This is a genomic window from Bartonella sp. CR84HXZ (assembly GCF_042194535.1).
GTDB classification, from domain to species: domain Bacteria; phylum Pseudomonadota; class Alphaproteobacteria; order Rhizobiales; family Rhizobiaceae; genus Bartonella; species Bartonella grahamii.
Genome location: NZ_JBHIMY010000003.1, coordinates 57,672 through 115,342 on the forward strand (window position 1 = coordinate 57,672; position 57,671 = coordinate 115,342).

51 protein-coding genes and 1 other RNA gene (2 of these 52 cut by a window edge) are annotated in these 57,671 nt (G+C 38.0%); 38 read left to right on the top strand and 14 right to left on the bottom strand.

Features of this window, described 5'->3' with window-relative positions:
- The 3 genes from pstC to gshB all read right to left on the bottom strand — a co-directional run.
- Positions 1 to 233: the start of a phosphate ABC transporter permease subunit PstC gene (gene pstC, locus ACFIKD_RS02300; protein ID WP_375635971.1), read on the bottom strand. Its footprint begins 1,228 nt before the window's first position; 233 of the gene's 1,461 nt are visible here — the first part of the coding sequence; the start codon lies at positions 231 to 233; its stop codon lies beyond the left edge, outside the window.
- Positions 234 to 308: 75 nt separating this feature from the next.
- Positions 309 to 1,355: a PstS family phosphate ABC transporter substrate-binding protein gene (locus ACFIKD_RS02305; protein WP_375635972.1), complete on the bottom strand. Its 1,047-nt coding sequence runs from the start codon at positions 1,353 to 1,355 to the stop codon at positions 309 to 311.
- A gap of 142 nt (positions 1,356 to 1,497) precedes the next feature.
- Complete coding sequence (gene gshB / locus ACFIKD_RS02310; protein WP_375635973.1) at positions 1,498 to 2,436, bottom strand: glutathione synthase; 939 nt, start codon at positions 2,434 to 2,436, stop codon at positions 1,498 to 1,500.
- Positions 2,437 to 2,523: 87 nt separating this feature from the next.
- Here gshB and ACFIKD_RS02315 point away from each other — a divergent pair, with 87 nt between their 5' ends.
- Complete coding sequence (locus ACFIKD_RS02315; protein ID WP_375635974.1) at positions 2,524 to 3,318, top strand: molybdopterin-synthase adenylyltransferase MoeB; 795 nt, start codon at positions 2,524 to 2,526, stop codon at positions 3,316 to 3,318.
- An 892-nt stretch (positions 3,319 to 4,210) separates the two neighbouring features.
- Here ACFIKD_RS02315 and ACFIKD_RS02320 read toward each other — a convergent pair.
- Complete coding sequence (locus ACFIKD_RS02320; protein ID WP_375635975.1) at positions 4,211 to 4,774, bottom strand: c-type cytochrome; 564 nt, start codon at positions 4,772 to 4,774, stop codon at positions 4,211 to 4,213.
- Positions 4,775 to 4,878: 104 nt separating this feature from the next.
- On the opposite strand from ACFIKD_RS02320, the gene ACFIKD_RS02325 reads away from it, so the two are divergent.
- The 24 genes from ACFIKD_RS02325 (at position 4,879) to truB (ending at position 30,694) form a co-directional block, all read left to right on the top strand.
- The gene (locus ACFIKD_RS02325; protein ID WP_375635976.1) at positions 4,879 to 5,610 is read left to right on the top strand and encodes a 3-deoxy-manno-octulosonate cytidylyltransferase; all 732 of its coding nucleotides are present in this window, start codon (positions 4,879 to 4,881) and stop codon (positions 5,608 to 5,610) included.
- On the top strand, positions 5,607 to 6,470 hold the full coding sequence (locus ACFIKD_RS02330; protein WP_375647129.1) for a prephenate dehydratase: 864 nt from the start codon (positions 5,607 to 5,609) through the stop codon (positions 6,468 to 6,470). Before ACFIKD_RS02325 ends, ACFIKD_RS02330 begins: the two co-directional genes overlap by 4 nt.
- A gap of 344 nt (positions 6,471 to 6,814) precedes the next feature.
- The gene (locus ACFIKD_RS02335) at positions 6,815 to 7,222 is read left to right on the top strand and encodes a hypothetical protein (protein ID WP_375635978.1); all 408 of its coding nucleotides are present in this window, start codon (positions 6,815 to 6,817) and stop codon (positions 7,220 to 7,222) included.
- A gap of 1,587 nt (positions 7,223 to 8,809) precedes the next feature.
- Positions 8,810 to 8,907, top strand: an RNA gene (ffs, locus tag ACFIKD_RS02340) — signal recognition particle sRNA small type.
- Positions 8,908 to 9,130: 223 nt separating this feature from the next.
- Complete coding sequence (locus tag ACFIKD_RS02345; protein ID WP_375647131.1) at positions 9,131 to 11,071, top strand: DNA polymerase III subunit gamma/tau; 1,941 nt, start codon at positions 9,131 to 9,133, stop codon at positions 11,069 to 11,071.
- A gap of 14 nt (positions 11,072 to 11,085) precedes the next feature.
- The gene (locus ACFIKD_RS02350) at positions 11,086 to 11,409 is read left to right on the top strand and encodes a YbaB/EbfC family nucleoid-associated protein (RefSeq protein ID WP_012754643.1); all 324 of its coding nucleotides are present in this window, start codon (positions 11,086 to 11,088) and stop codon (positions 11,407 to 11,409) included.
- Between the two features lie 29 nt (positions 11,410 to 11,438).
- Positions 11,439 to 12,044 carry a recombination mediator RecR gene (gene recR, locus ACFIKD_RS02355; protein WP_012754642.1) on the top strand — a complete coding sequence of 202 codons (606 nt, stop codon included), beginning with the start codon at positions 11,439 to 11,441 and terminating at the stop codon, positions 12,042 to 12,044.
- Between the two features lie 49 nt (positions 12,045 to 12,093).
- A complete protein-coding gene (locus ACFIKD_RS02360; RefSeq protein WP_375635980.1) occupies positions 12,094 to 13,122 on the top strand; it encodes a YeiH family protein in 1,029 nt (342 codons plus the stop codon).
- A gap of 739 nt (positions 13,123 to 13,861) precedes the next feature.
- Complete coding sequence (gene tsaB, locus ACFIKD_RS02365; RefSeq protein WP_375635981.1) at positions 13,862 to 14,548, top strand: tRNA (adenosine(37)-N6)-threonylcarbamoyltransferase complex dimerization subunit type 1 TsaB; 687 nt, start codon at positions 13,862 to 13,864, stop codon at positions 14,546 to 14,548.
- Positions 14,548 to 15,033, top strand: coding sequence for a ribosomal protein S18-alanine N-acetyltransferase (rimI, locus tag ACFIKD_RS02370; protein ID WP_375635982.1), 486 nt, complete (start codon positions 14,548 to 14,550; stop codon positions 15,031 to 15,033). Before tsaB ends, rimI begins: the two co-directional genes overlap by 1 nt.
- A gap of 40 nt (positions 15,034 to 15,073) precedes the next feature.
- On the top strand, positions 15,074 to 16,450 hold the full coding sequence (miaB, locus tag ACFIKD_RS02375) for a tRNA (N6-isopentenyl adenosine(37)-C2)-methylthiotransferase MiaB (protein ID WP_375647133.1): 1,377 nt from the start codon (positions 15,074 to 15,076) through the stop codon (positions 16,448 to 16,450).
- Positions 16,451 to 16,608: 158 nt separating this feature from the next.
- Positions 16,609 to 17,733, top strand: coding sequence for a PhoH family protein (locus tag ACFIKD_RS02380; protein WP_015857122.1), 1,125 nt, complete (start codon positions 16,609 to 16,611; stop codon positions 17,731 to 17,733).
- Positions 17,730 to 18,221: an rRNA maturation RNase YbeY gene (gene ybeY / locus ACFIKD_RS02385; RefSeq protein ID WP_375635984.1), complete on the top strand. Its 492-nt coding sequence runs from the start codon at positions 17,730 to 17,732 to the stop codon at positions 18,219 to 18,221. The genes ACFIKD_RS02380 and ybeY overlap by 4 nt, the downstream gene beginning before the upstream one ends.
- A gap of 85 nt (positions 18,222 to 18,306) precedes the next feature.
- Positions 18,307 to 19,332 carry a hemolysin family protein gene (locus ACFIKD_RS02390; protein ID WP_375628544.1) on the top strand — a complete coding sequence of 342 codons (1,026 nt, stop codon included), beginning with the start codon at positions 18,307 to 18,309 and terminating at the stop codon, positions 19,330 to 19,332.
- A complete protein-coding gene (gene lnt / locus ACFIKD_RS02395) occupies positions 19,295 to 20,929 on the top strand; it encodes an apolipoprotein N-acyltransferase (RefSeq protein ID WP_375647135.1) in 1,635 nt (544 codons plus the stop codon). Before ACFIKD_RS02390 ends, lnt begins: the two co-directional genes overlap by 38 nt.
- Positions 20,930 to 21,077: 148 nt before the next feature.
- Entirely contained in the window at positions 21,078 to 21,491 is a 414-nt protein-coding gene (locus ACFIKD_RS02400) for a helix-turn-helix domain-containing protein (RefSeq protein WP_012754634.1), read from the top strand.
- Between the two features lie 130 nt (positions 21,492 to 21,621).
- On the top strand, positions 21,622 to 22,890 hold the full coding sequence (gene metK / locus ACFIKD_RS02405; protein WP_375647136.1) for a methionine adenosyltransferase: 1,269 nt from the start codon (positions 21,622 to 21,624) through the stop codon (positions 22,888 to 22,890).
- Positions 22,887 to 23,588 carry a tRNA (guanine(46)-N(7))-methyltransferase TrmB gene (locus ACFIKD_RS02410; protein ID WP_375635987.1) on the top strand — a complete coding sequence of 234 codons (702 nt, stop codon included), beginning with the start codon at positions 22,887 to 22,889 and terminating at the stop codon, positions 23,586 to 23,588. The genes metK and ACFIKD_RS02410 overlap by 4 nt, the downstream gene beginning before the upstream one ends.
- Before the next feature lie 127 nt (positions 23,589 to 23,715).
- Positions 23,716 to 24,366 carry a ribosome maturation factor RimP gene (gene rimP, locus ACFIKD_RS02415; protein ID WP_375647162.1) on the top strand — a complete coding sequence of 217 codons (651 nt, stop codon included), beginning with the start codon at positions 23,716 to 23,718 and terminating at the stop codon, positions 24,364 to 24,366.
- 47 nt (positions 24,367 to 24,413) lie between these two features.
- Positions 24,414 to 26,045: a transcription termination factor NusA gene (gene nusA, locus ACFIKD_RS02420; RefSeq protein ID WP_375625637.1), complete on the top strand. Its 1,632-nt coding sequence runs from the start codon at positions 24,414 to 24,416 to the stop codon at positions 26,043 to 26,045.
- Positions 26,046 to 26,681 carry an RNA-binding protein gene (locus ACFIKD_RS02425; RefSeq protein WP_375635989.1) on the top strand — a complete coding sequence of 212 codons (636 nt, stop codon included), beginning with the start codon at positions 26,046 to 26,048 and terminating at the stop codon, positions 26,679 to 26,681.
- Positions 26,678 to 29,197 carry a translation initiation factor IF-2 gene (gene infB / locus ACFIKD_RS02430; RefSeq protein ID WP_375635990.1) on the top strand — a complete coding sequence of 840 codons (2,520 nt, stop codon included), beginning with the start codon at positions 26,678 to 26,680 and terminating at the stop codon, positions 29,195 to 29,197. Before ACFIKD_RS02425 ends, infB begins: the two co-directional genes overlap by 4 nt.
- 122 nt (positions 29,198 to 29,319) lie before the next feature.
- Positions 29,320 to 29,727 (top strand): 30S ribosome-binding factor RbfA, encoded by a 408-nt coding sequence (gene rbfA, locus ACFIKD_RS02435; protein ID WP_375635991.1) that lies wholly within the window; start codon positions 29,320 to 29,322, stop codon positions 29,725 to 29,727.
- A gap of 4 nt (positions 29,728 to 29,731) precedes the next feature.
- Positions 29,732 to 30,694 carry a tRNA pseudouridine(55) synthase TruB gene (gene truB, locus ACFIKD_RS02440; protein ID WP_375635992.1) on the top strand — a complete coding sequence of 321 codons (963 nt, stop codon included), beginning with the start codon at positions 29,732 to 29,734 and terminating at the stop codon, positions 30,692 to 30,694.
- Positions 30,695 to 31,161: 467 nt separating this feature from the next.
- On the opposite strand, the gene ACFIKD_RS02445 is transcribed toward truB, so the two are convergent.
- On the bottom strand, positions 31,162 to 32,790 hold the full coding sequence (locus tag ACFIKD_RS02445; protein WP_375647137.1) for an MFS transporter: 1,629 nt from the start codon (positions 32,788 to 32,790) through the stop codon (positions 31,162 to 31,164).
- 312 nt (positions 32,791 to 33,102) lie between these two features.
- Between ACFIKD_RS02445 and rpsO the strand changes: the two genes are divergently transcribed.
- From rpsO to ACFIKD_RS02460, 3 genes are all read left to right on the top strand, one after another.
- Positions 33,103 to 33,372 (top strand): 30S ribosomal protein S15, encoded by a 270-nt coding sequence (gene rpsO, locus ACFIKD_RS02450; RefSeq protein ID WP_005774142.1) that lies wholly within the window; start codon positions 33,103 to 33,105, stop codon positions 33,370 to 33,372.
- Between the two features lie 250 nt (positions 33,373 to 33,622).
- Positions 33,623 to 35,818 (top strand): polyribonucleotide nucleotidyltransferase, encoded by a 2,196-nt coding sequence (gene pnp, locus ACFIKD_RS02455; protein ID WP_375635994.1) that lies wholly within the window; start codon positions 33,623 to 33,625, stop codon positions 35,816 to 35,818.
- A 72-nt stretch (positions 35,819 to 35,890) separates the two neighbouring features.
- Positions 35,891 to 36,886 carry a class I SAM-dependent methyltransferase gene (locus ACFIKD_RS02460; RefSeq protein WP_375647139.1) on the top strand — a complete coding sequence of 332 codons (996 nt, stop codon included), beginning with the start codon at positions 35,891 to 35,893 and terminating at the stop codon, positions 36,884 to 36,886.
- Positions 36,887 to 36,904: 18 nt separating this feature from the next.
- On the opposite strand, the gene hslU is transcribed toward ACFIKD_RS02460, so the two are convergent.
- Both hslU and hslV read right to left on the bottom strand, forming a co-directional pair.
- The gene (hslU, locus tag ACFIKD_RS02465) at positions 36,905 to 38,215 is read right to left on the bottom strand and encodes an ATP-dependent protease ATPase subunit HslU (protein WP_012754622.1); all 1,311 of its coding nucleotides are present in this window, start codon (positions 38,213 to 38,215) and stop codon (positions 36,905 to 36,907) included.
- Positions 38,216 to 38,797 carry an ATP-dependent protease subunit HslV gene (hslV, locus tag ACFIKD_RS02470; protein WP_012754621.1) on the bottom strand — a complete coding sequence of 194 codons (582 nt, stop codon included), beginning with the start codon at positions 38,795 to 38,797 and terminating at the stop codon, positions 38,216 to 38,218. It lies immediately after the preceding gene.
- Positions 38,798 to 39,017: 220 nt separating this feature from the next.
- On the opposite strand from hslV, the gene ACFIKD_RS02475 reads away from it, so the two are divergent.
- From ACFIKD_RS02475 to ACFIKD_RS02490, 4 genes are all read left to right on the top strand, one after another.
- Positions 39,018 to 40,007, top strand: a complete 990-nt coding sequence (locus ACFIKD_RS02475) for an asparaginase (protein ID WP_012754620.1) — start codon at positions 39,018 to 39,020, stop codon at positions 40,005 to 40,007.
- A 121-nt stretch (positions 40,008 to 40,128) separates the two neighbouring features.
- Positions 40,129 to 41,127 carry a type I pantothenate kinase gene (gene coaA / locus ACFIKD_RS02480; RefSeq protein ID WP_012754619.1) on the top strand — a complete coding sequence of 333 codons (999 nt, stop codon included), beginning with the start codon at positions 40,129 to 40,131 and terminating at the stop codon, positions 41,125 to 41,127.
- A gap of 13 nt (positions 41,128 to 41,140) precedes the next feature.
- Positions 41,141 to 42,514 carry a M17 family metallopeptidase gene (locus ACFIKD_RS02485; RefSeq protein ID WP_375644641.1) on the top strand — a complete coding sequence of 458 codons (1,374 nt, stop codon included), beginning with the start codon at positions 41,141 to 41,143 and terminating at the stop codon, positions 42,512 to 42,514.
- A 157-nt stretch (positions 42,515 to 42,671) separates the two neighbouring features.
- Positions 42,672 to 43,535 carry an NlpC/P60 family protein gene (locus ACFIKD_RS02490; protein WP_375639199.1) on the top strand — a complete coding sequence of 288 codons (864 nt, stop codon included), beginning with the start codon at positions 42,672 to 42,674 and terminating at the stop codon, positions 43,533 to 43,535.
- Between the two features lie 212 nt (positions 43,536 to 43,747).
- On the opposite strand, the gene mutT is transcribed toward ACFIKD_RS02490, so the two are convergent.
- The 3 genes from mutT to ACFIKD_RS02505 all read right to left on the bottom strand — a co-directional run bounded on the left by mutT (position 43,748) and on the right by ACFIKD_RS02505 (position 46,605).
- Positions 43,748 to 44,161, bottom strand: a complete 414-nt coding sequence (gene mutT, locus ACFIKD_RS02495; protein WP_012754616.1) for an 8-oxo-dGTP diphosphatase MutT — start codon at positions 44,159 to 44,161, stop codon at positions 43,748 to 43,750.
- Between the two features lie 126 nt (positions 44,162 to 44,287).
- Positions 44,288 to 45,520, bottom strand: coding sequence for a bifunctional glutamate N-acetyltransferase/amino-acid acetyltransferase ArgJ (gene argJ / locus ACFIKD_RS02500; protein WP_375636000.1), 1,233 nt, complete (start codon positions 45,518 to 45,520; stop codon positions 44,288 to 44,290).
- A gap of 131 nt (positions 45,521 to 45,651) precedes the next feature.
- Positions 45,652 to 46,605 (bottom strand): peptidylprolyl isomerase, encoded by a 954-nt coding sequence (locus ACFIKD_RS02505; protein WP_273787784.1) that lies wholly within the window; start codon positions 46,603 to 46,605, stop codon positions 45,652 to 45,654.
- A 435-nt stretch (positions 46,606 to 47,040) separates the two neighbouring features.
- On the opposite strand from ACFIKD_RS02505, the gene secA reads away from it, so the two are divergent.
- The 4 genes from secA to prmC all read left to right on the top strand — a co-directional run bounded on the left by secA (position 47,041) and on the right by prmC (position 52,350).
- Positions 47,041 to 49,758 (top strand): preprotein translocase subunit SecA, encoded by a 2,718-nt coding sequence (gene secA, locus ACFIKD_RS02510; RefSeq protein ID WP_375647140.1) that lies wholly within the window; start codon positions 47,041 to 47,043, stop codon positions 49,756 to 49,758.
- Entirely contained in the window at positions 49,697 to 50,188 is a 492-nt protein-coding gene (locus tag ACFIKD_RS02515; RefSeq protein ID WP_026500203.1) for a Fur family transcriptional regulator, read from the top strand. Before secA ends, ACFIKD_RS02515 begins: the two co-directional genes overlap by 62 nt.
- A gap of 222 nt (positions 50,189 to 50,410) precedes the next feature.
- A complete protein-coding gene (prfA, locus tag ACFIKD_RS02520) occupies positions 50,411 to 51,487 on the top strand; it encodes a peptide chain release factor 1 (protein WP_375644642.1) in 1,077 nt (358 codons plus the stop codon).
- Positions 51,484 to 52,350, top strand: coding sequence for a peptide chain release factor N(5)-glutamine methyltransferase (prmC, locus tag ACFIKD_RS02525; RefSeq protein WP_375647141.1), 867 nt, complete (start codon positions 51,484 to 51,486; stop codon positions 52,348 to 52,350). The genes prfA and prmC overlap by 4 nt, the downstream gene beginning before the upstream one ends.
- Here prmC and nrdF read toward each other — a convergent pair.
- Genes nrdF through nrdH form a run of 4 tightly spaced genes read right to left on the bottom strand, consistent with a single transcriptional unit; the run spans position 52,347 to position 56,087 of the window.
- Complete coding sequence (gene nrdF / locus ACFIKD_RS02530) at positions 52,347 to 53,321, bottom strand: class 1b ribonucleoside-diphosphate reductase subunit beta (RefSeq protein ID WP_012754609.1); 975 nt, start codon at positions 53,319 to 53,321, stop codon at positions 52,347 to 52,349. The genes prmC and nrdF overlap by 4 nt on opposite strands.
- A gap of 11 nt (positions 53,322 to 53,332) precedes the next feature.
- The gene (gene nrdE / locus ACFIKD_RS02535) at positions 53,333 to 55,483 is read right to left on the bottom strand and encodes a class 1b ribonucleoside-diphosphate reductase subunit alpha (RefSeq protein ID WP_375636004.1); all 2,151 of its coding nucleotides are present in this window, start codon (positions 55,481 to 55,483) and stop codon (positions 53,333 to 53,335) included.
- Complete coding sequence (nrdI, locus tag ACFIKD_RS02540) at positions 55,465 to 55,863, bottom strand: class Ib ribonucleoside-diphosphate reductase assembly flavoprotein NrdI (RefSeq protein ID WP_375636005.1); 399 nt, start codon at positions 55,861 to 55,863, stop codon at positions 55,465 to 55,467. Before nrdI ends, nrdE begins: the two co-directional genes overlap by 19 nt.
- A complete protein-coding gene (nrdH, locus tag ACFIKD_RS02545) occupies positions 55,863 to 56,087 on the bottom strand; it encodes a glutaredoxin-like protein NrdH (protein ID WP_375644644.1) in 225 nt (74 codons plus the stop codon). Before nrdH ends, nrdI begins: the two co-directional genes overlap by 1 nt.
- A gap of 679 nt (positions 56,088 to 56,766) precedes the next feature.
- On the opposite strand from nrdH, the gene ACFIKD_RS02550 reads away from it, so the two are divergent.
- Together ACFIKD_RS02550 and ACFIKD_RS02555 are read left to right on the top strand one after the other, a co-directional pair.
- The gene (locus ACFIKD_RS02550; RefSeq protein WP_375636007.1) at positions 56,767 to 57,519 is read left to right on the top strand and encodes an ABC transporter ATP-binding protein; all 753 of its coding nucleotides are present in this window, start codon (positions 56,767 to 56,769) and stop codon (positions 57,517 to 57,519) included.
- 3 nt (positions 57,520 to 57,522) lie between these two features.
- Positions 57,523 to 57,671: the 5' end (the start) of a metal ABC transporter permease gene (locus ACFIKD_RS02555; RefSeq protein WP_375636008.1), read on the top strand. The gene runs 721 nt beyond the window's last position; the window shows 149 of its 870 coding nt (coding positions 1-149); its start codon is at positions 57,523 to 57,525; its stop codon lies beyond the right edge, outside the window.

The window sequence follows — 57,671 nt, forward strand, 5'->3', positions numbered from 1 at the left end:
CCAAGCTCTCGAGAGGCATTATATTCTAAATAAATTGTACTCCCAGCATCCCAAACAATTAAAAAAATAAAAGCTGGAATAACAGTAATCAAAAATGTCCACCAGCCATAATAATACGCACGAGAATGCATCTTATGTTGTTTGTATTCAAGAATGCGTGCTCGCATATAAGAAATACAAAAGCCACAAAATCCAAAAATCAATAATAGAAAAATAATGAAGGAAATGCGCATTTTATCTTTCAGTTTTTATAAAAAATAGCACCTAAATTTCCTATCCCAGAAATCCAACCAATTATTCCCTGCAAATTATTTCAATGTCATTACTCGACCAGTAGAAAAATCAGAACGCTGTGCTTGACGCTCCTTTTCAGGAGAAACAATCAAACCATATTCAGCCAAAGGACCATCTGGACCAATCATTTGATCAGAAAGAAAAAAGTCAACATACTCTCGCAAACCTGAAACAATATCTAAATGTGCTTTCTTAATATAGAAAAAAAGCGGTCGAGAAACTGGATATTGTCCACTAGAAATCGTCTCAACTGTTGGCGCAAAACCGTTAATATCGGCAACCTTTAGCCTATCAGCATTATTTTGATAAAAAGACAAACCAAAAATACCAACCCCTGTTTTATTAGAAGTTAGACGCGCAAATGTTTCAGAATAATCACCATCAATATCAACCGCTTTTCCATCCTTACGTACCGCAATACAAGCAGTGTGTATCTCCTTATCATCCATTCCTAAAGACTTCATCACCTCAACTGCCCCACTCTCTTTACACCCCTCAGTAAGTAATTTTTCCTCAAAAACTTCACGCGTCCCATGCTTCTCTCCAGGAATATACGCTGCTATCGTCCAATCAGGAAGAGCACTATTAACTGCACTCCATTTCAAAACATTATTCGGTTGCAACTTTCCATCTATAATAATTCGAGCAGCAAGAGCTTTATAAACATCTACTGGCTTTAATTTCCAATCAGGACCTTTAATATCTGTTGCAAAAACAATACCATCATACCCAATACGTATTTCCTCAACATCTTTTACACCAGCATCAACACAAGACTGTAATTCACTCGGTTTCATGGCTCGCGAAGCATTAACAATATCAACGGTGTTCTCCCCAATACCACGGCAGAATTCCTTAATACCAGCTCCTGTTCCACCCGATTCGATAACAGGAACCTTAAAATGGGGATAAATTTCTCCAAATGTCTCAGCAACAATCTTTTGATAAGGTAAAACTGTAGATGAACCAGTAATCTGTATTTGATCGCGCGCATTGCCTCCATTTGCTGACAGCAGTAGCGCAAAAATCAATCCCACTCCAATTGATAATACCCTGCTCATCTATAAACTCCCTAAAAATTGAGGACAAAGCCTCTTAATTTATATCATACGGTCATTCTAGTTCACATTTGCAACATAACAAATATAAAAAACAACATGGATCATTTTTTTAAAACCATGTTTTTGTCCTCTGTCAAATAAATTAATTTGAACGCTTGAACTCAATAACATCCCAAAACAAATGAGCAACATCTGTACCGCAGAAGTGTTTAATTTCACGAATTCCTGTAGGAGACGTCACATTAATTTCTGTTATATAATCTCCGATCACATCAATCCCCACAAAAAGAAGACCACGTTCCTTTAAGGCTGGAGCAATGCGTTCACAAATCTCATAATCACGTTTTGTTAACTCAACATTTTCCGCGCGACCTCCAACATGCATATTAGAGCGCACATCTGTTTTTGTCGGAATTCGATTAATAGCTCCAACGGGTGTACCATCAAGCAAAATAATCCTTTTATCTCCTTTTCGTACTGCCTCTAAATAGCGCTGAACAATAAAAGGTTCATGATAAATTTCTGCAAACATTTCCAACAATGATGCTAAATTGCGATCATCTTGTTTTAAATAAAAAACACCAGCGCCCCCATTTCCATAAAGTGGTTTAACAATAATATCGCCAAATGTCTCTCTAAAAGCTGTTATTTCTTCAATATCTTTGGTAATTAATGTTTCTGGCATCAGATCAGAAAATTCAGTAACAAAAATTTTTTCTGGACTGTTGCGTACCCATGCTGGATCATTCACAACGAGTGTTTTAGGATGAATACGTTCTAACAAATGAGTCGTCGTGATATAATTGAGATCAAAAGGTGGATCTTGGCGTAAAAGAACCACATCCATATCTGTTAATTCCGTGCGAACAGGCTTTTCTAATTGATAGTAGTTTTCCTCTTTATCATGCACAATCAATGGCTCTAGTCGTGCAATCACACAACCATCGCACAGAGATAAACGATCTGGTGTATAATGGAAGAGAGAATGTCCACGTTCTTGTGCTGCTAAAGCGAGTGCAAATGTCGTATCTCCTTGAATCCGAACTGTTGAAATATGATCCATCTGAATAGCAATTTTCATAAATAAATCCTCCCTATCCTAAAAGCAGACTGGTCTATGCACCATAAACTTAGTAAACAATAAAAGAACTATGACAAGAGAAAATTTATGACACAAGAAACAGATACAAAATTAAACAACAAAGAAATCGAACGCTATGCACGCCACATCATTTTGGCTGAGATTGGTGGTGCAGGGCAACAAAAGCTAAAAAAAGCACGTGTTCTTGTTGTGGGCGCTGGTGGTCTTGGTGCTCCTGTCTTAACCTATTTGGCTGCCGCAGGTGTTGGAACCCTTGGAATTGTCGATAACGACATCGTTTCACTTTCCAATTTACAACGCCAAGTTATTCATAAAACAAATGCAATAAACAAAAGAAAAACAGACAGTGCTGAAACCACTATAAAAGCAATAAATCCCCATGTTGTAGTTGAAAAACACACCCTACGCCTAGATAAAAGTAATGTGGATAAACTGCTCAATGCTTACCACATCATTGTTGATGGAAGTGATAATTTTACGACACGCTATCTTCTTGCTGATCACGCTGCCCAATGCAAAAAACCTTTAATAAGTGGTGCTGTAGAACGTTTTAATGGTTCATTAACCGTCCTTATGCCGTATAAAGACAATAATCCTCACTATCGCGATTTATTTCCCACGCCTCCGGCTCACGGAACTATCCCAACATGCGCTGAAACTGGAATCATCGGTGTTTTACCTGGCGTTATTGGGACCCTACAAGCAATGGAAGTTATTAAAATGATCACAAATATTGGTGAACCCTTAGTGGGAAAAATTCTTCTCTACAATGGATTATTAGCGCAATTTAATATTATTACTTATAAACGCTCAAATTATAAGGAAAATGCCATAGTTATTAAGAAGCTTGGGGAATCATGATTATGTCTCCTCGCGCATTAATTTTTAGCACTCTCGCAATATGTATTGAAATACTGATGTTTTATCGTAAGTCATCGAAACACTGTAACCAATGGAAACTATTAAATTTATCACAAATATGGAAGACCTTTTGTGAAAAAATAATTCTCTATAATAGCTTATCAGCATAATTTCATGTCATCGTCTATAAATGAACAAAGACTCGTGCAAACTTAGCTGCCATCAGTATTCTTGTGTAAAAAATTTTCGAAGTAGATAAAAATATAATCAGCAGAACTCTATTTTACTATTTACACATAAAAATTGCTTCACATGAAAGTGCTTACTTCAAACCATAACCTGTAAATAAATAATCTAAATCATAGTTTAGTTATCGATACTATAAAAGATCAATGATCTGTCCCTACACCTCTAACCTCAAGAGAAAACGTCTATTCATCAAGCATCATAAAACGCAGCTTAGGATTATTGCACGTATAAGAATAATCAATTGTCTCTGTCCATAAGAAAAATACATGGGTATTGATGTGTACAGAAAGATTCTGTTAAACCTCATGGAGAGCTTTAATTACATAATTATTGCATTCAGAAGAAGAAAGCTGCGGCTCATGAATTTATAATCCTTCAGCAATAATTTCACAGACAAGCATATGTAGAAAAAGTGAAGCAAACGAATCTTGAAAATCAATCTGCAGATGACAGCGTAAAGAGTGCATTTTTATAAAAGATCTCTTTAAAACAAGCGAGTAAATATGTAACATTAAATGTATTCTGTTTTGAATGAGGGACGTTCCCCCTAACAAAACATCGATAAGAGCTCTTTTGATAAAACCGTGAAACTAAAATTACAAAAAATCAGACTTCTTTCTAAAATTAACATCTATGGTATAAGTTAATTTGGCTCGTTCGCTTTATTATTATCCATTGGTAAAGGAACAGGATGATCGGATAAACTGCGTAAATAAAGCAAAAGATCGGCACGATCTTGATCATTTTTAATTCCACGAAAAGACATAATAGTCCCAGGAAAAGCTTCACGTGGAGAATGTAAATAACGATCCAAAGTGATAAAATCCCATTTTTGATCAGAATGAGAACGCAATGCCCGTGAATAAGCAAAACCTGCTGCTGATGCCAAAGGGCGATTAACAATCTCCCAGAGAACTGGACCAACACGCCCTGCTTCATTGCGTCCAGAAGTATGGCATATGGCACATTGGCGAAAAAGTTTACGGCCATTTTCAAAATTGCCTTGTCGAAGACGGCTATTTAGTGATAGAGAAACATCAGGTGCTTTTTGTTTTTCTTGAAATGTATCATTCTTGGCAACTGTATGATAATATTGGGCTGATGTAGGATGATCGTAAACTATATTGCTGAGTGTAGAAATCCCCACAATAATGACCAGCACACATAAACAAGCACAAATAAAATAAATAAATCTCGAGCGATTCATAAAAACTCAAATGTTCACGGTTTCATTACCATTTTTAGTTTAAGCTTTTTCTTTATAACACACAACATCATAAATGCATCACAGATGACATTTGGAATCTTACAATGGCTCTTGAACCAATTATTCTTATTCCTGCTCGTATAGGCTCAACCCGTCTTCCTCAAAAAGCTCTCGCTGAAATTGGCGGAAAGCCGATGATTGTACATGTCGCAGAACAAGCCAAAAAAGCTGCAATAGGGCGTACGATCGTTGCAACAGATCATAATGATATTGCTAAAGCTGTTGCAGATTATGGGCATGAATGTATCATAACACAAGGTGATCATAAGTCTGGATCTGATCGTATTTATGAAGCTTTAATGCGTATTGATCCTGAACAACGTTACAATACCATTTTAAATATACAAGGTGACTTACCAACAATAATGCCTCGTGAAATCATTCATGCGCTACGCCCTTTAGAAAATAGCTTTACTGATATTGCAACCTTGGGTGCTCGAATCATTGAAGAAAATGAAAAAAGAGATCCCAATGTCGTCAAAATCATTGGTACACCTCTTTCTCAAAATCGCCTTCGTGCTCTTTATTTTACGCGCACCACAGCACCTTATGGAGATGGTCCTCTTTATCATCATATTGGAATATACGCTTATCGGCGCGAAGCACTTGAGAAATTTATATCATTCAAACCCTCTACACTCGAGCAACGCGAAAAACTTGAACAATTACGTGCATTAGAACATAATATGCGCATCGATGTGGAGATAGTTGATACAATTCCCTTAGGCGTAGACACACAACGTGATCTCGATAAAGTGCGCGAGATTTTAGCATGAAAATACTTAAAAAAACCAATAAAATTTCTTTCCAAGGAGAATACGGCGCTAATTCCCATATTGCTTGCTCCAATATGTTCCCCAATATGGATGCTGTTCCCTCTGCTACTTTTGAAGATACCCTTAATTTAGTGGAAAGTGGGAAAGCTGATCTTGCTATGATCCCTATTGAAAATACTCTTGCGGGACGCGTTGCAGACATTCATCATCTTTTACCGCAATCATCTCTTTATATTATTGATGAATATTTTTTACCTATCCATTTTCAATTAATGGTTTTGCCCGGCGTTACATATGACGAAATTAAAACCGTCCACAGCCATACGCATGCCCTTGCACAATGCCGAAAAATCATACGAAACAACGGTTGGAAACCTGTTGTTTCTGCTGACACCGCTGGAGCTGCAAAATTTATTAAAAAAAATGCTAAACGTTCACAGGCTGCCTTAGCTCCTCTGATCGCAGCAGAACTCTATGGACTTGATATTCTTGAAAGGGATGTTGAAGATACCCCTCATAATATTACCCGTTTTGTCATCCTTTCACGCTCCAAACGACATGTTCCCAAGCCTAAAAATGGCGAAAAAATCATCACCAGTCTTCTTTTTCGAGTGCGCAATGTCCCGGCTGCTCTCTATAAAGCTATGGGAGGATTTGCAACGAATGGTATCAATATGACAAAATTAGAAAGCTATCAAATTGGTGGAAATTTCAATGCAACACAATTCTTTGTTGATATTGAAGGACATCCTGAAGATCCGATGATGAAACTTGCCTTAGAAGAATTATCTTTCTTTTCTGCAGAACTGCGTATTATCGGTACTTATCCGGCACAAAACGATCGAACATCGTATATATAAAAGCAATTCAACTTGTATAAAAATCAATGTAAAAACACAGTAACCAAACATAAAAACGCTTGTACCATATATTTCCCTTTATATATTAAAGAGAGGTTCTTGAGAAAAGTCATTTCTTCTGACAATTTATTTCAATAAAGATAACGAACTTCCAAATTAACTCTCAAAACAATTCAAATTATTATACATAATAGAGCATTCAAATCTCTTAGACTGATATCATTCTGAACATGGTTTAAAGCTAGAAAATGCAACTTAGCCCTGCTTTTAGCATTAAGTTTGAACTTTCATTTTTATAAAAACTGATTTATGATTCATCTCACTTTAGAAAAAAGGAAAGGATAATGAAAAAAATCTTCGCGCAAGGATTATTAGCCGCAAATATTTTCGCCTACTCTAGTGTTGCATTTGCTGGCTTTGGTGAGAGAAAATGGAATTTTTCGCTGGATGAAAGTGTTGTGATCACCCCATCCGATATTGTCCATCAAGGAGTTGAATACTCTTGTAGTATCTTTAAACCGAATAAAGTATCCTTCACTTTATCGTACTCTACCCCTTCTGATCTAAACAAATTGAGAATTGTTGTTGATGATGAAAAGAAAATAACCCATGATAAAGAAAAGAAGGTCTTTACACTAAAAAATATAAAATCTCTTCATATAAGTTTTCCTTCGTCAGGACATTATATTTTTAAAAATATTACGAAGAAAAAAGTTGTTGGAACGAATTGTGACACAGGAGATTATGATTAATAATATTTCTATAACATCTAAATTTGAGTAGAGTTATTCTTTTTTCAGGTATTTTTTTCAAAATACGACATGATAAGCTGTTAAAACTAATCGCTGAAGAGGTATTTTTATACTAATATGGAAAAACCTTAAGCTGCTCAGAACATTAGATATTGAAGGACTTTTGCAAAAACTAAAAGACTAAACTTAAATTGTTCTGGATTTTCTACTATAAAAGCTATTTTTTAATAAGAATATGACTTCTATCTTCGTAGCTGCTTCATTTTAAGTGCTATGAAGCACATCTTACCCAAATCACTTAGATAAACAGAAAAGCAAAATTTTCTCTATAGATGCATTCCTCGCTGCATTTTAAATCACACTCATTCAGCTTTTTGTAAAAATTCATCTCGTTTTTCCCTCCTTGTTAAAGAATATAATTATTTGAAACTATAAAATGTCGCTTATATCGAATAAGAACCATTTTTACGCTTATAAAACCAGTACCCCCTTATTTCTATAGCGCTGAATGTTGCATCTTCTCTTGTATGAGCACAGTCACTTAAAAAATATATGAAACCTTTTCTCAAATGATGAAAATTCATATATTGATCCATCTTGTGATAAACATCGATGTTTTTTAATTAAAAGAACAAGCACGCAAAGAGCGATAACATCTACTCAGTATTTATATTCGTATATGTTAAAAGAAAAAATATTACGTATTTGATATTCTCATTCACTATAGAAATCAGGTGGTGGTCTTATAAGATATTTAAGATATTGACTTATCATTATAAGACTTTGATTTTTTATACTGAATTACAATCACAAATAAAGTAAGATCCTCCCATCTTAAATCTTCATATTGAATCAATTAAAATCGTTTCCTTGAAAGTTACAAATGGGGGTGGTGTGTGAGTAAAAACGATTAAAAAAGGAATAAAAATGCTTCTTATAAAGCCTCTCAAGTGCAAGGGATCGCAACATTGGGAATTGTTAATAGTATGAGGGCTCAAATTTATACTTTTATTAAGCATAAAGAGGGTAGTGTACAATGGATTTATACCTCAAGGGAAGTATGTATACTATTTACGAGCGGGGTTTGAAATATAGTTAACAGTACTGAGCAATAGCTCTTTAAAAAGCATGTGAATGTAGAACATTAAGTTATTCTGTTTGGGATGTTCTGTTTTGTGTGAGAGGAGCAACACCATTAAAGCAATATTTGCTAATTATTTAAATAGCACTCTTCCCCCTAACTTTCGAATGTTAGCCAATTACATGATCTATCTACTTTATTTGCTTCTTTGACTGTTGTAAATTTTTGATGATTCAATTTCGTAGTTTTAGAACAGACGTATCTATCCTAACACTCTTACATGTTTCAGCGAATGAGAATAATTATACATTCAGATTATCTTAAGCGAAAAATATTTTCATACCAAATAAATATGAAGAGCTACTGCTATGAAAACTGGTAAATCCATAATCTCTTTGTTGTTTATATGTCAATAAATTAAACGCAAAGGAAAATTCTTCGTCGTTCTTAGGATATTTTTCGTTTCTGAGCTTGATTTTTCATTCCAAATCGACAATATGAACTTGGGAGGTTGGTGGTGGACGAACTGCTCGCCAACTGGGTCAGGTCTGGAAAGAAGCAGCCCCAACGAGTTTTGGTACGGGTCATCGTGCCAACCTCCTATTTTGCTGAAGAAATTATTTTTTATGCTGTCTTTTAGCGAGGTGCCTTTAATCTTCAGAGCGGCATTTTTATGCAGCAAATAAAGGGGTTTGGTTATTTTTTAACAAATTGTCCCATAAATAATTTGATTAAGAAAAAATCCTTTTATATGAGACTACAGTATTGATCTATGCTTTTGTATTATCAAAATGTACGCATAAAGAACTTCGAAGTTGGAAATATTCATGGAAAATGTACCGGTAGAAACAGCCTATCGTGTTCTTGCTCGTAAATATCGACCCCAAAACTTCTCTGACCTTATTGGTCAGGAAGCTATGGTGCGTACTCTCACCAACGCCTTTGAAAAAGGTCGTATTGCACAAGCGTGGATGTTAACAGGGATTCGTGGCGTAGGTAAAACCACAACAGCACGTATTTTGGCACGTGCGCTTAATTATAAAACAAAAGATATTGACCAACCGACAACCGTATTAGACTCTCTTGGTGAACATTGCACACAAATTATCGAAGGACGCCATATTGATGTTATAGAAATGGATGCCGCTTCTCATACGGGCATTGATGATATTCGTGAAATTATTGAACAAATACGCTATCGTCCTGTTTCTGCACGTTATAAGGTTTATATTATCGATGAAGTACATATGCTCTCAACACAAGCCTTTAATGGTTTATTGAAAACTCTTGAAGAACCACCGTCCCATGTGAAATTTATTTTTGCCACAACAGAAATTCGCAAAGTCCCTATTACAATCCTTTCGCGTTGCCAACGTTTTGATTTGCGGCGTATTGAATCAAAAGCTTTGAGTGCACATTTGCGCCAAATTGCGAAATATGAAAAGGTAGAAGTAGAAGATCAAGCACTCTCTATGATTGCCCGTGCTGCAGAAGGATCTGCACGTGATGCATTATCCATTTTTGATCAAGCGATTGCCCATAGCAATGGCAATGTTAATGCCATTGCGGTGCGTACAATGTTAGGATTAGCGGATCAAGCACGTATTATTGATCTTTTTGAATTTATCATGAAAGGCGATGTTGTTAATGCATTACATGAATTACGCAGTCAATATGAGGCAGGTGCTGATCCTCTTACTATATTGACAGAACTAGCCGACTTTAATCATTTGGTCACACGTTTACGTTTTACACCAGAAATAGTGGAAGATTTCTCACTGACTGAAGAACAACGTTTAAGAAGTTTAGACTTTTCAAAAAAACTTTCCGTTCCTATTTTATCCCGAAACTGGCAAATGTTACTCAAAGGTTTACAGGAAGTTAATCAAACTGCACGTCCGCTTCAAGCCGCTGAAATGCTTTTAATTCGTCTTGCTCACACGGCTGACTTACCAACTCTTGATGAAGCTTTAAAAAAGCTTACGCAAGAAAAAACACCTCTCACACTGGTTAAAAACTCTTCTCATCAAGAATCTACAAATGCAGATAATATAACAAAAGAAACAATGGTCGAAGCCCATGCTTCCTCGAGCGTTTCAAATACATTACCAGATCAATCAGATTTAAAAACATCCTTGAAAAACCAATTAGATCATTCCTTACAACCGGAAAATTTAGTTAGAAATCAAAAACCTGACAAAATCAACGTCCAAGAAGTAACAGAAACTCTTGAAAATTCTCAATCTATTGATCTTTCTGAAAAGAGTGCAAATTTATCGCATTCTGTCACGCAAACAACAGAAAAGATTACTCAACCTAAAACTCTAGTGATTAATTCTTTGCACGATATTGTTCAATTAGCCGAACAGCATAATGATGCCCCTTTCAAACTTCTTATTAAAGAATTTGTTCATCCTGTTTCTTTTGAAGCTGGGCATATTACCTTAAGACTTTCTGAAAATACCCCACAATTTCTTGCTCATGATATAGAAAAAAAGATATCTCAATGGACTGAAAAACGCTGGACAATAACTTTTGTTAATGAAGGAGGTGGCCCAACCTTACAGGAGGAAAGTATAGCGATTCAAAAGACTCTTTTTTCCAATGCAGAAACAGATCCTGATATCGCGAAAATCCTCAACCATTTCCCAGAAGCAAAAATTGTCGATATTCGACTCAATAAAGAAGAAAATGATCTTGATTTACTCCCCAATACCTTTAAAAATGCTGATATTTTTAAAAATAAAAATGATATCAATGATGAATAAGGATACCTATTCCTATGCGTGAAATGATGAGTATGATGAAAAAAGCCAAAGAAATGCAAGAAAAAATGCAGAAGATTCAGGAAGAAATAGCTAATCTGCAAGCTACCGGCACTGCAGGCGGAGGTCTCGTCAATATCACTTTAAATGGCAAAAATATTATAACAGCAATTCAAATTGATCCTTCATTACTCAAACCTGAGGAAGCTGAAATTCTCGAAGATCTCATTATGGCAGCTTATAATGAAGCAAGAACAAAAATCGAAATCGCAATAGAAGAAAAAACCAAAAGTATAACGGCAGGGATACCGCTCCCTTCGGGTTTCAAGCTTCCATTTTAATGAAACGGATTTTTCCGTGGGACAAAAATATGTCTAAATACATTGCAGGACCTGAGATTGAACGTCTCATTCAGATTTTATCACGTATACCAGGTCTTGGTCCACGTTCAGCGCGTCGTGCTGCGCTTCATCTTATCAAAAAAAAGGAAACATTGCTGGAGCCTTTAGGAGCAGCTATACAAGCAGCTATAGAAAAAGTCGGCATTTGTTCTGTTTGTGGAAATGTCGATACCATTGATCCTTGTTCAATTTGTACAGATTTGCGCCGCGATGATACAACAATCATCGTTGTTGAGGATATTGCTGATCTGTGGGCTCTTGAACGCGCAAAAACTTTAGCCGCACGTTACCATGTATTGGGTGGACGACTCTCCCCCTTAGATGGAATAGGTCCTGACGAACTCAACATTGCCACCTTAATACAACGTGTTGTACAAAATCCTATTACGGAAATTATTCTTGCTGTCAATGCGACTGTCGAAGGTCAAACAACTGCTCACTATATCACCGATCAGCTCTCTAACTTCTCCGTTAAAATTACGCGACTTGCTCATGGTGTTCCTGTAGGAGGCGAGCTTGATTATCTTGATGATGGAACTTTAGCAGCAGCTGTACAAGCACGAACAAATCTCTAAAACTTTTTCCTCTTCACCTTTAGCTCTTTAATGACGGGGGAATATTAAAATGTCAAAGAAAAAACTCTCATTTTTGAACGACCTTGGTCCAGGTATTCTATTATGCCTGCTCATATCTGCCTTAGCTTATGGTTTAGAAGTAATAGAAAAACAGTTTTTCGCAGAAGCGTGGCTTGAAAGCCTTGTTTTGGCAATTCTTTTAGGATCAATTACTCGTAGCTGTTTTAATCTGCCCAAATATTTCCAAAAAGGTATAGTCTTTTGTGCAAAAACGCTTCTTGAAATTGCTATTGTTCTTTTAGGGGCAAGCATTAGCATCCGTGCTGTTCTTTCAGCCGGTTGGAATTTGCTTGCAAGCATCGTATTCGTTATATTTATAACGATCCTCATTAGTTTTGTTATAGGCAGACTTTTTGGACTTTCTGCAAATTTAGCAATGCTGGTCGCTTGTGGTAATGCCATTTGTGGCAATTCAGCTATCGTTGCAACTGCCCCTGTCATTCATGCTAAACATGAAGATGTAGCGGCAGCAATTGCTTTTACCGCTCTTTTAGGGGTTCTTATTATTTTATTTCTCCCTTTTTTACACCCACTTTTGAATTTATCATTTAACCAATACGGTGTGCTTGCTGGCATGGTTGTTTATGCTGTACCACAGGTCTTAGCAGCAACAGCGCCAATATCTTTCGTGAGCGTTCAAATTGCAACAATTGTCAAATTGGTGCGGGTTTTAATGTTGGGCCCTGTTATTTTTATCCTATCCATCATCTATCGTCGATCAGCACAAACACATTTTCGTCTACATACTCTCGTCCCATGGTTTATCATCGGTTTTATTATCATGATGCTTATTCGTTCAAGCGGACTTATTCCTGAAACGGCTATAAACCCGATCAGACTTATTGCTCAACTGTTCACGGTCATTTCAATGGCAGCTTTAGGATTAGGTGTTGATATCCGCTCATTAAAAAAAGCAGGATGGCGCGTTATTTTAGCTTCAACTTCCTCCATACTCCTTCTTGGCGCGTGTAGCCTTATCATGATAGGATTGATTGATCTGAACCATATAACATTTTGAAATATGCATTAATTATTTTTTTTCAATGGAGCATGCAATCAATCCAAAGGTTCACTAATATTAAAATCAGTTCTTTCATACAACCAGAAAAAGTTCTAAAATACTGCTCATTATTCTATACAAAAAAATTGAAAGAGCTGATATTTAAGTGAAAACTGTCAAATTTGCTTTTCAGTCCATAATGATTTGCAACGACGTAGTATTAAAATACGTAACTCATGCAAAACAATGCCATTTCTTTCATCTGCTCTCATTACGCTGAAGTTTTTATATAAAGACTGATAGAATATGCTCTTATTGGGAAAAAATGTGGGGTCATGGCTTTCCCCCTTTTAACTTACTTTTACTTACTATGGAATACAAATGGCATCATCATACTATTTGATAGCTCAAAATGTTTGTGACAATCCTTACATTTAAACGATTCGTGAAAGGAGTTTTTATTCTTTTCTTCAACAGTTTTTATTCACACCCTAATTCCGCTTGTAATATACAAGCTAATAACTTTAATTGTCTCACCATAAGTAGATTTGAAATAAGAGAATCTTACAATATTCAAGGTACTCATTCAAAAAGTGAAAACAAATAGGGATTAAATCAACATCTCGTTCTATCCCATAAAAAGATATTGTTGCTTATTGGCACTAGTAACTTTCTTACAAATGAAATATACGATAATAAAAAGATTAAAAATACAGCAGGACTTTTGTTTATCGTTTTATTCAACTAAAATATTTTTATGCTTATCCTTGCTATAGATACTGCTTCAATTTATTGTGCTGTTGCGCTCATTCGTCATAAATCTGTTATTGCGCATATCAATGAGCGCATGAACAAAGGGCATGCTGAAAAACTTATTGGGCAGATTACACAAACAATGACACAAGCCAATATGACGCTTGATCAAGTTGAGCGTATTGCTGTCAATATTGGACCTGGATCATTTACTGGTGTACGTGTCGGTGTTGCAACAGCGCGCGCTTTGGCATTAGCACTTGAAATACCTGCTGTTGGAGTAAGTGCTCTTGAAGCGTTAGCAGCACAAGTAATAAACAGTAAAAGTACAGCATCAGCAATTACTGTTGTCATTGAAGCAGGGAGAGAGATGTTCTACCATCAAAATTTTCATAATGATCTCACACCTTTGGGAGCGCCGGGATTAAAAACAATTGAAAATATCCTCGAAGATTTACCAAAAAAAACCCGACTGACCGGCCCAGCTACTGATGTCATTGTGGAGCATATTAAAAGCCATAAAATAAACGAAAAAATTGTCCTAGAAAAAATCCCCTGCGAAGCGGCTGATATTGTAAACTATGCTTATCTTGCCGCAAACAAACAATCAAAAAATTCTCCTCGCCCACTCTATCTACGCAGTGCTGATGCAAAACAACAAACCAATTTTGCTTTACCACAAAAAAAATAATGCCCAAATTTTCATTGACAAAAAAGAATTTTGGAATTGCTCCGCTACAAGTTAATGATAGTGCTTCACTTCATCAAATTCATCAACATTGTTTTACCCCGTCTTGGGAAAAACAAGCTTTTGATAATTTCTTAATAGATCACTCTATCTTCTTCGGATACAAAGTTTTTCTCATTGATCGCTCTGATCAAATTTTAGGCTTTTGCCTATGCCGTCTCATCCTTGATGAAGCAGAAATCATCACAATTGCTGTTCACCCTCATTATCGTCAACAAGGAATTGGTACCTTTCTTATCGAAAGCACAGTTCACCATCTTCACGACAAAGGCGCTATAAAATTATTCTTGGAAGTAGAAGCCACAAACCTTTCTGCTTTGAACCTTTATCAACGCTTTGAATTTCAAAAAATTTCTGAACGTCTTGCCTACTACCCCTCAAAAAATGGTCGTGGTGATGCAATTATCATGCAAAAAACTTTTAAGTAAATAGATTGAGATTTGTGTAAAAAACATTTACACATGCACCATGAATAAAGTAAACCCTAAAAATACGCCTCCTGTTGCTCCGAAAAAGGTTTTTATCAAAACCTATGGATGTCAAATGAATGTTTATGATAGCCAACGGATGACTGATAGTCTCAGTTCGCAAGGCTATGTGACAACACAAATTCCCAATGAGGCCGATCTTATTCTTGTTAATACCTGTCATATTCGTGAAAAAGCAGCAGAAAAACTTTATTCTGATCTCGGTCGTTTGCGCGTTATGCGTCAAGAGCGCACACCTGATAACCCCCTGATGGTTGGTGTAACGGGTTGTGTTGCACAAGCTGAGGGAAGTGAAATCTTGCGCCGTGCTCCAACAGTGGATCTTGTTATTGGTCCGCAAATGTATCATCGCTTGCCAGAATTGTTAGAGAAAGCCAAACAAGGAAAAAAAATTATCGAAACAGACTATGCTGTTGAAGATAAATTTGCTCATTTGCCGCCCCATAATAAACATGCAGTAAGAAAACGAGGTGTTAGCGCATTTTTAACAGTACAGGAAGGTTGCGATAAATTTTGCACTTTTTGTGTTGTGCCCTATACACGCGGTGCCGAAATATCACGATCCGTTGAGCAAATTACTGAAGAAGCCCTTCAACTCATCGAAGCGGGTGTCAAAGAAATTACGCTGCTTGGACAAAATGTCAATGGTTGGCATGGACAAAGTGCTGATGGCAAAACTTGGCGTCTTGGCGATCTTCTTTATCATCTTGCAAAACTCGATGGTTTAAAGCGTTTGCGTTACACAACCAGCCACCCACGTGATATGGATGACAGCCTTATTGCCGCGCATCGAGATCTTGATATGTTAATGCCTTACCTCCATCTTCCTGTTCAATCAGGTTCAGATCGCATCTTAAAAGCTATGAACCGCCAACACAAAAGCTCTCATTATCTTCATCTTATCGAAAAAATTCGAACCGCACGGCCAGATATTGCCTTTTCAGGCGATTTCATTGTAGGGTTTCCAGGAGAAACAGATGAAGACTTTGAAGAAACCATTAAACTTATTCAACAAGTACAGTACAGTTCAGCTTATTCTTTTAAATATTCCCCCCGTCCTGGAACAGTGGGAGCCACAATGAAAAATCATGTTGATGAATCTGTAAAAGATGCCCGCCTTCAACATTTACAAGTCCTTCTCCTTGAGCAACAAAATGCGTTTTTGCGTTCTAAAATTGGTCAAAAAACTAACGTTCTCATCGAAAAACCTGGACGTCACTCAGGGCAAATGGTAGGACGTTCCCCTTGGCTTTTACCTGTTGTCGTAGATACAGAAGTCTCTACAGGTAGCGTAATAGAAATTCATATTAAAAATGCAAGCTCAAACAGTTTTGTTGGTGAAGTGACAAATAGATAAACATACTTCTAAAACCTTGTTCACAATAAATATTTTGGAAAACTCTTTTATTTTAAAAGAAAATGATTACATCTAAAACGTGCACTTTTTTTAAAAAATGTCTTTTATAGAATTTACTTAACAAAACGTGCAATATTTATGTAGATATGGAGAATAGGCTGAAAGCTTCAACCGAAAAAATAAAGCGTATTAAAGAAAAAGTAAATATGTCCCTTGAAAAGGCTGATACCTTGAAACAAACAAGCGCTTCAGATCCGAGCCAAGTTGTTTTGATTTTCGAAAATAATAAATATGCAAAAGCAGTTTTTGGTAAATTTGACGAAAATCTCGCTTATATCGAAAAAAAACTTGAACTTAGTATTCATCCGCGTGGTAATGAAGTCTTAATCCGTGGAAATATTTCTGTTATAAAACGTGCGCAATATGTATTGCAGCAACTTTATGAACGTGCCAAAACACACCAAGAGCTCACTTTATCAGATATAAAAGGAGCGCTTGCTATGGCAAATATACCAAAGAAGCAGAAAGAAGACACAATAACACACAAATCTGCAACGAAACGTATACCAGCACGGTTGAGTACCCATAAAAAAATAATTCATGCAAGAACTCCAATACAAGATGCTTACATACGCGCTATGGAGCATACTGAACTTGTGTTTGGTGTAGGACCAGCAGGAACAGGCAAAACGTATCTTGCTGTTGCTCATGCTGCAATGCTTCTAGAACGTGGTATCATTGAGCGAATTATTCTCTCACGTCCGGCTGTTGAAGCTGGAGAACATCTTGGTTTTCTTCCCGGTGATCTCAAAGAAAAAGTCGACCCATATTTACGACCACTTTATGATGCTCTTTATGATATGATGCCCGCTGAAAAAATAGAACGCATTTTAGCTTCTGGTGTCATAGAAATTGCTCCTCTTGCCTTTATGCGCGGACGAACACTTGCCCATGCTGCTGTTATTCTTGATGAGGCACAAAATACTACGCCCATGCAAATGAAAATGTTCCTCACACGTCTTGGAGAAGGAACACGTATGATTGTTACCGGTGACGTAAGCCAAATTGATTTGCCTACAGGGCAAAAATCAGGTCTCATTGAAGCAATTCGCATTCTTTCAAATGTAGAAAATATTGCGATTGTACATTTTGATGAAAAAGATGTTATACGCCATCCACTTGTTGCTGCTATCGTTCGTGCTTATGATCGCGATTCCGAAATACAAAATAAAAAAAAATCATTCGCATGCGGTGCATTAAAAAATGAATTTGATTCATCATGATTATTATTGATATAATGGTTAAAAGCGCAGGGTGGAATGATGAGAAAATGCTTTATAATATCACTGAAAAAGCATTAATGACGACTATGCATCATGTTTCATTGGCAAATGTTGTAAGCGAGATTAGCCTGCTTTTTACGGATGATAAACATATGGCACAAATCAATGCACAATGGCGCAACAAAAACAAATCTACTAATGTATTATCCTTTCCTGCTTTTCCACTTAAAGCTGGAAATCGACCTGGTCCCATGCTCGGTGATATTATTATTGCGCGAGAGACTGTTGTTCTCGAAGCAGAAAAACAAGGAAAAACATTTCAAGACCATTTAACGCATATGATTGTTCATGGTATCTTGCATCTGCTTGGCTATGACCATGAAACTGATAATGAAGCATATCAAATGGAAAAGCTCGAAAGAGAAATTCTGCAAAAGCTTTCCATAAAAGATCCTTACGCTGAATTGTCTATAAATGATAAAATTTAACTTTTAAAATCAATATTACGAGCATACCATTTAAAGCCTCTCATTCACCTAATTATAAAAAGAAAGTTTAGAAGATTTCAAAACCATGACAAACAAAACAAATGCACAAAATAATAGTCAAACATCTTCTAATAATGAAAAAAAAACCTCTCAACAGACGAATCATACAGAAAAATATTCTCTGATGAATCATTTGTTTTCATTCTTACGGGGTCGTAATTGTGTGTCTACATCACTGCGCGATGATCTTACCGTTGCACTCACGACTGACAATGAAAAAGACACTGCCCTCTTCTCACCTGAAGAACGTACTATGTTACATAATATTTTACGCTTACGTGAAGCACGCGTGGATGATGTTATGATACCACGTTCTGAAATCGAAGCACTGGAAATAAACACTTCACTTGGAGAAACCCTTAAATGTTTCGCAAAAATTGGTCATTCTCGCTTACCTGTTTATGCTGAAACTTTAGATGATCCGCGCGGCATGATTCACATCCGCGATATTCTTAACTATATGACACGCTTTATTGTCAGCCCAACAAAAACCGAACAGAAATCCGATTTGCTTCAATTAAACCATACAGACTTACATACCCCAATCGGTGAATTGGATCTGATCCGAACTGTTCTCTTTGTTCCAAGTTCCATGCTTGCAAGTAAATTATTAACACGAATGCAAACTACACGAACTCAAATGGCTTTAGTTATTGATGAACATGGGGGAACAGATGGTCTCGTTTCAATGGAGGATATTGTTGAATTGGTCGTTGGTGATATCGAAGATGAACATGATAATGTCGACAATGCTATCGTACGTGAACCAAACAATAAATGGCTCGTTGATGCAAGAACTGAACTAGAAGATGTGGAGAAAGCTCTTGGTCCTGATTTTATCGTAGGGGAATATGGTGATGATGTTGATACGATTGGTGGTTTGATCGTCTCCATTCTTGATCGCATTCCTGCCAAAGGTGAAATTGTCGAAGCTGTACCTGGTTATAGATTTCGTATTTTAGAAGCTGATAAACGCCGGATTAAGCGATTGCGTATTTTTCGCATTCCAAAAAATGAGAATCTTGAGAACAATGTCATCCCTAAAGAATAGTCCAGCGTTTTTAAACAATTTCATCGTTTTTTTGTCCTCTGTTACCGGTTGGAAGCGCCAAGCATGGATATTTCTGTGTGGTGCTCTTACTTCTTTTGCACTTCCACCCTTTTATTTGACACCTCTTTGCTTTTTAACCTTCCCTCTCTTTATTGTTTTACTTGACTCAATACGGGCCGCAAAAAACAATAAAAAACATTTTTTTATTTACGCTTTAAGCTGTGGAACCTTTGGTTTTAGTTATTTTATTTGCGGACTTTGGTGGCTATGCAATGCTTTGTTAACAGATCCAGATTCTTTTGGTTGGGCAGTCCCATTAGCCATTTTAGTTCCTCCACTCTACCTTTCTCTTTATTGGTTTTTTTCTGGTTTCATTGTTGGTTTATTATGGACAAAAGGAATAGCACGCTTTTTTGTTTTAGCCTTTGCATTAGGATTGGCCGAGTGGTTGCGTGCGTTTTTATTCACAGGATTTCCATGGAATGCTCTTGGCTATACAGCCATGCCAACCCCAATGTTCATGCAATCTGATGCAATCGTGGGACTTTACGGAATGAATATTCTTGCTGTCTTAGCCTACAGTTTGCCAACTGTTTTATTAACAGATGAAAAAAAGAAAGTAGCACTTTCTCTCTGCTTATCACTTATATTTATTCACAGTGGTTTTGGGGTTTATCGTCTTCATACTATAGAAAACACAGCTGAAAATCAAAAAAGTTCTTATTGGGTGCGCATTGTTCAACCTTCCATCCAACAAAATATAAAATTGCGTGATAATACACGAGAAGCTATGTTGGAAGCGCATATGAATCTAAGTGCAATGCCAACAACTGACCAAAATTCAGAACCCGATTTTATCGTATGGCCCGAAGCTTCCGTTCCTTACCTTCTCTATGATAACTCATCTATCACAATGCGCATTGCCTCTCTTTTAAAACCTAAACAATGGGCTATTATCGGAGCAATACGAGCCAGCAATGATCTACCTCATTCCCAAACACAATATTTTAATACAATTGCAGTCATTAATGCTCAAGGTAATATTTTAAATACTTCCGATAAACTTCATTTGGTTCCTTTCGGTGAGTATCTTCCTTATCAGGATTTATTGAAAAAAATTGGATTGCGTACCCTTGCCGATAATATTGGTGGATATAGTGCTGCAAGTGTGCGCAAAATTGTTACAATGCCAAACGGATTTTCTTATCTACCCTTGATTTGTTATGAAGCAATATTTCCCCATGAAATGACTTTTAAAGGCTCCTCGCCTCAAGCAATTATTAATATTACAAATGATGCATGGTTTGGTGTAACACCTGGACCCTATCAACATCTTCAACAAGCACAACTTCGTGCCGTTGAACTGGGAATCCCCCTCATACGAGCAGCCAATAATGGAATATCAGCTGTTATTGATTCTTATGGACGAATCGTTGTAGCTCTTCAACAAAATGCTGTGGGCATTATTGATTCACAAGTTCCATCATCCATTACCCCTATAGGAAGCAATGAATACAGAACTTTCTCTACTTTTATCTTATTCATCCTTATGCTATTGTGTCGTGTTGGTTTTGGTTCTACAGAACAGCTTAAATGATTCAAGTGTCCTTTGTACGGTATTATGTTGCGTTTACCAGTAATATTGGGAAAAAATATTACATATTATTTTAATTATATGATAAATCAGCTGCGCATAAATATGATGTTGGTTTAGAAGAAAAGTGCTGGAAATAAAGAGTTGCATTATGACCGAAACTAGAAAAAAACCTGACCCTATAGATATCTATGTTGGAACTCGTATCCGTTTACGTCGTAATATTTTAGGACTCACTCAAGAGAAACTAGGTGAAAAATTAGGGATTACTTTTCAGCAAATCCAAAAATATGAAAAAGGAACAAACCGTATTGGTGCCAGTCGTCTTCAAGCGATAGCGGAAATTATGGATGTTCCTGTTTCTTACTTTTTTGATAAAGGTATTACCTCCCAACAAGTAGAGGGTTTTGCTGAAAGTGATCACAATTTTATAGACTTTTGTTCTAGCAGCGAAGGGATTCAGCTCATGCGCGCTTTTACAAATATATCTGATGCTAAAGTGCGTCGAAAAATTATTGATTTGGCAAAAGCACTTTCTGAGGAAGATTTGACAAATAAGCTATAAATTAAAATTATATCTTTTCTCTTTTATTCATATAAATTTTCATTGACGATTTGCTGTAGAATTAGCAAATCGTGACAACTTTAGTAAGAAATTAATTAAATCGTTGATTTTCTTTTTTGAAGGAGTTCCTATGCCGCATCAAGATTATCTTTTTACGAGCGAATCGGTATCGGAAGGACATCCTGATAAAATTTGTGATCGTATTTCCGATGAAATTGTTGATATGATCTATAAAGAAGCTGAAAAAACTGGTACTGATCCATGGTTAATACGCGTTGCCTGTGAAACTCTCGTCAGTGTCAACCGTGTTGTTATCGCTGGTGAAGTGCGTGTTCCCGATACGCTATTAAAAAAAGATAAAAATAAAGAATTTATCTATGATGAAACTGGCTTTCCACTCATTAATCCTACGCGTTTTCGTACAGCAGCGCGCCGTGCTATTCGTACCATTGGCTATGAACAAGCAGGTTTCCATTGGAAAACTGTTAAAATTGATGTTCTTTTGCGCCCTCAATCAGCTGACATAGCAAGAGGAGTTGATAATGCTACGGATCGGCATGGTGAAGAAGGAGCAGGTGATCAAGGCATCATGTTTGGATATGCTTGCCGTGAAACACCTGATTTCATGCCTGCGCCGATTTATTATGCGCATAAAATTCTCAAACTTCTTGCCACAGCCCGTCATAAAGGAGAGGGAGAAGCTGGAAAATTAGGACCAGATGCTAAAAGCCAAATAACCATACGCTATAAAAATGGAAAACCGATAGAGGTCACATCCATTGTTCTTTCAACGCAGCACCTCGATGAAAGCTGGGATTCCAACAAGGTACGTACAGTGGTTGAACCTTACATTCGTCAAGCTTTACATGACATTCCCATTGCAGATCAATGCAGTTGGTATATTAACCCAACAGGAAAATTTGTCATTGGTGGTCCTCAAAGCGATGCCGGATTAACAGGACGCAAAATTATTGTGGATACTTATGGAGGTGCAGCACCCCATGGAGGCGGTGCTTTTTCAGGAAAAGATACAACAAAAGTTGATCGTTCTGCAGCCTATGCGGCACGCTATCTGGCTAAAAATATTGTTGCTGCTCATTTAGCAGAGCGATGCACCATTCAACTCTCTTATGCAATTGGTATTGCACAACCTTTATCTATTTATCTCAATCTTCACGGAACAGGAAAAGTCGATGAAAAAGTTATTGAAGCAGCCATTCGCAAAATAATGGACCTTTCACCTACCGGCATTCGAAAACATCTTGACCTCAATAAACCTATTTATGCGAAAACAGCTGCCTATGGTCATTTTGGGCGAAAACCAAAATACGATGGTTCGTTTTCATGGGAAAAAACTGATCTCGTGAAAACGCTTCAAACAATGATCCAAATCCCATGATTAAATATAATACACGCAAGAGTGAAGCATTTTTTGGACGCCGACAAGGAAAACAACTTCGAAACAGTCATCTTACACGTATAAAAATGCTTCTCCCCAATTTAAATATTGATTTAAATGTCCCACCTCCCTCAAACCTTACATCCTTATTTTCAAGCAAAGTAAGAGAAATTCGACTTGAAATCGGCTTTGGTGGAGGTGAACATTTACTTCATGAAATGGAATATTTTCCAAAAACCGGTTTTATCGGCGTCGAGCCCTTTATCAATGGCATGGCAAAAATATTGTTGTCTCTTGAACAGCATCAAAACTATCAAAATCATCTTCGCCTCTATAATGATGATGCTACACGCCTCCTTGATTGGCTCCCTGATAACTCGCTTGATGGAATAGACCTCTTCTATCCTGATCCTTGGCCGAAAAAGAAACACTGGAAACGACGTTTCATCAACACAAAAAATCTTAACCGTTTTGCTCGTGTTCTTAAAATAGGGAAAATTTTTCGCTTTGCTAGTGATATCGACAGTTATGTAAACTGGACTTTGTACCATTGTGCACAACATGATCACTTTGAATGGAAAGCAGAAAACCCTCAAGACTGGAAACTCCCTTATCCACTATGGAAAGGAACCCGCTATGAAGCAAAAGCTTTACGCGAAGGACGGACGCCCGCCTATCTTACCTTTATCAAGAAATAAATGATCAAGCGCTTTTCTCATAAACAACTTGAAAAATTTTGAATTTAAGAGTATCAATAGCTAAATTCTTGGTCTTATGATGAAGGGTGGGCCGTTGGACCCGCTCTTTTTTAATATCATAAAACTGATGAAACCAACTTGGATAAAATGTATGAACGAAGCTGAAAAAATAAGCAATCTTGACGAACCACGCCTGTTTGAAGAAGATGGTATCGAAGCACAGGTTGCTGCTCTTGTCATACCACTACTTAAACCTTTAGGTTTTCGTTTGGTTCGTGTGAAACTTCTTGGTCAAAATGGTTTAACACTTCAAATTATGGTTGAACGTGCCGATGGTTCTATGACCGTAGAAGACTGTGAAACTGTTAGTCGAACTGTTTCCCCCCTCCTTGATGTACAAAATGTTATTGAACGCAAATATCATTTAGAAATCTCATCACCTGGAATTGATCGTCCATTGGTAAGAAAATCTGACTTTTTTCATTGGCAAGGGCATCTTGCAAAAATTGAAACCAAAATAACAATTGATGAACGCCGAAAATTTCGCGGGACATTTACAAATATCACGCAAGATGGATTTATTTTAAACACTGATAAAGCTGCTTATGGAGAAGCCATGTATACCCCTATTTCCTTTTGTGATATCATAAATGCGCATTTAGTGCTTACCGATGAGCTTATTCGCGATGCATTGAAAAAAAATAAAGAGTTAAGTCAACAATTCATTGCTGAAGAGAAAGCTAACGACTCTATACAGACGCTCAATTTCAAAAAATAATATCACTGGGAAATACCCATCGTGTGGCACAAAGAAGGAGAAAATTGATGGCTACAAGCGCTAACAGGCTTGAGATTCTGCAAATTGCAGATGCTGTTGCACGTGAAAAGTCAATCGACCGTGAAATTGTCATTTCTGCGATGGCTGATGCTATTCAAAAAGCAGCACGTTCTCGTTATGGTCAAGAAACAAATATCCGTGCTGAAATCAATTCTAAAACAGGTGAAATTAAATTACAGCGCCTGCTTAAAATCGTTGATGTCGTTGAAGACTACACAACGGAAATTACTTTGTCTGATGCTCTTAAACATCAAGCAGAAGCAAAAATTGGTGATTTTTTTGCTGATCTTTTACCTCCTATGGATTTTGGACGTATCGCAGCACAATCTGCTAAACAGGTTATTGTACAAAAAGTACGCGACGCAGAACGTGATCAGCAATATGAAGAATTCAAAAATAAAGTTGGTGAAATTATTTCTGGTACAGTTAAGCGTGTGGAATATGGTAATGTTATCGTTGATCTCGGGCGTGGTGAAGCTATTGTGCGCCGTGATGAATTAATTCCTCGTGAATCATTCCGCTATGGAGATCGTATTCGTGCTTTTGTCAATGATGTACACCGTGAAACGCGTGGTCCGCAAATTTTCCTTTCACGCACACATCCCCAATTTATGGTAAAACTTTTCACTATGGAAGTGCCAGAAATTTATGATGGTATTATAGAAATCAAATCTGTTGCTCGTGATCCAGGTTCACGGGCTAAAATCGCCGTTGTTTCACGCGATGGTTCCATTGATCCTGTTGGAGCATGCGTTGGAATGCGAGGAAGTCGCGTACAAGCTGTTGTTGCTGAATTACAAGGCGAAAAAATTGATATTATTCCTTGGTCGCCTGATGCGGCAACATTTGTCGTTAATGCACTGCAACCTGCTGAAGTTTCTAAAATCATCCTTGATGAAGATGCTGAACGGATTGAAGTTATTGTGCCAGATGATCAACTTAGCCTTGCTATTGGACGACGTGGACAAAATGTTCGCTTGGCTTCGCAACTAACAGGATGGAACATTGATATTTTAACGGAAAAGGAAGAATCTGAAAATCGTCAAAAAGAATTTACTGAACGGAGTAAATTGTTTATGGAAGCCTTAGAGGTTGACGAAATGATCGGGCAGGTTATGGCATCAGAGGGTTTTTCTTCTATTGAAGAAATCGCCTATATTGATCTTGAAGAAATCGCTTCTATTGATGGTTTTGACCATGATACCGCCGCTGAAATCCAAAGTCGTGCCCGCGAATATCTTGATCATCAAGAAAAAGAACTTGATGAAAAACGCAAAAAACTCGGAGTTTCTGACGAATTGCGAACACTTCCTGGAATGACAAGTGCTATGTTGGTTGCTGTAGGTGAGGATGGTGTAAAAACAATAGAAGACTTTGCTGGCTATGCCGTTGATGATTTAGCTGGTTGGAGAGAACGCAAAGAAGGTCAAACACAGAATTTTTCTGGTATTTTAACCCCTTTTGACATTACACGCGCGGATGCAGAAGCTATGGTTTTAGCCGCACGTGTACAAGCAGGCTGGATAGACCAAGCTGATCTTGTTACAGAAAATCCTGTAGAAGATGAAAATTCTGCAGAAAATGAAAAAACAGATGATTTGGATGTGGATACACTTTAAATGAATGAACGGACTTGCATTGTGACTAGAAAAAATGCTTCAGCACAAACGCTGATCCGTTTTGTTATTGGTCCCAATAACCAAATTGTTCCTGATCTTAAAGCGAATTTACCAGGGCGTGGCGTTTGGATTTCTGCCCATCATGCTGTTATTGAGAAAGCAATCAAACAGAAAGCTTTTCATAGAAACTTTAAAACAGATGTTGAGGTTGCACCAAATCTTGTGCATGTTGTTGATACGCTTTTACTAAAAGCTGCTCTTTCAAGCCTTTCTATGGCACGAAAAGCGGGAGCAATTGTTATGGGAGCAACAAAGGTTGATGCTGCTATCCGCTCTGGTAAAGTTATTCTTGTACTTCATGCTAAAGAAACAACAGAAGATGGGAAACGAAAAATTGCACAGGCCATCCATTCAATACAACAACAAACAAATCGGACTATAAAAATCATATCTTTATTTACAAGTGATGAAATGCGAGTGGCTTTTGGCTCTAATCCTGTAATGCACGCGGCCTTATTGGACACAAAAGCTGCTGAGGGATTTCTCAAAACGACATATAAATTGATCAGCTATCGTGACGACAAGCATAGTAAGCCTAGTGAGATGACGGCACAAGCCGTGAAGGAAATACAATGAGTGAAAATAACAACGACAAAACAACAGTCAAGAAGACACTAACTCTCAAGCGGTCTGTCTTGGAAACGAGCACGGTCAAACAAAATTTTAGCCATGGCCGTACGAAGGCTGTCGTTGTCGAAACCAAACGGCGTAAAATTACGCGACCTGATGAAAAAGCTGAAACCCCACAGCCCATTACAAAGCCGCATGTGGCCGCCCAGCGCTCTAAGCCGCGTTTTGAGGGAAAAAAGCCTCAAGAATCTATGACCAAAAGCAATCTTTCATCAACTGAAATGGAAGCGAGACTTCGCGCATTAGAAGAAGCACATATCCAAGAAAGAATAACGCGAGAACAAGCCGAAGAAGAAGCAAGACGCGCTAAAGAGCGTGAAGAAATTTTACAGCAAGAAATTAAAGAAAAAGAAATACATCTCCAACAAGAAGAAGAAATATCGCCAGTACAGGCTCCACCTGTTCCTCCTCTCATTGAACAGACAGATATTCCTATTGCGCCTAAAAACACAACTGTGGTTGAAAAACGCAAAATAGATGAAAATAAAGAGGAAGAACGGCATAGTCGGCGTGCTAATCCTGCTAAATCAGAAATACGTGTACCAAAAGTTGTCAAAGGAGCTGATGAGCGGCGACGCGGAAAGCTAACTCTGAATAGTGCACTGGACGAAGAAGGAAGCGCACGTGGACGCTCAATGGCTGCAATGCGGCGTAGACAGGAAAAGTTTAAGCGTGCACAAAATCAAGAACCAAGAGAAAAAATTTCTCGCGAAGTTGTTCTTCCTGAAACGATTACCATTCAAGAGCTCGCACAACGTATGACTGAGCGTTCTGTTGATGTGATTAAATTCTTGATGAAACAAGGACAAATGATGAAACCTGGCGATGTTATTGATGCAGATGTTGCCGAACTCATCGCTGTTGAATTTGGCCATACTGTTAAACGTGTTTTAGAATCTGACGTAGAGGAAGGTATCTTTAATATAACAGATAATCCTCAAAACATGCAGCAGCGCCCTCCTGTTGTAACCATTATGGGCCATGTTGACCACGGAAAAACTTCTCTTTTGGATGCTATTCGTAAAGCAAATGTTGTTTCTGGCGAAGCGGGAGGTATTACGCAGCATATTGGTGCCTATCAAGTAGAACAAAACGGTCAAAAAATTACCTTTATTGATACACCAGGACATGCTGCATTTACGGCTATGCGCGCACGTGGAGCTCGTGTTACCGATATTGCTGTTCTCGTTGTAGCCGCTGATGATAGTGTTATGCCCCAAACGATTGAATCAATCAATCATGCGAAAGCCGCTGGTGTACCTATCATTGTTGCTATCAACAAAATTGATAAACCAGCTGCGAATGCACAAAAAGTGCGTACAGAACTTTTACAACATGAAGTGTTTGTTGAAACTATGGGCGGAGAAACTTTGGACGTTGAAGTTTCTGCTAAAACTGGTCAAAATCTTGATAAACTTCTCGAAGCTATCCTTCTTCAAGCTGAAATGCTTGATCTGAAAGCAGATTCTCAACGAACTGCAGAGGGCGTTATCATTGAAGCCAAATTGGATCGCGGACGTGGATCTGTTGCAACAGTTCTTGTTCAAAAAGGTACATTACACCCTTCTGATATTATAGTTGCCGGAAATGAATGGGGTCGTGTGCGTGCTTTGATTGATGACCATGGCCGCCATGTCAAAGAAGCCGTTCCCTCTACACCGATTGAAATTTTAGGCATGCAAGGAACGCCACAAGCTGGAGACCGTTTTGCTGTTGTCACACATGAAGCAAAAGCGCGTGAAATTTCTGAATACCGTCAACGATTAGCACGTGATAAAGCTGTTGCGCGGCAAACTGGTTCGCGTGGTTCTCTTGAGCAGATGATGACAAAATTGCAAACGACTGGTGTTAAGGAATTTTCTCTTATTATAAAAGGGGATGTGCAAGGATCAATTGAAGCAATCGCTTCAGCATTGGAAAAACTCGGAAATGATGAGGTTCGTGCGCGTATTGTACATTCTGGTGCTGGAGGAATTACCGAAAGTGATATTTCTCTTGCGGAAGCTTCTAACTCTGCTGTAATTGGTTTTAATGTTCGAGCCAATAAGCAAGCACGTGATTTTGCTAAAACACAAGGAATTGAAATTCGTTATTACAACATCATTTATGATCTTGTTGACGATATCAAGGCTGCCATGTCTGGATTACTCTCACCAGAACAGCGTGAAACTTTCCTTGGTAATGCTGAAATTCTAGAAGTCTTTAACATTACAAAAATTGGAAAAGTTGCAGGATGTCGTGTTACAGAAGGTAAAATAGAACGAGGAGCCGGTGTTCGCCTTATCCGCGATAATATCGTTATTCACGAAGGAAAGCTGAAAACACTCAAGCGCTTTAAGGATGAAGTCAATGAAGTGCAAAGTGGTCAAGAATGTGGAATAGCCTTTGAAAATTATGAAGACATGCGCGCAGGAGACATCATTGAGATCTTCCGTATCGAACATATTAATCGCACATTATAAAATAATCCAATAACTTTACTCTGTTGTAAAATGAAGAAAGTTATTAGATTTTATACACAATATCTCTTTTCCCTTATCTAAATGGTCAAAAAAAGAGATCTTGTAGCAAGGATAAAACTTTGATGAAAAATGCAAGGCCATCACAACGGCAACTTAGAGTAGCAGAGCAAGTACGTCATGCAATAGCGCATATATTACAGCGTGATATTTTGCTTGATGATATCTTGAAAGATATTGTTATTTCTGTCTCTGAAGTACGTATGTCACCAGATTTAAAAATTGCTACTTGCTTTGTATCACCTCTCAGCACTCTTAAAAATGCTTCTCATACCGATGTTGTTGATACCCTCAATAAACATAGTCGTTTTCTCCGTGGAGAAATCAGTCATGCGTTGCGACAAATGAAATATATGCCTGAACTGCGTTTCCGACTTGATAATAGTTTTGATAATTTTTCAAAAATTGATGCTCTCCTTCGCTCGCCTGAGGTTGCACGCGATCTTCACCATAGTGATAAAGATGAGGATTAAAGATATGGCACGGCAACACAAAAAAAAAGGGCGTCCTGTTTCTGGCTGGGTCATATTTGATAAACCAAAAGGAATGAAATCAACAGAAGCTGTCTCACAAATCAAATGGCTCTTTCATGCACAAAAGGCAGGACATGCAGGAACACTTGATCCTCTTGCTTCTGGTCTCCTTCCCATTGCATTGGGCGAAGCAACCAAAACCGTCCCTTACGTGATGCAAGGCAAAAAAACTTACCGTTTTCATATCGCTTGGGGAGAAGAGCGTTCAACAGATGATCTAGAGGGCGAAATAACGAAAACTTCTCTCAAACGTCCAACACAAGAAGAAATACTTGCTCTTCTTCCTCAATATACAGGTATTATTTTGCAAACGCCTCCGCAATTTTCAGCAATAAAAATTGCCGGAAATCGTGCCTATGATTTAGCGCGTGAAGGGGAAGTTGTTGAAATTCCGCCCCGTGAAGTGGAAATAGAAACTTTCAAATTATTAGAAATGCCTACTAAAAAGCACTCTGTCTTTGAAATAACCTGCGGAAAAGGAACTTATGTGCGCTCTTTAGCACGCGATATGGGACGTGATCTAGGTTGCTATGGGCATATTGCTGATTTAAGGCGTATTTCCGTCGCACCTTTTGATGAAGAAGATCTCATTACATGGGACGAACTAAAAGCGGCCGTTCCGCCAAATAAAAACACTACAGATGAAAATAATCGTTCTTTTGAAAAAAACTTCACAACACTCGATGAGCTCTTAATTGAAACAAGCGCTGCATTGGATTGCCTCCCTCACTATATCCTTAATGAAACTCAAGCACAGAGAATTATAAAGGGGCATTCTATCCTCTTAAGTCATCACAAAGTACCTCTTGACGAAGATGAGATTTTTGTCCTCTACAAAGAACAACTTCTTGCCATTGGCACCCTCGACAAAAGTTTATTTAAACCGAAGCGGATTTTCACAATTTAATCGATTCTTTTCCTCACCTACCTTTTGGGAAAGATATTTTTCTCTATCAATTAAGAAAAATATGGTACTTTCCATTGTCTATATTTACCGTATTCATATCAAAATTTAAGTCAGTGCTATAAACTAACACCACCACACACTTTTTCCTCTTAATGTCGCAACAATCCTTGCGTTTGAAAGGATTCATAAGAGGCTTTTTATTTCTTATTCAATCGTTTTTTACTCACACTTTAACCCTCATTTGTAATGTGCAAGCGAAGATTTGGACTGATTTACTCTAAATAGATTTGAAACGAGAAAAGCTTAAGATTTTTAGGACTATCACTCAACATGAAAAACGACAAATAATCATTATAAATCAATTTATTAACCATTTAAACAGCAATTTTTTGTTATGATTATGCTAACAAATCGATCGAAATAATATTAACTAACGTATTTAATATTTTACAAAAACTGTTTTAACCCTAAGGGAGATGATCAGAGGAGGCTTTTAAAAGCATCTCATTGGCTTGGGGTATTGTTTGGCGTTCAATCATACGATGCACTCTTATGCCGTTAGGAGCACAATTTAAATGACGCAAACGCTTATTGACTTCTGCATCCGCTTTTGTACGACGATGATTATGGCGTAAATAATCCACCCATGTTGGCATATGATAAGCCTCTGTCCAATATTCAGGTCTTTCAAGATCTCGTAAAAGGACCCACTGACGCGCACCATCACGTAACCGGATATGGCGTCGACGCATCATCACTTTGAGAAACTCTTCGAGATCATTTTCATGAATTTGATAATCAATCATTATCATGATCGGACCACTTCTTGCTTTGAGGTCGAGTAATAGTTCCGGCTCTCTAAAATGATCAAGAGGATTTAAATCTATCTGAGGAATTTCTTGAATTCTAAATTTTACCCCCGCAAGAGCACCAAAAATCAAGAATAGAGAACAGATACTCAAAGCAATTGTTGGAGAATAACCATCAGCTAAGCCTCCCCAGATTGCACTTCCAATAGCCATCCCCCCATAAGACGCCGTTTGATAAAGTGCTAAAGAACGTGCAACAACCCAGCGTGGTGTAGAGAGTTGTACAGATGTATTAAACAATGATAATGCCAAAACCCAACATAAACCTGCAGGAAATAAAGCGATATGGCTTATAATTAGTGAACGGCTGATTCCCAATAAAAAGCAAGAAAAGGCGAAACCAATAAATGCACTTGAAATAATTGTTTCTGAACGAAAATGATGCCGTACAACTTCATTAATAATACCTGCTGTCATGGCTCCTAACCCAAAACAACCGAGCAATGTACCATAAAGAAGGGCACTTCCTCCAAGAACTTTATGCGCAACAATTGGCAAAAGTGCTAAAATAGAAATAGCTCCTATACCAAAAAGGAACGCTCGAACCATAATACTCAGGAGATTAGGTGACATCGCAACATAACGCAAACCATCTGAGACAGCTCCTAACAGCCTTTCTCGTGGCAATGAGTTTTTTTTATAATTCGACTTCCAGAAAAATAACGCACCGATAAGAGGAATATAGCTTATAGCATTAAACAAAAAAGCAGCAGATGCCCCCAAAGTTGCAATGATGGCACCGCCAATAGCAGGACCAACACTCCGCATCAAATTAAAGCCTACACTATTCAAACTAACAGCAGCAGGAATATTTTCCCTGCTCACAATATCTCCTATCGTTGCTTGCCAAGAAGGATTATAAAAAGCTGTACCACATCCAATCAAAAACGTAAAACATAACAAAAGCCAAGGTGTTAGAAATCCCATATAGGCTAAAACAGATAAACTCATGGATATGACCATCATCATAATCTGCGCACACAACATAATTTGACGCCGATTAAAATTATCCGCTAATGCCCCTGCCATCAAAGAAAACATAACAAGTGGTAATGTTGTGGCACTTTGAACAAGCCCCACCATGGAATGCGAAGAACTGATCAACGCCATTAACCACCCTGCTCCAACAGCCTGTATCAGCCCCCCTAAATTAGAAATAAGAGTAGATGACCATAAATTTCGAAATACCGAATTACGAAAAAGTTTTAATGTTGAAATGCTCTGCATCTTTTTCCTCCAAATCGGTATTTATCATCTTTGTTACCACACACGCTCATAATCTTTGTATCAAAAGGATGCATAATTCTTAAAAAAACTTCTCATAAAACTCTATTTAAATCAATATTTCAAAACAAAAGCTTTTATTTAAAGAAAGACTTCAAAATGCTGTCAAGGACTAGTATTTTAACCTTCTTTCCTATATAAGGACGAAAATAGGTAAGAGTCTTCGACTCTTCTTGTTTCCTCACAGACCCTTGCTGAACGACATCTCGGCTATGGGTGACTTTATGTTTCTTCGTTTTTGGAAAGGATAATACGATGTCGATTACAGCTGAACGTAAACAAGCTCTTGTCGCAGAATACGCAAATAAAGTTGGTGATACAGGATCACCGGAAGTACAGATTGCTGTACTTTCTGAACGTATTTCTAATTTAACAAACCACTTTAAATCTCACAAAAAGGATAATCATTCTCGTCGTGGTCTTTTGAAGATGGTGTCTCAACGCCGGCGCCTTCTTGATTATCTTAAAGGAGTTGACCAAAATCGTTATCAGACACTTATCAAGAAGTTAGGTTTGCGTCGCTAAAAGAAAAATGGTGGTGGTGTTAAAAAAACCGCCCATTTTTTCAACGTATTGCTTTTAATTAAAAAATTTAAAAACTGACAAGTTATTATGGGATAGGACTGCTCATCATTTTGCATTTAAGGCAGTTTACTTCTCTCTTCTCGTAACAAAGATAAAAAGTATGTTGTCCACCCCAGAGCTTGGAAATATGCTACGCAAAACCAGAATGTGAGCAATCAAAGATTTAAACACTGGTCATTAAGGATAAAAAATGTTCAAAACGCACAAGATAGAAATTGAATGGGCTGGGCGTCCTCTCACCCTTGAAACAGGGAAAATAGCACGTCAAGCTGATGGTGCAGTGATTGCTACCTATGGAGAAACTATTGTCTTAGCAACCGTTGTATCAGCCAAAAGTCCAAAACCAGACCAGGATTTTTTTCCACTCACTGTTAATTATCAAGAAAAATCCTATGCTGTTGGTAGAATACCTGGGGGCTATTTAAAACGTGAAAGTCGACCAAGTGAAAATGAAACTTTGGTTTCACGTTTGATTGATCGCCCAATTCGTCCCCTTTTCGTTGAGGGATATAAAAATGATACGCAAGTGATTGTTTCCGTTATACAGCATGATCTCGAAAATAATCCCGATATCCTTGCGATGATTGCATCTTCTGCTGCATTGACCCTGTCAGGTGTTCCTTTCATAGGGCCTATAGCTGGTGCCCGCGTTGGCTATTGTAATGGACAATATGTTCTCAATCCTCATATCGATGAAATGCCTGAATCAAAACTTGATCTTGTTGTTGCTGGAACAGAAAGTGCTGTTTTGATGGTTGAATCAGAAGCACAAGAATTACCGGAAGATATCATGTTGGGTGCTGTGATGTTTGGTCACAAAGGCCTTCAACCTGTCCTTGATGCCATTATAAAGCTTGCTGAAGTTGCTGCAAAAGATCCTCGTGATTTTGTTCCTGAAGATCTTTCTGAACTTGAAAAAGCAATGCAGAAAATGGCAGAACAGGATATACGAAAGGCTTACACAATTACTGATAAGCAAGAACGTTATGCTGCAATTGATGCGCTAAAGACAGAAATCCTCAATAAATTTATGCCCGAAACAGAAGAAGACTGTAAGTTTAGTGCAGATCAAATTGCAACCGTATTTAAACAGTTGCAAGCAAAGATTGTTCGCGGGAATATTCTTGATACCCAAAAGCGGATTGATGGACGCAATCTTTCTACCGTGCGCCCTATCCAATCAGAAGTAAGTATTTTACCCCGCACACATGGATCAGCACTCTTTACCCGCGGAGAAACACAAGCTATTGTCGTTGCAACACTAGGAACTGGTGAAGATGAACAATATGTTGATTCCTTAACGGGAATGTATAAGGAAACATTCCTTCTCCATTACAATTTCCCACCATTTTCAGTGGGTGAAACGGGACGCCTTGGTTCTCCTGGTCGTCGTGAAATTGGACATGGCAAATTGGCATGGCGAGCAATTCACCCCATGTTGCCAACGAAAGAATCTTTTCCTTATACTATTCGTGCTGTCTCAGAAATCACTGAATCCAATGGATCTTCTTCTATGGCAACGGTTTGTGGGACCTCACTTGCTCTCATGGATGCCGGCGTTCCTTTAGCACGCCCTGTTGCTGGTATTGCTATGGGCTTGATTAAAGAAGGAGAACGCTTTGCTGTTCTATCTGATATTTTAGGGGATGAAGATCATCTTGGAGATATGGACTTTAAAGTCGCAGGAACAGAAAATGGTATTACTGCCTTGCAAATGGATATCAAAATTGATGGTATTACCGAAGAGATTATGAAAATCGCGCTTGAACAAGCCAAAGGTGGACGAATCCATATCCTCAATGAGATGGCAAAAGCTTTAACCAGTGCACGTGCTGAGCTGAGTGAATTTTCTCCACGAATCGAAGTTATGAATATTTCTGTCGATAAAATCCGTGATGTTATCGGCTCTGGTGGTAAAGTTATTCGGGAAATCGTGGAACAAACTGGAGCAAAAATTAATATTGAAGATGATGGTACCATTAAAATTGCTTCTGCTGATGCTAAAACCATTGAAGCAGCAAAACGCTGGATCCATTCTATTGTCGATGAGCCTGAAGTTGGTGCTATCTACCAAGGAACAGTTGTAAAAACTGCAGAATTTGGTGCATTTATAAACTTCTTTGGTTCTCGTGATGGACTCGTTCATATCTCTCAGCTTGCATCAGAACGCGTCACCAAAACAACCGATATTGTGAAGGAAGGTGACAAAGTTTGGGTTAAATTAATGGGCTTTGATGAGCGTGGAAAAGTTCGGTTATCAATGAAGGTTGTTGATCAAAAAACCGGAAAGGAAATCACCGGTGATAAAGTGATGAATGAAGAAAAGTGCGTGGATGAAAAAAAACAACCTGAAAATAAGCACCGCCGCAAGAAAAAAGAAGAGTAAGTTTTTCCTCTTATCGTATCATGAAATGCCATCCCAACATTGGAGTGGCATTTTTCTTTGAAAGAGTCATATGTGTTATTATTTTTGCCTTTTGAAAATCATGAACTCCCGTATCCTGATCCAAACCAATGTTGGTTAAGTTTCGGTTTAACAGAAATCCCAGCTCCAGAATGGGCACAGAATTTAAAAGTTATTACGCCTTGGCGACCAGATTTTTTAAAATTTGTCGATACTCAATTTCACTGCTCTCCTCAAATAGATAAAACCTTCAGCTATGATGGTGCATTTTTACATTTGAGCAAATATCGTGGTTTTAACCAAAATTGTTTTCTTGATTTATTAGAATGCGTTAAACCCAATGGATGGATTGTAATCAGTGGGAATAAAACTGCTGGTGCTGCTTCAATGATGAAGTGGGTCAAAACAATTGTTCCCATCACCAACAAATTGTCTAAAAATCACGGTCTTGTATTTTGGTTGCAAGTTCCTCAACAAATTGAGAGACATAACATTGCACAATTGCGCTCACCCCCGCTCACTTTTGGTAAATTTCAAACCACTTCTGGTATGTTCTCACACGGACGTATTGATCCAGGATCCGCTGCACTTGCTTCTTATATGCCCAAAGTTATTTCTGGAAAAACGGCTGATTTTGGTGCTGGATGGGGCTATCTTTCTCACGTTGCGCTTGAAAGAAGTGAAAAACTCACCGCTCTCGACCTTTATGAAGCAGACTACAACGCTTTGAGAGCGGCAAAACAGCACCTTAAATCCATAACAGCTCCTTTTTCAATTCATTTTTATTGGCACGACCTTGTGCATGAACCTATCACAAATCTGTATGACACAATCATTTCAAACCCACCGTTTCACACGCAACAAACGACAGATATTTCATTAGGAAAAAATTTTATTATAAATGCTGCAAAGTGCCTAAAACCAAGCGGCAGCCTGCTTTTTGTTGCAAACCGCCACCTGCCTTATGAAACATTATTAAAAAATATTTTCCGCACAATGTTGATACATGAACAAGCCCATGGTTTCAAAATTATCGAAGCACGCAGATAAAGAAAAAAAGCGATAACTCTAAAGAATAAAACGTGAAAGATCGATATCAGCAGCAAGCTCGCCAATAGATTTTCTCACATAAGCGGCATCAATTGTAAAGGATGTTCCAGCTTTATCAGGTGCCGTGAAAGAAATTTCATCCAAAACGCGCTCCATCACTGTTTGCAAACGACGTGCCCCTATATTTTCAATCCTTGCATTTAAATCTACAGCAATATCTGCTAAAGCATCAATTGCATCATCGGTAATTTCCAAATGAACCTCTTCTGTTGCCATAAGAGCAATATATTGTTTAATCAAACTAGCTTCTGGTTCCGTTAGAATACGCCGTAAATCTTCTCTTGTTAAAGGGTTTAGCTCCACACGAATGGGCAAACGTCCTTGAAGTTCCGGTAATAAATCAGATGGCTTAGAAACATGAAATGCACCTGAGGCAATAAAAAGAATATGATCTGTTTTGATTTGCCCATATTTTGTACTAACCGTTGTTCCTTCAACCAAAGGCAAAAGATCACGTTGAACGCCCTCACGCGAAACGGCAGCACTGGCTCCACCATCCCTAGTTGCAATTTTATCAATCTCGTCAATAAAAACAATCCCGTCATTTTCAGCAACACGAAGCGCTTCTTGAATAATTTGATCCTGATCAAGGAGTTTTTCAGATTCATCATCAATAAGCGGCTTAAAAGCATCCCTTACTGTCGTCTTACGAACTTTTGTACGACTACCCATTTTGCCCAAAATATCTGATAAATTCATAATACCCATTTGTGCCCCAGGCATACCAGGAATATCAAAGGTTGAAGCACTATTGCTATTATTATCGGCGACTTCAATTTCAATCTCTTTCTCATCCAATTCACCTTCACGCAATTTTTTGCGAAAACTATCACGGGTAGCGGGACTGGCTGTTTTACCAACAAGGGCGTCTAAAACGCGCTCTTCAGCATTCACGTGAGCCTTTTCTTTTATTTCATCCCGTTTCTTTTCACGCACAAGAGAAATGGCAATTTCAACAAGATCTCGAATAATTTGCTCAACATCACGTCCCACATAACCAACTTCAGTAAATTTAGTCGCTTCTACTTTAACAAAGGGTGCTCCAGAAAGTTTTGCTAATCGACGTGCAATACCAGTTTTACCAACACCTGTTGGCCCTATCATTAAAATATTTTTTGGCATAACTTCTTCACGCATCGGCTCATCAAGCTGTTGTCTACGCCACCGATTGCGCAGTGCGATAGCTACAGAGCGTTTGGCATCATTTTGGCCAATAATAAAACGATCAAGTTCAGAAACAGTCTCACGAGGGGAAAATACAACACACATTTAAATAGCTTTCTCTAAAGAAGATAATTCTGCATCCAATGTTTCAATCGTAAAATGATCATTGGTGTAAACACAAATTTTAGCGGCAATAGCCATAGCTTTACGAGCAATAGTTTCTGCATCCAAATCCAAGTCCATGAGTGCACGCGCTGCTGAAAGAGCAAAATTTCCTCCAGAGCCAATTGCCATAACCCCATCTTCTGGTTCTAAAACATCACCAAGCCCTGTTAGAGCCAAAGTTACTTTCTTATCAGCCACGAGCATCATTGCTTCGAGACGACGCAAATAGCGGTCTGTTCGCCAATCTTTTGCAAGTTCTACACATGCACGCATAAGCTGATCAGGATATTGCTCAAGCTTTGTTTCCAATCTTTCCAGTAATGTGAAAGCATCTGCCGTAGCACCTGCAAAACCAGCAATAACCACTCCGTTCTTTCCAAGACGACGCACTTTACGTGCATTACCTTTCATAATTGTCTGCCCAAGAGAGACCTGACCATCACCGGCCATCACGACTTTTCCACCTTTTCGTACCGTAATAATTGTTGTACCATACATTATGTCTGGCTTATGTTCTGTCATAAGGAGACTCCTTAATATTAACTTTACTTTTTAATATTGATTTCTTTTCATACAATGTAAAACTCAACTACTATTGTCCTATTTAAGAACATATACAGCAAAACACAATGATTCAGCATAACTCAATTTGTTGAAAATGGAAAAATGATATCATTGTTGTCAATGTAAATTACTGCTAAATAGCTTTATATAAACAGTTTGTGCCTTTTAGAGGAAAATTATGAAAAAAATAGCCATAGGGACCTTAGGTGGAACAATTGCAATGACTGCTGATCGTTTTGGTCACATGCAACCGACTTTAACTTCAGATAACCTCATAAAAAGTGTTCCTGATTTAAATAACGTTGCTGATATTCATGCACAAACATTAATGCAAATACCAAGTGGATCTTTATCGTTTCAAATTCTTTTTGAAATAATCGAGTGGGCAAAACAACAAATAAATGCTGGTGCAGAAGGTATTGTTTTAACACAAGGGACTGATACTCTGGAAGAAACAGCTTTTTTTCTTTCTCTTTATTGGAAGGAAGCTGAACCACTCATCATAACCGGCGCTATGCGCATGCCTCATGAAGCAGGCGCAGACGGCCCCGCCAATATTTTAGCAGCCACTCGTGTCGCAGCAGCCCCACAAAGTCGTAACAGGGGCGTTCTTGTTGTCATAAATGATACAATTCATTCACCTTATTGGCTCTATAAAAGCCATACCGTCAAAGTCGAAACATTTCAATCAGGTCTTGCAGGTATTTTAGGAACTATTTTAGAGGGAAAACTTATTTATTTCAATGATCAAAAGCTTTTTCCGACGACGTTTGATCTTCCCCAAAACCACGATCATCAAATTGCACTCCTCTATTCCTCTTTATCATCTGATGCACAATTAATGAAGCTATGCCTTGAAAGTGGGTATTATGCTGGAGTTGTTATTGCTGGTTTTGGTGCAGGACACTGTAGTTTTCAAGAAGCAGACCTTGTACAACAATATGCACAAAAAATACCAATCATTATTGCTAGTCGTTGTTGTAATGGCTCAACAACTCGTATAACTTATGGCTATAAAGGCTCAGAAATCGATATGATTGCTTCTGGTGCTCTCATGTCTGGTTATTTATCAGCCGTAAAAGCGCGTCTACTTTTATGGGCTTTTTTAGCGCAAGGGCACTCATTAGCACAAATCCGTGCAAACTGGAATGACTGGACTATAAGTTAATGAAAAATGATCTATTATCTTAAAGAAGAGAGCATGCAAAACAAAATTTATTTGAAAATCAAGCCGCTCATCTGTCCAATTTTAATCGATTGCTGCGGCAAAAAATTCTCGACCAATACAAATGATTGATACGATTATACAAAAAATTAATCAGGAAGATAATCTGGTCAAATGCGTTTCTGACCGATATTCACCCTATCGTGTTTTTACTGCACAAGAATGGTCAGAGTTTCGTGCAGACACACCTCTTACTTTGACTTTTGATGAAATTAAGCGTTTGCGCTCTATTGATGATCCTATCGATCTTAAAGAAGTCCAACGCATTTATCTTTCTTTATCGCGTTTGTTATCATGCCATGTTGAAGCAGTACAGGAACTTTTTCACAAACGTCAGCAGTTTCTCCATCAAGAAGAGAGTAGAAAAACGCCCTTTATTATTGGAATTGCTGGTTCTGTAGCAGTAGGAAAATCAACCACGGCTCGCATTCTTCAAGAACTGTTGAAACGATGGACATCTAGTCTTAAAGTTGATCTGATCACAACGGATGGTTTTCTCTATCCTAATGCAATCTTACAGCAAAAAAATCGTATGAATCGTAAAGGATTTCCTGATTCCTATGACATTAAAAAATTGCTGTGCTTTCTTTCGGCTATAAAAGCAGGTATCGGAAATGTCCGTGCCCCGCTTTACTCACATATGACTTATGATGTTCTAGAAAATCAGACAATTACCATTGACCGTCCTGATATTTTAATTGTTGAAGGTATTAATGTATTACAGGTCAGTGATCTTCCTAAAGATGGAAAAGCTATTCCTTTCGTATCAGATTTTTTTGATTTTTCAATCTATGTCGATGCCGAAACAGAAGTCATTCGTCACTGGTATTTAGAGCGCTTTAAACGTTTGCGTAAAACAGCTTTTCAAAATCCTGAATCCTATTTTCATCGTTATGCCCTGCTCAGTGAAAAAGAAGCCTCAAAAATCGCTGAGGATCTTTGGCAAACAATTAATTTAAAAAATTTACAAGAAAATATATTGCCAACACGACCACGATCCAATCTCATTCTACGAAAAGGAAAAAATCATTTGGTCGAGTATGTCGCACTTAGACGACTATAAGGATCTCATAACTATGCAGCATTATCACATTCATTTTACCTCAACGCGTATCGATAACAGTTGCCCTATCATCTTGGTAAACCAAAGAACTCTTGCCAACTTATCACTTGATGCGTCAACAACAGCATGGATAAAAGTTAATGACTTTACTGGTAAAGCAGGACAAATACTCTTTGTTCCTCACGAAACGGGGCATTTAAAAAAAGTTTTATTTGGAATTGGAAATGGGAACGATCCCTTTATCACAGGACTGCTTGCTCAAAAACTTCCTGCTGGTCAATGGCATTTAGAAGGTACGACCTCTGATGAAATAAATGCCTATCTTGGATTAGCATTCGGTAGCTATCAATTTAATCGCTATCGTCAAAATTCTTCTTTCAAATCATTGTCTATCCATGTCAATGAGGCCGTTGATCTTAATGAACTCCAACGAATTTATGAGGCTGTCTTTTTTGTCCGTGATCTCATCAATATTCCAGCCAATGATATGACCCCTGATGCTCTCGAAAAAGAAGCACGAAAACTAGGAAAAACCTACGGTGCTCATGTCCAAAGTATTTGTGGAGATGATCTCTTAACCCATAATTTTCCGATGATTCATGCCGTAGGACGAGCAGGCAGTACTGCACCGCGACTGATTGAGTTACACTGGGGGCAAGAACATCATCCTAAAATAACGTTGGTAGGCAAAGGGGTAACTTTTGATACGGGAGGACTCGATATTAAATCAGCCAATAACATGTTGCTTATGAAAAAAGACATGGGGGGTGGAGCAAACGTTTTGGGATTGGCTAAACTTATCATGGATGCCAAATTGCCTTTCCGTCTACGTATTTTGATTCCAGCTGTAGAAAATGCAATTTCTGCGAATGCTTACCGACCAAGTGATATTCTCAAAAGTCGTAAAGGCTTAAGTGTTGAAGTAGGTAATACAGATGCTGAAGGGCGACTTGTCCTTGCCGATGCGCTCGCCTATGGTGATGAAGAAAGTCCACAATTCATGCTTTGTATGGCTACTTTAACAGGGGCAGCGCGTATAGCATTAGGACCAGATCTCCCCGCATTTTATTGCAATGATTCAATATGGGCACAACAAATCTCTGAATCTGCTCACGCTGTTTTTGATCCTCTTTGGCAAATGCCCCTTTGGAAACCTTACCAAGAGATGTTATCATCACCAATTGCTGATCTTAACAATGTAACTGGAAATAGCTTTGCTGGCTCTATAACGGCTGCTTTATTTCTTAATTCTTTTGTTGAAAAAGCTGAACATTTTGCGCATTTTGATCTTTATGGATGGGTTCCAAAAGAAAAACCAGGATACCCTATTGGTGGATCAGCACAAACTATTCGTGCCCTTTATAATATTTTTAAAAATGAAGTTTGACACACAATATCCACAAAGATAGACAATTTTACATCCTAAAGAATAATTGCAATCGTCTTAAACTGTGTCCTTAGTTTTGTTTGAGGATAAAAAACTTACCAATAGAGTTTTCATGAGTTTGTTTAAAAGTAAGAAGTAACAAAATGGAAGCAAAAAGATGACCTCTAAAGACCCAAGGCTTTATGCATTCAGAGATGATCTAGCGGATCAACGTCTTGAAACAGAAATTACAGCCCAGCGCTTTGTTCAAGGTGAAAAAAAACGTGTTAATACAGCGGTCGCTGGACTTTTTAAAGAAAATAGTAAAAAAAGTGAAAGACAAACAGAATGCTTATTGGGAGAAGAACTTCTCATTTTTGAACAAGGGGAAACGATGTCGTGGGGGCAATCCCTTAAAGATGGTTATGTTGGTTATATTGATACAACAGCCCTTTGTACATCAACTATAAAACAAACGCATATAGTTTCAGTCCCACGTACATTTAAATATTCACACGCTGACTTACGTGGACCAATAGTGTCTCCGTTATCTATGGGAAGCAAAGTCAGTGTTGTTGATGAAATTGAAGTCCGTGACACAATGTATTCTATTCTTGAAAATGGAACAGCAATCATTACGAGCCATCTCAGCCCCATTGGACGTGTATACGAAGATTATGTCACAGTTGCAGAAACCTTTATCCGTACACCTTATCTTTGGGGTGGTGTCAGCGGTTTTGGAATTGATTGTTCGGGACTCATTCAACTCTCTATGATGATGACTGATCAAATAGTTTTACGTGACACCGATATGCAGCAAGAAACTATAGGCAGTCCTCTTACAGATACTGATAAACTTCAACGAGGCGATTTAATTTTTTGGAAAGATCATGTTGCTATTATGGTTGATCATGAAAATATTATTCATGCAAATGGTTTTTCCATGGACGTTATGATCGAGCCATTAGAAGAGGCAATTACGCGTATAGCTAAAAAAAATCAATATCCCATCGCAAAACGTCGTCCAATGCAAGAAACTTAATACATGCCTCCTATAAAAAATAATATCTTTCTCATATTATTTATATTTCTCGTTTATATACTTATTTATGGAGATTTTTTCTTTATCTCTCATATTTGAAATGAAAAAAAATTACGACTCTGGACTTTTACATTCAACATAAAAATTATAAATTATCATTTTAAATCAATATATTGAATTATATTTAAACAATGTTTTCTTCTTATAACACATTAAAGAAGATGATTTTTCAATACCTGAACCAATGGTTTATCAGCATCAGGCATAGGGTATTTATCAAGATCATTAACAAAAACCCATTCTAAATTTTGCCCCTCTCGTCCTTGCGCAACTCCCTCATAATGATAACAAAGATACAACGGCATCAAGAGGTGAAATGTTGCATAGCTATGGCTTGCAAACGTTAAAGGTAATAAATTATTTGCCTGAACATACACACCAAGCTCTTCTTCTAGTTCACGAATCAATGAAATTTCTGGAGTTTCACCTTGCTCAACCTTTCCACCAGGAAACTCCCATAAACCAGCCAGCGATTTTCCTTCAGGACGCTTGGTAAGCAAAACACGATTATTTTGATCTAACAGTGCACATGCAACAACAAGAAGAAGGGAACTTTTTATACACATATCACTCTCCAATGAGAATATAAAGATAACTGTCTCTTTCTAGTATATTCCCTTACCTCAAAAAGAACTCACATATCTCATTCTCTTAAAAAAATAATCGGCAGTTAAATATAGAGAGTGCATCCTTTAACTTCTGTAATCACTATTGATCATAACGTACTCTTTTGTTAAATCGCAAGACCAAACCGTCGCCGTGCTCTTACCTAAACCGATATCAACACGAATTGTGATGTGCTTACCTTGCATATAAGTACCTATTGTCTCTTCACAATACTCAGGATCTCGTACGCCATTCACGGCCACACGATGCTCACCAAACCAAATCGTCAATAGATCACGATCGACTTCAACACCGGCCTTCCCAACTGCCATAACGACCCGCCCCCAATTCGCATCTTCACCAGCAATAGCCGTTTTTACGAGCGGTGAATTTGCAATTGATAAAGCAATAGTTTTAGCTGCATTGTTTGTTGTAGCCCCCATCACATTAACCTCAATTAAATGACGAGCACCTTCGCCATCACAAACAACTTGTAGTGCAAGTTCATGCAAAAGTGCACTCAATTGTTTCACAAAAACTCCATAACGCGGATCAGATTTACTTGTAAGACATGGGAAATGTTCTTTTCCTGTCGCAAACAACATAAGCGTATCTGAAGTTGAGGTATCGCTATCAACAGTAATTGAATTGAAAGAACCCTCAACTGCCTCTGATAACATGGATTGGAGTACATCCGAAGAAATAGTAGCGTCACTAACCACAAACGACAGCATTGTCGCCATATCGGGTGCAATCATACCAGCACCTTTTGCAATCCCGTTAATGGTGACAGTCTCGCCTCCACAATCAAATCTGCGTGTAGAAAGTTTTGGAAATGTGTCCGTTGTCATTATGGCTTTTGCAGCTTCCAACCAATTTCCCTCTTCTGCTGTCTCTGCCATAGTTGGTAAAAGATTCACAACGCAAGAAGCATCCATTGGCTCACCAATAACCCCCGTAGAAGCTATAAAAATTTCATCTCCTCTAACCTTTAAAGCGTTCGCTGCTGCACAGATGATTTCATTGGTTGTGTGCTTTCCTTTGCTTCCTGTAAAAGCATTTGCATTTCCAGAATTCACAACAACACCCCTCGCAACCCCATGAGGAAGCGATGCACGACAATGCTCTACAGGAGCAGACGGACATTTTGAACGGGTAAAAACACCGGCCACACTCACTGGCTTATCGAATATGATGAAAAGAAGATCTGTACGATCTTTATATTTAATCCCAGCTTCAGCTGTTGCTATCCGTACCCCAGATAAGGGAGAAAGCTCCTGGATCTTTTGAGGCGACAAAGGAGAAATTTTCAAAACCACAATATGCTCTCTGTAAAAACAAATGAAATGATTGCAGATCAATAACCCCTCATAGAAAACTGCTAGGCTTTTTGAACAAAACTAACCTAGCAAATTATCTATTAAAGAGGCTATCCACTTATTTTTCCTAGCTATTCTGTATCTTCTTCATCTGATGTCTCATCGGGAAGTAGCGTCCCATTTTGATGAAGCGATTCCATGATTTTTGTAACATTAGGATCAGGGTATTTCACATCCATCTTGCTACGCAAATCAACAATCAGTTCTTGATAGCGCTTTTTTATCAGCTGTGTCCGTAACATCTCTTTAACATCATCAAATGCAGGAGGTTGTTTCAAACGACGATCTTCTAATTTAATAATATGCCAACCAAAAGGACTTTCAACGGGTTGTTTAGTGTATTCGCCAATTTTCAAACCAAATGCAGCATCTTCAAAAGGCTTGACCATTTGACCATGACTAAAATAACCAAGATCACCCCCAACGGCAGCAGAACCATCTGTTGAACTTTTCTTTGCAATCTCTTCAAAATTTTCGCCTTTATTTAAATGCTTAATGATAGCTTCTGCTTCTTTTCTCGTTTTGACCAAAATATGACGCGCTTTAACCTCATCTTCTTTAGGTAAAGCAGCGACTTCTTGCTTATAAAGAGCTTCCAAATCAGTATCCGAGATTTTGTCAACAATCGCCTGTTTAAAATAAAGCTGTTGAAGAACATTGTCACGCATGACTGCCATACGTTTATCGTAAGCTTCTGTCTTATCAAGACCTTTGCTTCTTGCTGCTTTTGCAAGTGCCTGCATATCTAAATAAGCTTTTAGAACCATCATACGGCGTTGTTCATCAGGAAAACGTGCTAAATTAGGATTTATTTCAAGCGCTAAATCATCCAATTGGCCTGCTGTAATATTTTTCCCATCAATAACCGCCATAACATGAGAAGGAGAAACGGCTTTTTCAGAAGCTTTCTCCAAAGTCTTTAAATCATTCGACGATGAATTCAAACCTTCTTGGGCTCTCACCCCTAAACTTGTACTTGCCAATAAAGTTGATGCTAAAAAAAGCGTGATAAAGTTAAATTTCATAAATATACTCCTTAAAAATGAAGGCAGGTTCAAGATTCCAATTTTCTTTACCATAACACTTTAACCTTTAAACATAGAGAAATAAATTAGTAATTTTATTTTAAAAAAGTATAAAATTGTCCTTTTATCTGAGTTGCTCCAATCCTATCTAATGCAGATGAAAAACATGATAATAGAGAAAAATGACATATTGTATCTTAAATTACTTTGTATTGTATCAGTTAAATAGCGTACCTAAAGTTGACATAGAGCGCTTAGCCTCTTATCTCTACTTTACAATTAAAGTGAAAAATTGCACACCAACAAGTATAATGGTACCATCTGCATTTCATGATGTCTCTAATCATATCAGATAACTTGAAGAAAATGTAGAGTATGGGGAAAGCGTATGAATTACCCAACAAGAGTGACAACAATTAAAAGAAAGGGCCAGAGATGGTCAGTTTAGGTGTTTTTGCCCGTAAGTTTTTTGGTTCAGCTCATGAGCGACGTCTCAAAGCACTCCGCCAAAAAGTTGTACAAATTAATGCTTTGGAAGAACAATTTGTAAAATTAAGTGATGAGCAGCTTTGCCAAAAAACAGATGCCTTTCGTAAACGTCTTAGTGAAGGTGAAAGTGTTGATTTGCTCTTACCAGAAGCTTTCGCAACTGTTCGTGAAGCCGCAAAACGTGTTTATGACATGCGTCCTTTTGACGTGCAACTTATTGGTGGAATGGTCCTTCACGACTGTGGCATAGCTGAAATGCGTACTGGTGAAGGTAAAACATTAATGGCAACTTTACCAATTTATCTCAATGCATTGGAAGGTAAAGGCGTTCATGTTGTGACAGTAAATGATTATCTCGCCAGTCGTGATGCTGAAACAATGGGAAAAATTTTTAGTTTTCTAGGGCTTACAACAGGCGTGATTCTCCATGATCTTGATAGTGATGCCCGCCGAGAGGCCTATGCATGCGACATCACCTATGCCACAAATAATGAACTAGGTTTTGATTATTTGCGTGATAATATGGCCTTTGATCGTAGTCAAATGGTCCAACGTGGACATCATTACGCAATTGTTGATGAAGTTGATTCGATTCTTATTGATGAAGCCCGTACACCCCTTATTATTTCTGGTCCTCTAGAAGATCGTACTGACTTCTATAACCTTATTGATACATTTATTCCTGCCTTAACTCCAGAAGACTATGAAATAGACGAAAAACAAAAAACAACGACTTTTACCGAAGTTGGTACTGAAAAAATTGAAAAAATGCTCGAACAAGCTGGACATCTTAAAGGTGAAAGCCTTTATGACATAGAAAATGTCGCTATCGTTCATCATGTCAATAATGCTCTAAAAGCTCATAAACTGTTTGCTCGCGATAAAGATTACATTGTTCGCAATGATGAAATCGTTATTATTGACGAATTTACAGGGCGAATGATGCCTGGGCGACGTTATTCTGAAGGACTTCATCAAGCGTTAGAAGCTAAGGAGCATGTTGCTATTCAACCAGAAAACCAGACACTTGCTTCCATCACTTTCCAAAATTACTTCCGTATGTATAGAAAATTATCTGGAATGACTGGAACTGCAACAACAGAAGCCGAAGAATTCAGAAATATTTATGGTCTTGACGTTGTCGAAGTCCCTACAAATTTGCCAATACAACGTATTGATGAAGATGATGAAATTTATCGAACAGCAGAAGAGAAATATCGGGCAATTGTGCGTGATATCCGTCAAGCACATGAAAAAGAACAGCCTATTCTTGTTGGAACAACCTCTATTGAGAAATCAGAACAATTGGCAGAGCGTTTGCGAAAAGAAGGCATTACCGATTTTAGAGTCTTAAATGCTCGCTATCACGAACAAGAAGCATACATCATTGCGCAAGCAGGAGTTCCTAGAGCTCTCACCATCGCAACCAACATGGCAGGACGCGGTACGGATATACAGCTTGGTGGTAATGTTGAAATGCGCATCCGACAAGAGTTACAGGATATCCCCGAAGGTCCAGAGCGGACAGCTAAAATTGAAGAAATAAAAAAAGATGTTCAGAAGCTTAAAGACAAAGCTTTAGCGGCTGGTGGTCTTTACGTCATTGCAACGGAACGTCATGAAAGCCGTCGTATTGATAACCAGCTTCGTGGACGTTCTGGTCGCCAAGGCGATCCAGGTCGCTCAAAATTCTTTCTCTCTCTTCAAGATGATCTTATGCGTATCTTTGGCTCCAATCGTATGGATGGTATGCTGCAAAAACTTGGATTGAAAGAAAATGAAGCTATTATCCATCCATGGATTAATAAAGCCCTTGAAAAAGCACAAAAAAAGGTCGAAGCACGAAACTTTGAAATTCGTAAAAATCTGCTAAAATATGATGATGTCATGAATGATCAGCGCAAGGTTATTTTTGAACAGCGTATGGAGATCATGAACGCAGATGATTTATCAGAAATGATCCTTGAAATGCGCAATGAAGTCGTAGAGGATCTCGTAGAGGCTTATATTCCATCAGGGACATATTCTGAAAAATGGGATGTAAAAACTCTCGAAGAAGAACTTCAACAACTCTTTAATCTTGAGCTTCCAGTAGAAGAGTGGGCAAAAGAAGATGGAATTGCCGAGGAGCAAATTTTGGAGCGTGTATCAGATGCTGTTACAAAACTTGAAAATGAACGTACTGAACGCTATTCTCCAGAGGTTATGGCTTATTTTCACAAGGCAGTATTGCTCGAAACTATTGACACGTTATGGCGTGAACATCTGGTGAGTTTAGACCATTTGCGTTCTGTTGTTGGTTTTCGTGGTTATGCGCAGCGGGATCCGCTCAATGAATATAAGACAGAATCTTTTGAACTCTTTCAAAGTATGTTGAGAAATTTGCGCCGAATTGTCACTTCTAAGCTTATGCGCTTTGAAATCATTCAACAACCTATAAAACCGACCATGCCTGAGCAAACTGATGCTACTTCTTCTGTCTTTAATGATCAAAGCCAAGAAAATGCTCCCACCTTATGGGCACGATCACAAGAAAATAGATTTGTTAATCCACAAGATCGTGACCCTAATGATATAACCACATGGGGAAAAGTTGGACGTAATGAGCGTTGTCCTTGCGGTTCAGAGAAAAAATACAAACACTGTCATGGAGCCTTTGTTTGAAAAGCAAACTATGAAAATGAATAAAAAGCGAAATTATGAGCAAGAATTGCGCACAGCTGGTTTAAGAGTAACACGTCAACGACGAGTTATTCTTGATATTTTGACTGACACAAATGACCATCCCAATGCATTTGAAATTTTTCAGCGTGCAAACAAAATAGATTCGAGTATTTCACTCTCAACTGTTTATCGAACCATGAAAACATTAGAAGGAAATGGAACAATTCATCGCCATAGCTTTAGTGGTGGTCCATCTCGTTTTGAGCAAGCAGATGGTCAACATCATGATCATCTCATTGATATAGAAACAGGACAAGTTATCGAGTTTCATTCTGATGTTATTGAAAAGCTTCAAGAGGAAATTGCAAAGTCCCTTGGCTATGATATTATTCATCACCGCCTTGAACTTTACGGAAAAAAAAACTCTTAAAAAAGTGATTATATATCATTAGATAAAATACCTCAGGTAAATCGAGTTTTATAAAAATTTACCTTTAAGATATAATAGTTTCCATTGGCAAAAAAAATTTTTTGCTCTATTACCCCTTTTTGTATGATGCTATACGGTAATTCATTGTCAGTATTATAACAAAAAATCATTGCAACAAAATATTATAAAAATTGTATTATGAAAAATTAGGCCAATATTATCATGGTTTCCTTGCCACAAGATCGTATGAGACAGCTTGAAAAGCGCTTTGAAATAATTGAAAGCCAAATGACGACTAATCCAAATGCTGAAACATATGTCAAATTAGCTTCTGAATATGCAGAACTACAACCCGTTATTGCCTCTATACGCGCATTAAATGCTCTTTACAAAGAGATTACAGAATTAGAAACAATTATCAATGATAAACAAACAGACGTAGAGATGCGTAATCTTGCCCAAGAAGAGCTACCATTGTTATATAAAAAAGTAGAGCAATTTGAAAAAGAACTCCAGATTCTGCTTTTGCCTAAAGATGTTGCTGATGAAAAAAACGCTATTGTTGAAATTCGAGCAGGAACGGGTGGATCAGAAGCAGCACTTTTTTCCGGTGATCTTTTCCGTATGTATGAACGTTATGCCCATGCTCACCATTGGACAGTAGAAGTTATTTCACTCAGTGAGGGAGAAGTTGGCGGATATAAAGAGATTATTGCTACTATCTCAGGAAAAGGTGTCTTTTCTAAATTGAAATATGAATCAGGGGTTCACCGTGTGCAACGCATCCCCGAAACAGAAACCGGTGGACGTATCCATACATCTGCTGCTACCGTTGCAGTCCTTCCGGAGGCTGAAGAAATTGATATTGATATTCGCCCTGAAGATATTCGTATTGACACAATGCGTGCATCTGGAGCAGGAGGACAGCATGTTAATACAACGGATTCAGCTGTTCGTATCACGCATATTCCAACAGGAATTATGGTCGTACAAGCAGAAAAATCACAACATCAAAACCGAGCACGAGCCCTTCAAATTTTACGGGCACGCTTATTCGATATCGAACGACAAAAAGCGGAAAGTGAACGTTCAGCTTCTCGTAAAAGCCAAGTTGGTTCTGGTGATCGTTCAGAACGTATTCGTACCTATAATTTTCCACAAGGACGTGTCACGGATCACCGTATTAATCTAACCTTGTATAAGCTTGATCGCATTCTAGAGGGAGATCTTGATGAGCTTCTTCATGCACTCATCTCAGATCATCAAACAACACTGCTTATGGAAATGGATAATAATTGAGCGAATATTCTTTCAAGAATGTCATCCAACGAATGCAAGAAAAATTGCGCACGAAAGGAATTGCTAAAGCCGATCTCGATGCGAAAATACTCGTTGAATGGATAACAGGAATAAATGCTGCTGAAAGAATTTCTAAACCAGATATGCATCTGTCTTCTGAGCATATTATACAAATAGAACAGGCTCTACAACGGCGTATTGCAGGAGAACCTGTCTACCGTATTATAGGAGCACGAGAATTTTATGGTATATCTTTTGCATTGTCTCAAGAGACGTTAGAACCTCGTCCTGATACAGAAACGCTAATAGATCTTGTTCTCCCTTTTCTCCAAAAACAGGTCGAAAATTCGAGAAGAACAAGATTCCTTGATATGGGAACAGGAAGTGGCGCCATTGCCATTACACTCCTTAAACAAATTCCCCAATCCTATGCGGTGGCAGTCGATATTTCTGAAGATGCCCTTAAAACAGCGAAAAAAAATGCAAAAAACGCTGAAGTAGCACACCGCTTCACACCTCTTCTTAGCGACTGGTTTGATGCGGTCGCAGATCGCTTTGATTTCATTGTTTCCAATCCACCTTATATTCCCGCACAAGATATCGAAAAACTTGCAAAAGAAGTGCGCTTACATGACCCATTACGCGCCCTGATAGGAGGGGAAGATGGACTTGATTTTTATCGAAAACTCGCCCATGAAGCAGCCAACTACTTAAAAGAAAACGGCTATGTCGCTGTTGAAATTGGTTACTCTCAAGAAAATGAAGTCTGTAATTTATTTGAAAAAAATGGTTTTCAATGTTTAGAAGTGCGTAAAGATCTAAGTGGAATACCCCGCGCACTTCTATTTGCATGCAAACATTAAAATTCCCAATCATCATCCGTGGTAGCAACCGCCTTGCCAATGACATAAGAAGAACCTGCCCCTGAAAAAAAGTCATGATTTTCATCAGAGTTTGGTGATAAAGCTGCCAAAATAGCGGGATTAACACGACAAACCTCAGGGGGAAAAAGAGCTTCAAAACCTAAATTCATTAAAGCCTTGTTAGCATTATAATGAAGAAAAATTTTAACATCTTCTGTCAATCCAAGTGCATCATAAAGATCTTCAGTATATTTGCACTCGATATTATAAAGATCAAAGAGCAGGTTAAAAGCAAAATCTTTAATTTCTTTCTTTTTGGCTTCATCAAGCTTTGCAAAGCCCAATTGGAATTTATAACCTATATAATAACCATGGACTGCTTCATCACGAATGATTAATCGAATGAGATCTGCTGTATTGGTCAACTTAGCGCGACTGGCCCAATACATGGGCAAATAAAAACCAGAATAAAATAAAAAGCTTTCCAGCAAAGTCGAAGCAATTTTTTTCTTAAGTGGATCATTTGCTTCATAACGCTCAAGTACTAATCTAGCCTTTTTCTGCAAATGAATATTTTCTTCTGACCATCTAAACGCATCATCAACTTCTACCGTCGAACAAAGGGTTGAAAAAATAGAGGAATAAGAACGTGCATGAACCGCTTCCATGAAAGCAATATTCGTCAACACTGCCTCCTCATGCTCTGTTATTGCATCAGCCAGAAGCGAAATGGCTCCAACAGTATTTTGAATTGTATCTAAAAGCGTTAGTCCTGTAAAAACACGAATTGTTAATTTACGTTCTTCATCTGTTAAGCTTGACCATGAGGGAATATCATTGGAAAGTGGAACCTTCTCAGGTAACCAAAAGTTCCCAGTTAAGCGGTTCCATACTTCAAGATCTTTCTCATCATGTAATCTATTCCAATTAACAGCGCACACAACAGGATTTTTGGTTGTAATCTTTGTCATATGATGATCTCCTATAAACTGCACGAAACACAGCCATCAACTTCTGTTCCACTTAATGCTACTTGCCGTAATCGTACATAGTAAATACTCTTTATACCCTTTTTCCAGGCATAAATTTGTGCGCGGTTAATATCACGTGTGGTAGCGGTATCAGGAAAAAATAATGTCAATGAAAGACCTTGATCAACATGCTGTGTTGCTGCAGCATAGGTATCTATAATTTTTTCAGGACCAATCTCATAAGCATCTTGGTAAAAATTCAAATTCGTATTATCCATATAAGGAGCGGGATAATAAACGCGTCCAATTTTTCCTTCTTTGCGAATTTCAATTTTTGAAGCAATTGGATGAATAGAAGAAGTGGCATGATTAATATAGGAAATAGATCCCGTAGGTGGAACTGCCTGCAAATTACGGTTATAAAGCCCATACTCAATGACTAATTTTTTGAGTTCCTGCCAATCCTTTTGATCTGGGATAACAATATTGTTCCGTGCAAAAAGCTCTTGCACAAGCGCAAATTGCGGTTTCCATTCTTTTTCAATATATTTTTCGAAAAAACGTCCATCTGCATAAGCTGATTTTTCAAACCCTGCAAACATTTCTTGACGTTCACGTGCAATCAAATTGGAAGCCCGTATGGCGTGATATGTCACAATATAAAAATAGATATTGGTAAAATCTATCGCTTCTGGAGATCCATAATAGATCTGTTCACGCGCTAGAAACCCGTGCAAATTCATTTGTCCCAAACCAATCGCATGACTTTCAGCATTGCCTTTCGCAATGGAAGGCACACAGGCAATATTGCTCATATCCGAAACCGCAGTAAGGGCACGAACAGCAGATTCCACGGTCTGTCCGAAATCAGGACTTTCCATTGCTTTGGCAATATTCATGGATCCAAGATTACAGGATATATCACTTCCAATCGTGCGATAAGTTAAATCTGTCTCCAGTTCACTTGCCTCACTCACCTGCAAAATTTCTGAACATAAATTGCTCATACTTATGCGCCCAGCTATTGGGTTCGATCGATTAGCAGTATCCTCAAATAAAATATAGGGATAACCCGACTCAAATTGAATTTCCGCTAATGTCTGGAAAAAAACGCGTGCACTTATTTTCTTTTTACGAATCTTTGCATTATCAACAAAAGAACGATAATGCTCCGTTAAAGAAATATCGCTAAAGGGCTTACCTGTCACACGCTCGATATCATAAGATGAGAAGAGATACATATCCTCATTATTCCGTGCAAGCTCAAAAGTAATATCAGGAATAACGACACCAAGCGAAAGCGTTTTGATTCTAACTTTTTCATCAGCATTTTCACGCTTTGTATCCAAAAACTTCATAATATCTAAATGGTGAGCATGCAAATAAACAGCTCCAGCCCCCTGTCTTGCCCCAAGCTGATTGGCGTAAGAAAAAGAATCTTCCAAGAGTTTCATCACCGGTAAGACTCCTGAGGACTGATTTTCTATTTGCTTAATTGGTGCCCCAGCTTCCCGCAAATTCGTTAAACAAAGCGCCACACCTCCACCACGTTTTGAAAGCTGCAAAGCCGAATTAACCGAACGACCTATCGATTCCATATTATCTTCAACACGTAGCAAAAAACACGAAACCAATTCACCACGTTGTTTTTTCCCAGCATTTAAAAATGTCGGTGTTGCCGGCTGAAAACGTCCTGTAATAATTTCATCCACAAAACTTTCAGCAAGAGCTTTATTCCCTTGTGCCAAATATAAAGCTACAAGACAAACACGATCTTCATAACGTTCAAGATAACGTTTCCCATCAAAAGTCTTTAATGTATAGCTGGTATAGTACTTAAATGCGCCTAAAAAGGTAGGAAAACGAAACTTAAATGCATAAGCACGTTTAAAAAGCTTTTTAATAAAAGAAAAATCATAAAGCCCAAATAAAGCTTTTTCATAATAACCTTCTTCTATTAAGTAGTCTATTTTTTCCTTCAGGTTATGAAAAAAAACTGTATTTTGATTAACATGCTGAAGAAAATATTGCCGTGCGGCAAGCCTATCCATATCAAATTGAATATGACCATTTTCATCATAAAGATTAAGCATTGCATTCAGCGCATGATAATCAGTAATCTGATCCGATTTCTGCGATTGCCCTATACCAATTGTTTCCAAAATCTTTCCAATCCCTTTTTTACATAAATAACGTCTTCATCAGTTCCACGCAGCTCAAAACGATAAAGGCAAGGTACACAACATTTTTCAGCAATGATTTTACTTGCTAAATTATAATAACAACCAAAATTACGATTCCCACCACCAATGACACCACGAATTAATTTTCGGTTCTCAGCTTCATTAAGAAAATGGATAACGGCTTTCGGCACTGCTCCTCTTCCTTCACCATCTGCATATGTAGGAACAACCAGTACATAAGGTTCACCAACCAATGCAGAAGGCTTTCTTTTATCAATTTTGAAGAGTCGTTGACCAAGTTGCGAGACAAAATGTTCTGTATTACCCGTTGCACTCGAATAATAAACAATAAGCCCCATTAAGCACAAAGACCACTAATCATATCTGGTCTAAAACCAGACCAATGATTTTCACCACAAACAACGACAGGAACCTGACGATACCCCAGAGATTGAACAAAATTGTATGCTTGTTCATCACAAGAAATATCAACAACACGATAATGAATGCCTTTTGCATCAAAAGCGCGGCGTGTAGCATCACATTGGACACAAGATGGTTTGCTATAAATAGTGATCGACATTTTCTTCAACTTTCACAATTCCAAACAATCAACCCTAAAAGGTCAATCTAATAATTTTATAAGTACTCAAGAATAACAAAAAACAGAAATTGTACGCAAAACATGTGGTTACTTTCAAATAGTACACAGCTTCTTGAACATAACAGAATTCCTCATCAAATAACTTCAAAGACTATGATGAGAATAAGCGATTATTCTATAACTTAAATGGCAAAGCCCCCCAGTTATAAAACAATCTTTTGCTTGCATTACAATTCCCTCCTGCTGTCTAAAAACTAACGTTCTAAACTACCGTTTTTCAAGAGCTCTGTTTTACTCTTTTACGGCAAAAATCAATTACAAAAACGAAAGGAATCCTTCCAAAAGAGATCCTTCAGCAAAAACACTGCTATGCCCTTGGTCAATAAACTCTTTACAATAATGGAAATAACTTAGATACCAAACGAAACACACTAACACCCTCTCTTGTGCTTATTTAGAATCACCAATCATTTTGATACTATATATAGTATATACTCTCTCTCTTTCGTCAAGGTGAATTCAATTATTATTTTTAATTTTCCACGATCTTCACACTAAAATTTTCAGTCCTCAAAACTATGTAATAATATAACATTTTATTGACAAACGTTATATTATTACATAGTTTTCAAAATAATAAGCAACGATGGTAAAAAATATGGATCTGCACTTCAATAAGACAACATTAGGCTATGGAAATAGAATAGCAATAAAGAACTTTTCAGCAAAGTTAAAAGCTGGTTCATTGGTCGCAATAACAGGCGATAATGGCGCTGGAAAATCGACACTGCTAAAAGCCATCGCCGGATTGATTAAACCTCTTAAGGGAAAAATTACAAAACCAAAAAAAAGCCGTATTGCTTATCTTTCTCAGCAATGTGATGTAGATCAAACATTTCCAATTGATGTGAAAACGCTTGTAAAAACAGGACTGTGGTCTTTTTGTGGATTATGGAAAAGCCAGCGCCTTTATGATTCTAAGATTCAAAATGCGCTTGAAACGGTTGGGCTTACAGAACTAGCACCCCGTTCGCTTGAAACATTATCAGGCGGGCAATTACAACGCGCTCTTTTTGCACGTATCATTGTGCAAGATGCCAATATTATTTTGCTTGATGAACCTTTCAATGGTGTAGATCATAATACCCAAAAAGACCTTCTTACACTGATCACATACTGGCAACAGCAAGGACGCACAGTTCTCGCAGCACTCCATAACCCTCTCATCGTGCAAGAATTTTTCCCCCAAATGATTCAAATTAATCAACAAAACGCCTTTTATGGAAAAACAACACAGTTTTTTAACAACACTATTCATCACGTTATGCCACCTCTCACATCCAATTCTTTTCCTATTAGCGCACAAAAACAAAATCTTCCCATCAATGATCCTCTCTTTCTTAGGTTATAAGACGTGTATGCATTTTTTCTTGCCCCCTTTGTTGATTTCCAATTTATGCAAAACGCCCTTATCGGTTCTATTTTCCTGTCTATTAGCGCTTGTCCTGTTGGTGTATTTTTGATGCTCCGTGGAATGAGCTTGATAGGAGATGCTATCTCTCA

Excerpts from the sequence above, each read along its gene's own strand:
- ACFIKD_RS02305 (WP_375635972.1), bottom strand. The coding sequence starts at position 1,355 with ATGAGCAGGGTATTATCAATTGGAGTGGGATTGATTTTTGCGCTACTG.
- gshB (WP_375635973.1), bottom strand. The coding sequence starts at position 2,436 with ATGAAAATTGCTATTCAGATGGATCATATTTCAACAGTTCGGATTCAA.
- ACFIKD_RS02315 (WP_375635974.1), top strand. The coding sequence starts at position 2,524 with ATGACACAAGAAACAGATACAAAATTAAACAACAAAGAAATCGAACGC.
- ACFIKD_RS02320 (WP_375635975.1), bottom strand. The coding sequence starts at position 4,774 with ATGAATCGCTCGAGATTTATTTATTTTATTTGTGCTTGTTTATGTGTG.
- ACFIKD_RS02325 (WP_375635976.1), top strand. The coding sequence starts at position 4,879 with ATGGCTCTTGAACCAATTATTCTTATTCCTGCTCGTATAGGCTCAACC.
- ACFIKD_RS02330 (WP_375647129.1), top strand. The coding sequence starts at position 5,607 with ATGAAAATACTTAAAAAAACCAATAAAATTTCTTTCCAAGGAGAATAC.
- ACFIKD_RS02335 (WP_375635978.1), top strand. The coding sequence starts at position 6,815 with ATGAAAAAAATCTTCGCGCAAGGATTATTAGCCGCAAATATTTTCGCC.
- ACFIKD_RS02345 (WP_375647131.1), top strand. The coding sequence starts at position 9,131 with ATGGAAAATGTACCGGTAGAAACAGCCTATCGTGTTCTTGCTCGTAAA.
- ACFIKD_RS02350 (WP_012754643.1), top strand. The coding sequence starts at position 11,086 with ATGCGTGAAATGATGAGTATGATGAAAAAAGCCAAAGAAATGCAAGAA.
- recR (WP_012754642.1), top strand. The coding sequence starts at position 11,439 with ATGTCTAAATACATTGCAGGACCTGAGATTGAACGTCTCATTCAGATT.
- ACFIKD_RS02360 (WP_375635980.1), top strand. The coding sequence starts at position 12,094 with ATGTCAAAGAAAAAACTCTCATTTTTGAACGACCTTGGTCCAGGTATT.
- tsaB (WP_375635981.1), top strand. The coding sequence starts at position 13,862 with ATGCTTATCCTTGCTATAGATACTGCTTCAATTTATTGTGCTGTTGCG.
- rimI (WP_375635982.1), top strand. The coding sequence starts at position 14,548 with ATGCCCAAATTTTCATTGACAAAAAAGAATTTTGGAATTGCTCCGCTA.
- miaB (WP_375647133.1), top strand. The coding sequence starts at position 15,074 with ATGAATAAAGTAAACCCTAAAAATACGCCTCCTGTTGCTCCGAAAAAG.
- ybeY (WP_375635984.1), top strand. The coding sequence starts at position 17,730 with ATGATTATTATTGATATAATGGTTAAAAGCGCAGGGTGGAATGATGAG.
- ACFIKD_RS02390 (WP_375628544.1), top strand. The coding sequence starts at position 18,307 with ATGACAAACAAAACAAATGCACAAAATAATAGTCAAACATCTTCTAAT.
- lnt (WP_375647135.1), top strand. The coding sequence starts at position 19,295 with ATGAGAATCTTGAGAACAATGTCATCCCTAAAGAATAGTCCAGCGTTT.
- ACFIKD_RS02400 (WP_012754634.1), top strand. The coding sequence starts at position 21,078 with ATGACCGAAACTAGAAAAAAACCTGACCCTATAGATATCTATGTTGGA.
- metK (WP_375647136.1), top strand. The coding sequence starts at position 21,622 with ATGCCGCATCAAGATTATCTTTTTACGAGCGAATCGGTATCGGAAGGA.
- ACFIKD_RS02410 (WP_375635987.1), top strand. The coding sequence starts at position 22,887 with ATGATTAAATATAATACACGCAAGAGTGAAGCATTTTTTGGACGCCGA.
- rimP (WP_375647162.1), top strand. The coding sequence starts at position 23,716 with ATGAAACCAACTTGGATAAAATGTATGAACGAAGCTGAAAAAATAAGC.
- nusA (WP_375625637.1), top strand. The coding sequence starts at position 24,414 with ATGGCTACAAGCGCTAACAGGCTTGAGATTCTGCAAATTGCAGATGCT.
- ACFIKD_RS02425 (WP_375635989.1), top strand. The coding sequence starts at position 26,046 with ATGAATGAACGGACTTGCATTGTGACTAGAAAAAATGCTTCAGCACAA.
- infB (WP_375635990.1), top strand. The coding sequence starts at position 26,678 with ATGAGTGAAAATAACAACGACAAAACAACAGTCAAGAAGACACTAACT.
- rbfA (WP_375635991.1), top strand. The coding sequence starts at position 29,320 with ATGAAAAATGCAAGGCCATCACAACGGCAACTTAGAGTAGCAGAGCAA.
- truB (WP_375635992.1), top strand. The coding sequence starts at position 29,732 with ATGGCACGGCAACACAAAAAAAAAGGGCGTCCTGTTTCTGGCTGGGTC.
- ACFIKD_RS02445 (WP_375647137.1), bottom strand. The coding sequence starts at position 32,790 with ATGCAGAGCATTTCAACATTAAAACTTTTTCGTAATTCGGTATTTCGA.
- rpsO (WP_005774142.1), top strand. The coding sequence starts at position 33,103 with ATGTCGATTACAGCTGAACGTAAACAAGCTCTTGTCGCAGAATACGCA.
- pnp (WP_375635994.1), top strand. The coding sequence starts at position 33,623 with ATGTTCAAAACGCACAAGATAGAAATTGAATGGGCTGGGCGTCCTCTC.
- hslU (WP_012754622.1), bottom strand. The coding sequence starts at position 38,215 with ATGTGTGTTGTATTTTCCCCTCGTGAGACTGTTTCTGAACTTGATCGT.
- hslV (WP_012754621.1), bottom strand. The coding sequence starts at position 38,797 with ATGACAGAACATAAGCCAGACATAATGTATGGTACAACAATTATTACG.
- ACFIKD_RS02475 (WP_012754620.1), top strand. The coding sequence starts at position 39,018 with ATGAAAAAAATAGCCATAGGGACCTTAGGTGGAACAATTGCAATGACT.
- coaA (WP_012754619.1), top strand. The coding sequence starts at position 40,129 with ATGATTGATACGATTATACAAAAAATTAATCAGGAAGATAATCTGGTC.
- ACFIKD_RS02485 (WP_375644641.1), top strand. The coding sequence starts at position 41,141 with ATGCAGCATTATCACATTCATTTTACCTCAACGCGTATCGATAACAGT.
- ACFIKD_RS02490 (WP_375639199.1), top strand. The coding sequence starts at position 42,672 with ATGACCTCTAAAGACCCAAGGCTTTATGCATTCAGAGATGATCTAGCG.
- mutT (WP_012754616.1), bottom strand. The coding sequence starts at position 44,161 with ATGTGTATAAAAAGTTCCCTTCTTCTTGTTGTTGCATGTGCACTGTTA.
- ACFIKD_RS02505 (WP_273787784.1), bottom strand. The coding sequence starts at position 46,605 with ATGAAATTTAACTTTATCACGCTTTTTTTAGCATCAACTTTATTGGCA.
- secA (WP_375647140.1), top strand. The coding sequence starts at position 47,041 with ATGGTCAGTTTAGGTGTTTTTGCCCGTAAGTTTTTTGGTTCAGCTCAT.
- ACFIKD_RS02515 (WP_026500203.1), top strand. The coding sequence starts at position 49,697 with ATGAGCGTTGTCCTTGCGGTTCAGAGAAAAAATACAAACACTGTCATG.
- prfA (WP_375644642.1), top strand. The coding sequence starts at position 50,411 with ATGGTTTCCTTGCCACAAGATCGTATGAGACAGCTTGAAAAGCGCTTT.
- nrdF (WP_012754609.1), bottom strand. The coding sequence starts at position 53,321 with ATGACAAAGATTACAACCAAAAATCCTGTTGTGTGCGCTGTTAATTGG.
- nrdI (WP_375636005.1), bottom strand. The coding sequence starts at position 55,863 with ATGGGGCTTATTGTTTATTATTCGAGTGCAACGGGTAATACAGAACAT.
- nrdH (WP_375644644.1), bottom strand. The coding sequence starts at position 56,087 with ATGTCGATCACTATTTATAGCAAACCATCTTGTGTCCAATGTGATGCT.
- ACFIKD_RS02550 (WP_375636007.1), top strand. The coding sequence starts at position 56,767 with ATGGATCTGCACTTCAATAAGACAACATTAGGCTATGGAAATAGAATA.